Origin of the sequence: Synechococcus sp. CCY 0621 (assembly GCF_019038465.1) — a bacterium.
Taxonomy (GTDB): Bacteria; Cyanobacteriota; Cyanobacteriia; order PCC-6307; family Cyanobiaceae; genus Cyanobium.
Genome location: NZ_JAFKRH010000038.1, coordinates 1 through 53,859, shown reverse-complemented (window position 1 = coordinate 53,859; position 53,859 = coordinate 1). Strand labels below are relative to the sequence as shown.

Annotated in this window: 62 protein-coding genes, 1 tRNA gene and 2 pseudogenes (1 of these 65 only partly in view); 31 read left to right on the top strand and 34 right to left on the bottom strand. The window is 65.4% G+C overall.

Features of this window, described 5'->3' with window-relative positions:
- The 9 genes from KUG43_RS12475 to KUG43_RS12435 all read right to left on the bottom strand — a co-directional run.
- Positions 1-242: the 5' portion of a c-type cytochrome gene (locus KUG43_RS12475; protein ID WP_216909507.1), read on the bottom strand. The gene continues 100 nt to the left of window position 1, outside the view; the window shows 242 of its 342 coding nt (coding positions 1-242); it begins with the start codon at positions 240-242; its stop codon lies beyond the left edge, outside the window.
- 98 nt (positions 243-340) lie between these two features.
- On the bottom strand, positions 341-1,351 hold the full coding sequence (locus KUG43_RS12470) for an NAD-dependent epimerase/dehydratase family protein (protein WP_216909506.1): 1,011 nt from the start codon (positions 1,349-1,351) through the stop codon (positions 341-343).
- A complete protein-coding gene (gene hemE / locus KUG43_RS12465) occupies positions 1,348-2,406 on the bottom strand; it encodes a uroporphyrinogen decarboxylase (protein WP_216909504.1) in 1,059 nt (352 codons plus the stop codon). The genes KUG43_RS12470 and hemE overlap by 4 nt, the downstream gene beginning before the upstream one ends.
- A gap of 87 nt (positions 2,407-2,493) precedes the next feature.
- The gene (gene glgB / locus KUG43_RS12460) at positions 2,494-4,788 is read right to left on the bottom strand and encodes a 1,4-alpha-glucan branching protein GlgB (RefSeq protein ID WP_216909502.1); all 2,295 of its coding nucleotides are present in this window, start codon (positions 4,786-4,788) and stop codon (positions 2,494-2,496) included.
- 51 nt (positions 4,789-4,839) lie between these two features.
- Positions 4,840-5,340 (bottom strand): DUF3887 domain-containing protein, encoded by a 501-nt coding sequence (locus KUG43_RS12455; protein ID WP_216909500.1) that lies wholly within the window; start codon positions 5,338-5,340, stop codon positions 4,840-4,842.
- A 287-nt stretch (positions 5,341-5,627) separates the two neighbouring features.
- Positions 5,628-7,232, bottom strand: a complete 1,605-nt coding sequence (locus KUG43_RS12450) for a CocE/NonD family hydrolase (protein ID WP_216909498.1) — start codon at positions 7,230-7,232, stop codon at positions 5,628-5,630.
- A gap of 5 nt (positions 7,233-7,237) precedes the next feature.
- A complete protein-coding gene (locus KUG43_RS12445; RefSeq protein ID WP_216909496.1) occupies positions 7,238-7,456 on the bottom strand; it encodes a DUF8664 family protein in 219 nt (72 codons plus the stop codon).
- Positions 7,457-7,626: 170 nt separating this feature from the next.
- Entirely contained in the window at positions 7,627-8,028 is a 402-nt protein-coding gene (locus KUG43_RS12440; RefSeq protein ID WP_353618031.1) for a DUF4332 domain-containing protein, read from the bottom strand.
- Between the two features lie 6 nt (positions 8,029-8,034).
- Entirely contained in the window at positions 8,035-8,514 is a 480-nt protein-coding gene (locus tag KUG43_RS12435; RefSeq protein WP_216909494.1) for a DUF2518 family protein, read from the bottom strand.
- A gap of 139 nt (positions 8,515-8,653) precedes the next feature.
- Between KUG43_RS12435 and KUG43_RS12430 the strand changes: the two genes are divergently transcribed.
- The 4 genes from KUG43_RS12430 to KUG43_RS12415 are packed head-to-tail and all read left to right on the top strand — an operon-like array spanning position 8,654 to position 15,529.
- A complete protein-coding gene (locus KUG43_RS12430; RefSeq protein WP_216909491.1) occupies positions 8,654-12,916 on the top strand; it encodes a translocation/assembly module TamB domain-containing protein in 4,263 nt (1,420 codons plus the stop codon).
- On the top strand, positions 12,916-13,833 hold the full coding sequence (locus tag KUG43_RS12425) for an ROK family protein (RefSeq protein WP_216909489.1): 918 nt from the start codon (positions 12,916-12,918) through the stop codon (positions 13,831-13,833). Before KUG43_RS12430 ends, KUG43_RS12425 begins: the two co-directional genes overlap by 1 nt.
- A 5-nt stretch (positions 13,834-13,838) precedes the next feature.
- Positions 13,839-15,170 carry a glutamate-5-semialdehyde dehydrogenase gene (locus tag KUG43_RS12420; RefSeq protein WP_216909487.1) on the top strand — a complete coding sequence of 444 codons (1,332 nt, stop codon included), beginning with the start codon at positions 13,839-13,841 and terminating at the stop codon, positions 15,168-15,170.
- The gene (locus KUG43_RS12415; protein WP_216909485.1) at positions 15,167-15,529 is read left to right on the top strand and encodes a dihydroneopterin aldolase; all 363 of its coding nucleotides are present in this window, start codon (positions 15,167-15,169) and stop codon (positions 15,527-15,529) included. Before KUG43_RS12420 ends, KUG43_RS12415 begins: the two co-directional genes overlap by 4 nt.
- Positions 15,530-15,555: 26 nt before the next feature.
- Here KUG43_RS12415 and KUG43_RS12410 read toward each other — a convergent pair whose 3' ends face one another.
- Both KUG43_RS12410 and KUG43_RS12405 read right to left on the bottom strand, forming a co-directional pair.
- Positions 15,556-15,720 (bottom strand): hypothetical protein, encoded by a 165-nt coding sequence (locus tag KUG43_RS12410; protein ID WP_216909483.1) that lies wholly within the window; start codon positions 15,718-15,720, stop codon positions 15,556-15,558.
- 756 nt (positions 15,721-16,476) lie between these two features.
- On the bottom strand, positions 16,477-16,911 hold the full coding sequence (locus tag KUG43_RS12405) for a nitrilase-related carbon-nitrogen hydrolase (protein ID WP_216909482.1): 435 nt from the start codon (positions 16,909-16,911) through the stop codon (positions 16,477-16,479).
- 465 nt (positions 16,912-17,376) lie between these two features.
- Here KUG43_RS12405 and KUG43_RS12400 point away from each other — a divergent pair, with 465 nt between their 5' ends.
- Positions 17,377-17,766: a PilZ domain-containing protein gene (locus KUG43_RS12400; RefSeq protein ID WP_216909481.1), complete on the top strand. Its 390-nt coding sequence runs from the start codon at positions 17,377-17,379 to the stop codon at positions 17,764-17,766.
- Positions 17,767-18,095: 329 nt separating this feature from the next.
- Positions 18,096-18,169 (top strand) — tRNA-Pro (locus tag KUG43_RS12395).
- Between the two features lie 22 nt (positions 18,170-18,191).
- Here KUG43_RS12395 and KUG43_RS17105 read toward each other — a convergent pair.
- The 3 genes from KUG43_RS17105 to KUG43_RS12380 form a co-directional block, all read right to left on the bottom strand.
- Positions 18,192-18,545, bottom strand: coding sequence for a hypothetical protein (locus KUG43_RS17105; RefSeq protein WP_286194733.1), 354 nt, complete (start codon positions 18,543-18,545; stop codon positions 18,192-18,194).
- Between the two features lie 620 nt (positions 18,546-19,165).
- The gene (locus KUG43_RS12385) at positions 19,166-20,536 is read right to left on the bottom strand and encodes a sensor histidine kinase (RefSeq protein ID WP_216909480.1); all 1,371 of its coding nucleotides are present in this window, start codon (positions 20,534-20,536) and stop codon (positions 19,166-19,168) included.
- On the bottom strand, positions 20,533-21,255 hold the full coding sequence (locus KUG43_RS12380; protein WP_216909479.1) for a response regulator: 723 nt from the start codon (positions 21,253-21,255) through the stop codon (positions 20,533-20,535). The genes KUG43_RS12385 and KUG43_RS12380 overlap by 4 nt, the downstream gene beginning before the upstream one ends.
- A 178-nt stretch (positions 21,256-21,433) precedes the next feature.
- Between KUG43_RS12380 and KUG43_RS12375 the strand changes: the two genes are divergently transcribed.
- Together KUG43_RS12375 and KUG43_RS12370 are read left to right on the top strand one after the other, a co-directional pair.
- Complete coding sequence (locus KUG43_RS12375) at positions 21,434-22,297, top strand: sterol desaturase family protein (RefSeq protein ID WP_286194732.1); 864 nt, start codon at positions 21,434-21,436, stop codon at positions 22,295-22,297.
- A gap of 103 nt (positions 22,298-22,400) precedes the next feature.
- The gene (locus KUG43_RS12370; protein WP_216909478.1) at positions 22,401-22,712 is read left to right on the top strand and encodes an EF-hand domain-containing protein; all 312 of its coding nucleotides are present in this window, start codon (positions 22,401-22,403) and stop codon (positions 22,710-22,712) included.
- A 79-nt stretch (positions 22,713-22,791) separates the two neighbouring features.
- On the opposite strand, the gene KUG43_RS12365 is transcribed toward KUG43_RS12370, so the two are convergent.
- Positions 22,792-23,076 carry a hypothetical protein gene (locus KUG43_RS12365; RefSeq protein ID WP_216909477.1) on the bottom strand — a complete coding sequence of 95 codons (285 nt, stop codon included), beginning with the start codon at positions 23,074-23,076 and terminating at the stop codon, positions 22,792-22,794.
- 598 nt (positions 23,077-23,674) lie between these two features.
- Between KUG43_RS12365 and KUG43_RS12360 the strand changes: the two genes are divergently transcribed.
- Positions 23,675-23,857, top strand: coding sequence for a metallothionein (locus tag KUG43_RS12360; RefSeq protein WP_216909476.1), 183 nt, complete (start codon positions 23,675-23,677; stop codon positions 23,855-23,857).
- Positions 23,850-24,119, top strand: a complete 270-nt coding sequence (locus tag KUG43_RS12355) for a CDGSH iron-sulfur domain-containing protein (protein WP_216909474.1) — start codon at positions 23,850-23,852, stop codon at positions 24,117-24,119. Before KUG43_RS12360 ends, KUG43_RS12355 begins: the two co-directional genes overlap by 8 nt.
- On the opposite strand, the gene KUG43_RS17100 is transcribed toward KUG43_RS12355, so the two are convergent.
- The 5 genes from KUG43_RS17100 to KUG43_RS12330 all read right to left on the bottom strand — a co-directional run bounded on the left by KUG43_RS17100 (position 24,081) and on the right by KUG43_RS12330 (position 27,611).
- A complete protein-coding gene (locus tag KUG43_RS17100) occupies positions 24,081-24,641 on the bottom strand; it encodes a YrrC family ATP-dependent DNA helicase (protein WP_286194731.1) in 561 nt (186 codons plus the stop codon). The two genes, KUG43_RS12355 and KUG43_RS17100, sit on opposite strands and share 39 nt — an antisense overlap.
- 11 nt (positions 24,642-24,652) lie before the next feature.
- Positions 24,653-24,898 carry a hypothetical protein gene (locus KUG43_RS12345; protein WP_216909472.1) on the bottom strand — a complete coding sequence of 82 codons (246 nt, stop codon included), beginning with the start codon at positions 24,896-24,898 and terminating at the stop codon, positions 24,653-24,655.
- 52 nt (positions 24,899-24,950) lie between these two features.
- Positions 24,951-25,028: a DUF1651 domain-containing protein gene (locus KUG43_RS17360; protein ID WP_216909752.1), complete on the bottom strand. Its 78-nt coding sequence runs from the start codon at positions 25,026-25,028 to the stop codon at positions 24,951-24,953.
- 263 nt (positions 25,029-25,291) lie between these two features.
- Entirely contained in the window at positions 25,292-26,926 is a 1,635-nt protein-coding gene (locus tag KUG43_RS12335; protein WP_216909470.1) for a hydroxysqualene dehydroxylase, read from the bottom strand.
- A gap of 541 nt (positions 26,927-27,467) precedes the next feature.
- Positions 27,468-27,611 (bottom strand): CAB/ELIP/HLIP family chlorophyll-binding protein, encoded by a 144-nt coding sequence (locus tag KUG43_RS12330; RefSeq protein WP_216909468.1) that lies wholly within the window; start codon positions 27,609-27,611, stop codon positions 27,468-27,470.
- A gap of 93 nt (positions 27,612-27,704) precedes the next feature.
- Between KUG43_RS12330 and KUG43_RS17500 the strand changes: the two genes are divergently transcribed.
- From KUG43_RS17500 to KUG43_RS12320, 3 genes are all read left to right on the top strand, one after another.
- Entirely contained in the window at positions 27,705-27,845 is a 141-nt protein-coding gene (locus KUG43_RS17500; RefSeq protein ID WP_502988612.1) for a hypothetical protein, read from the top strand.
- A 36-nt stretch (positions 27,846-27,881) separates the two neighbouring features.
- Positions 27,882-28,094, top strand: a complete 213-nt coding sequence (locus KUG43_RS17495; RefSeq protein WP_502988611.1) for a hypothetical protein — start codon at positions 27,882-27,884, stop codon at positions 28,092-28,094.
- A 193-nt stretch (positions 28,095-28,287) separates the two neighbouring features.
- Positions 28,288-28,836, top strand: coding sequence for a hypothetical protein (locus KUG43_RS12320; protein ID WP_216909466.1), 549 nt, complete (start codon positions 28,288-28,290; stop codon positions 28,834-28,836).
- Between the two features lie 244 nt (positions 28,837-29,080).
- On the opposite strand, the gene KUG43_RS12315 is transcribed toward KUG43_RS12320, so the two are convergent.
- From KUG43_RS12315 to KUG43_RS12300, 5 genes and pseudogenes are all read right to left on the bottom strand, one after another.
- A complete protein-coding gene (locus KUG43_RS12315) occupies positions 29,081-29,380 on the bottom strand; it encodes a DUF8643 family protein (protein WP_216909464.1) in 300 nt (99 codons plus the stop codon).
- A 55-nt stretch (positions 29,381-29,435) separates the two neighbouring features.
- Positions 29,436-29,618 carry a DUF8681 family protein gene (locus KUG43_RS17490; RefSeq protein ID WP_502988610.1) on the bottom strand — a complete coding sequence of 61 codons (183 nt, stop codon included), beginning with the start codon at positions 29,616-29,618 and terminating at the stop codon, positions 29,436-29,438.
- 314 nt (positions 29,619-29,932) lie between these two features.
- Positions 29,933-30,193, bottom strand: a pseudogene (locus KUG43_RS17095) (transposase); the annotation flags it as partial.
- 357 nt (positions 30,194-30,550) lie between these two features.
- Complete coding sequence (locus tag KUG43_RS12305; RefSeq protein WP_216909460.1) at positions 30,551-31,609, bottom strand: Ldh family oxidoreductase; 1,059 nt, start codon at positions 31,607-31,609, stop codon at positions 30,551-30,553.
- Between the two features lie 6 nt (positions 31,610-31,615).
- Positions 31,616-32,455, bottom strand: a complete 840-nt coding sequence (locus KUG43_RS12300; RefSeq protein ID WP_216909458.1) for a VanW family protein — start codon at positions 32,453-32,455, stop codon at positions 31,616-31,618.
- A 63-nt stretch (positions 32,456-32,518) separates the two neighbouring features.
- Between KUG43_RS12300 and KUG43_RS12295 the strand changes: the two genes are divergently transcribed.
- From KUG43_RS12295 to KUG43_RS12275, 5 genes are all read left to right on the top strand, one after another.
- Positions 32,519-33,640: a KamA family radical SAM protein gene (locus KUG43_RS12295; RefSeq protein WP_216909456.1), complete on the top strand. Its 1,122-nt coding sequence runs from the start codon at positions 32,519-32,521 to the stop codon at positions 33,638-33,640.
- A complete protein-coding gene (locus KUG43_RS12290; protein WP_216909453.1) occupies positions 33,640-34,635 on the top strand; it encodes a D-alanine--D-alanine ligase family protein in 996 nt (331 codons plus the stop codon). The genes KUG43_RS12295 and KUG43_RS12290 overlap by 1 nt, the downstream gene beginning before the upstream one ends.
- A complete protein-coding gene (gene murJ / locus KUG43_RS12285) occupies positions 34,608-36,239 on the top strand; it encodes a murein biosynthesis integral membrane protein MurJ (protein WP_216909451.1) in 1,632 nt (543 codons plus the stop codon). The genes KUG43_RS12290 and murJ overlap by 28 nt, the downstream gene beginning before the upstream one ends.
- Positions 36,240-37,311: 1,072 nt before the next feature.
- Positions 37,312-37,797 carry a hypothetical protein gene (locus KUG43_RS12280; RefSeq protein WP_216909449.1) on the top strand — a complete coding sequence of 162 codons (486 nt, stop codon included), beginning with the start codon at positions 37,312-37,314 and terminating at the stop codon, positions 37,795-37,797.
- 323 nt (positions 37,798-38,120) lie between these two features.
- Complete coding sequence (locus tag KUG43_RS12275) at positions 38,121-38,291, top strand: metallothionein (RefSeq protein ID WP_286194729.1); 171 nt, start codon at positions 38,121-38,123, stop codon at positions 38,289-38,291.
- Between the two features lie 245 nt (positions 38,292-38,536).
- Here the strand turns inward: KUG43_RS12275 and KUG43_RS17485 are convergent, their stop codons facing one another.
- The 3 genes from KUG43_RS17485 to KUG43_RS12265 all read right to left on the bottom strand — a co-directional run bounded on the left by KUG43_RS17485 (position 38,537) and on the right by KUG43_RS12265 (position 39,947).
- Positions 38,537-38,740 (bottom strand): hypothetical protein, encoded by a 204-nt coding sequence (locus KUG43_RS17485; protein WP_502988609.1) that lies wholly within the window; start codon positions 38,738-38,740, stop codon positions 38,537-38,539.
- A 152-nt stretch (positions 38,741-38,892) separates the two neighbouring features.
- Positions 38,893-39,285 carry a DUF302 domain-containing protein gene (locus tag KUG43_RS12270; RefSeq protein ID WP_216909444.1) on the bottom strand — a complete coding sequence of 131 codons (393 nt, stop codon included), beginning with the start codon at positions 39,283-39,285 and terminating at the stop codon, positions 38,893-38,895.
- 8 nt (positions 39,286-39,293) lie between these two features.
- Positions 39,294-39,947 carry a DUF305 domain-containing protein gene (locus tag KUG43_RS12265; protein ID WP_353618030.1) on the bottom strand — a complete coding sequence of 218 codons (654 nt, stop codon included), beginning with the start codon at positions 39,945-39,947 and terminating at the stop codon, positions 39,294-39,296.
- A 329-nt stretch (positions 39,948-40,276) separates the two neighbouring features.
- Here KUG43_RS12265 and KUG43_RS12260 point away from each other — a divergent pair, with 329 nt between their 5' ends.
- Both KUG43_RS12260 and KUG43_RS12255 read left to right on the top strand, forming a co-directional pair.
- Complete coding sequence (locus tag KUG43_RS12260) at positions 40,277-40,687, top strand: hypothetical protein (protein WP_216909440.1); 411 nt, start codon at positions 40,277-40,279, stop codon at positions 40,685-40,687.
- 197 nt (positions 40,688-40,884) lie between these two features.
- Entirely contained in the window at positions 40,885-42,987 is a 2,103-nt protein-coding gene (locus KUG43_RS12255; protein WP_216909438.1) for a heavy metal translocating P-type ATPase, read from the top strand.
- A 16-nt stretch (positions 42,988-43,003) separates the two neighbouring features.
- Here KUG43_RS12255 and cadR read toward each other — a convergent pair whose 3' ends face one another.
- Positions 43,004-43,420: a Cd(II)/Pb(II)-responsive transcriptional regulator gene (gene cadR / locus KUG43_RS12250; protein ID WP_216909436.1), complete on the bottom strand. Its 417-nt coding sequence runs from the start codon at positions 43,418-43,420 to the stop codon at positions 43,004-43,006.
- Between the two features lie 121 nt (positions 43,421-43,541).
- Between cadR and KUG43_RS12245 the strand changes: the two genes are divergently transcribed.
- From KUG43_RS12245 to KUG43_RS17085, 6 genes and pseudogenes are all read left to right on the top strand, one after another.
- Complete coding sequence (locus tag KUG43_RS12245; protein ID WP_353618029.1) at positions 43,542-43,823, top strand: vitamin K epoxide reductase family protein; 282 nt, start codon at positions 43,542-43,544, stop codon at positions 43,821-43,823.
- The gene (locus KUG43_RS12240; RefSeq protein WP_216909782.1) at positions 43,823-43,966 is read left to right on the top strand and encodes a hypothetical protein; all 144 of its coding nucleotides are present in this window, start codon (positions 43,823-43,825) and stop codon (positions 43,964-43,966) included. Before KUG43_RS12245 ends, KUG43_RS12240 begins: the two co-directional genes overlap by 1 nt.
- A gap of 32 nt (positions 43,967-43,998) precedes the next feature.
- Positions 43,999-44,373 (top strand): class I SAM-dependent methyltransferase, encoded by a 375-nt coding sequence (locus KUG43_RS12235; RefSeq protein ID WP_216909434.1) that lies wholly within the window; start codon positions 43,999-44,001, stop codon positions 44,371-44,373.
- 377 nt (positions 44,374-44,750) lie between these two features.
- Entirely contained in the window at positions 44,751-45,047 is a 297-nt protein-coding gene (locus tag KUG43_RS17090) for a hypothetical protein (protein ID WP_502988608.1), read from the top strand.
- 27 nt (positions 45,048-45,074) lie between these two features.
- Positions 45,075-45,212, top strand: a pseudogene (locus KUG43_RS17480) (DMT family transporter); the annotation flags it as partial.
- 34 nt (positions 45,213-45,246) lie between these two features.
- Positions 45,247-45,606 (top strand): hypothetical protein, encoded by a 360-nt coding sequence (locus KUG43_RS17085; protein ID WP_286194727.1) that lies wholly within the window; start codon positions 45,247-45,249, stop codon positions 45,604-45,606.
- Here the strand turns inward: KUG43_RS17085 and KUG43_RS12225 are convergent.
- From KUG43_RS12225 to KUG43_RS12210, 4 genes are all read right to left on the bottom strand, one after another.
- Positions 45,575-45,781 (bottom strand): hypothetical protein, encoded by a 207-nt coding sequence (locus tag KUG43_RS12225; RefSeq protein WP_216909432.1) that lies wholly within the window; start codon positions 45,779-45,781, stop codon positions 45,575-45,577. The two genes, KUG43_RS17085 and KUG43_RS12225, sit on opposite strands and share 32 nt — an antisense overlap.
- Positions 45,778-46,290, bottom strand: coding sequence for an SLOG cluster 4 domain-containing protein (locus tag KUG43_RS12220; RefSeq protein ID WP_216909430.1), 513 nt, complete (start codon positions 46,288-46,290; stop codon positions 45,778-45,780). Before KUG43_RS12220 ends, KUG43_RS12225 begins: the two co-directional genes overlap by 4 nt.
- Positions 46,287-46,574: a galactose oxidase gene (locus KUG43_RS12215; protein ID WP_216909428.1), complete on the bottom strand. Its 288-nt coding sequence runs from the start codon at positions 46,572-46,574 to the stop codon at positions 46,287-46,289. Before KUG43_RS12215 ends, KUG43_RS12220 begins: the two co-directional genes overlap by 4 nt.
- A 369-nt stretch (positions 46,575-46,943) precedes the next feature.
- Positions 46,944-47,300: a cupin domain-containing protein gene (locus tag KUG43_RS12210; protein WP_216909426.1), complete on the bottom strand. Its 357-nt coding sequence runs from the start codon at positions 47,298-47,300 to the stop codon at positions 46,944-46,946.
- A gap of 302 nt (positions 47,301-47,602) precedes the next feature.
- Here KUG43_RS12210 and KUG43_RS12205 point away from each other — a divergent pair, with 302 nt between their 5' ends.
- From KUG43_RS12205 to KUG43_RS17355, 5 genes are all read left to right on the top strand, one after another.
- The gene (locus tag KUG43_RS12205; RefSeq protein ID WP_286194726.1) at positions 47,603-48,067 is read left to right on the top strand and encodes a DM13 domain-containing protein; all 465 of its coding nucleotides are present in this window, start codon (positions 47,603-47,605) and stop codon (positions 48,065-48,067) included.
- 3 nt (positions 48,068-48,070) lie between these two features.
- Positions 48,071-48,772: a DUF4079 domain-containing protein gene (locus KUG43_RS12200; protein ID WP_216909424.1), complete on the top strand. Its 702-nt coding sequence runs from the start codon at positions 48,071-48,073 to the stop codon at positions 48,770-48,772.
- Positions 48,769-49,647 (top strand): tRNA-dependent cyclodipeptide synthase, encoded by an 879-nt coding sequence (locus KUG43_RS12195; RefSeq protein WP_216909422.1) that lies wholly within the window; start codon positions 48,769-48,771, stop codon positions 49,645-49,647. The genes KUG43_RS12200 and KUG43_RS12195 overlap by 4 nt, the downstream gene beginning before the upstream one ends.
- 168 nt (positions 49,648-49,815) lie before the next feature.
- Positions 49,816-50,550: an HpsJ family protein gene (locus KUG43_RS12190; RefSeq protein ID WP_216909420.1), complete on the top strand. Its 735-nt coding sequence runs from the start codon at positions 49,816-49,818 to the stop codon at positions 50,548-50,550.
- A gap of 1,694 nt (positions 50,551-52,244) precedes the next feature.
- Positions 52,245-52,646, top strand: coding sequence for a DUF1651 domain-containing protein (locus KUG43_RS17355; RefSeq protein WP_353618028.1), 402 nt, complete (start codon positions 52,245-52,247; stop codon positions 52,644-52,646).
- A 356-nt stretch (positions 52,647-53,002) separates the two neighbouring features.
- On the opposite strand, the gene KUG43_RS12180 is transcribed toward KUG43_RS17355, so the two are convergent.
- Entirely contained in the window at positions 53,003-53,182 is a 180-nt protein-coding gene (locus KUG43_RS12180; RefSeq protein ID WP_216909416.1) for a hypothetical protein, read from the bottom strand.
- Between the last annotated feature and the right edge of the window lie 677 nt (positions 53,183-53,859).

Here is a 53,859-nt window from a genome sequence, read left to right as displayed (position 1 = left end):
CCGTTGGTCACCTGGTAGGCGATGGCGGCCTCGTGGTCGGCGTCGTAGTTGGCCAGGTAGGAGGCCAGGGCATCGGCCTTGAGGGTGCGTTCGGCGTTCACCACGTTGCCGCCACCCATGTGGCAGGCGGCGCAGTTGGCGGAGAAGATCTGGCCGCCATGGGCCGCATCGGCGGCGAAGCTCGGGGCGGCACCCAGCACCAGCGCCAGGCAGAGAGCGAACAGGGAAAGAAGACGACGCATGGGAGGGTGCAAAAGAAGGTGCCTGATGGCACTTGCAACCGGATCAAATTAGGCAACGGCCGCCTGGCGTTGGGGCCCTCCGGCACATTCGCAACAATTCAGCGGCCCCGGTGCGGCACGCCCGCCGTCTCCAGCACCGCGTTGAGGGTGGGGGCGAAGCTCACCAGCCCGAAGCGCTCGGGCGGGCTCACGGGCTCGTGCACGAAGTGGCGCTGACGGATCGAGAAGCGGTCCCAGGCGTTCACCTCAATGCGCAGCAGCTTGATCAGTCCCTCGATCAGCCAGCCGCGAAGATCGATTCCCACCGGCGGCACCCACACCCGTCGCCAGCGGCACAGGCAGGCCACGGCGCCGTTGATCGTGATCGGCGCCTGACCCAGCACCAGCCGCCGCACCGGCCCCTGGCCCGGCTCCGGGTTGGGGCCATGGGGGGTGGTGGCCAGGTGGGCGCAGACCGTGGCGATGTCGGCGGCATGGATGAAGTGGAAGCTGGCGTCGGTGCGCAGCCAGCGGGCCAGCCACAGCCAGCCGAAGGCCTCCTTCAGCCCGGCCGTGAGATAGCTGGTGGGGTGGGGATCGGCCGTGCCCACCGAGCCGCCGAACACCAGCGTCGGGAACACCGCCACGATCCTTGGCGCCAGGGGATGGCGCTCCAGGTCCTGCAGGCAGGTGGCCTTGGTCTGGATGTACTCGGTGCCGTAGGCCATCGCCTCCGGCAGCAGCTGCAGCTGCCGGTCGAGGATGCTGGCGGTGGAGAAATAGATCACCTGCTGCAGCCGCTCCGGATCGGTGAGCCGCAGCAGTTCCTTCACGGCCACCACGTTGACCGCCTGGGCCCGCTCCGGGTCGCCCCAGGCGGTGGCCGTGTGGATGATCCGGTCGGCGCTGGCGATCGCTTCAGCGTGGGGGCCCAGCTCCCGCAGATCACCCACCAGCAGGGTGATGCGCGGGTGATCGGCGGGCACGGCGCTGAGCTTGGCGGGATCCCGCAGCAGCAGCAGCAGCTGGGCGTCGCTGTTGGCCAGCAGGTTCTCGGCGATGTACTGGCCGACGCAACCGCTGGCGCCGGTGATCAGGATCCGCTGGGGCCCGGAGGTGGCGGCGCTCAAACAGCGGCCCCCAGCAGCTCCGTCACGGCCTTGCCAGTCTCGAAGAAGACGCGGGCGTTGTCTTCAGGGGTGCCGGGCAGGATGCCGTGGCCCAGGTTGAGGATGTGGCGGCGGCCGCGGGCCTTGCGCACCGTGTCCAGGATCCGCTCACGGATCGCCTCAGGCGTGCCGAACAGCAGGCCGGGATCCACATTGCCCTGCACGCCCAGGTGCTGGGGCAGGCGGGCACAGCCATCGGCCATGTCCACGGTCCAGTCGAGCGAGATGAAGTCGACGCCGGTGCTGGCCATGCGCTCCAGCACGCCGGCGCTGCCGGAGATGTAGAGGATCAGGGGGGTGTCGGGGTGGGTGGCCTTCACCTGGTCGATCACCCGCTTCTGGTACGGGGCGGCGAAGACGTCGTAGTCGATCGGGCTCAGCTGCCCCGCCCAGGAATCGAACAGCTGCACCACCTGGGCGCCGCTGTCGATCTGGTAGCGCACGTAGGTGGCGATCTGATCGGCCAGGTGGCCCAGCAGCTGGTGCAGCAGGGCGGGCTCCTGGAAGGCCATCGCCTTGATCACCGAATAGGTCTTGGAGCTCTTGCCCTCCACCGCGTAGGCGGCCAGGGTCCAGGGGGCGCCCACGAAGCCGAGCACCGCCGCCTGGTTGCCCACGTCGGCCCGCAGCCGCTTCAGCACCTCGCCCACAAAGGGCAGGGCCTCGGCCGGATCCAGGGGGCGCAGCGCATCCACCTGGGCCTGGCTGCGGATGGCGGGCTCGATGATCGGACCCTTGCTCTCGATGATGTCGAAGTCGATCCCCATGCCCGGCAGGGGCGTGAGGATGTCGGAGAACAGGATCACGCCGTCGGGACGGAAGGCGTGGAACGGCTGCATCGAGATCTCGTAGGAGAGATCGGGGTTCTCGGAGCGCTCACGGAAGCCGGGATGGCGGTCGCGCAGGTCGCGGTAGACCTTCATGTAGCGGCCCGCCTGGCGCATCATCCAGACCGGAGGCCGCTCCACCTGCTCACCTCGGGCGGCGCGCAGCAGCAGGGGGGCGGATTCAGTCATTGCGCCGGTCGGAAGGTCAACGGCGAAACCTAACCGAGCACCCCCGACCTCCCGCCGCTCCTGTCACCAGTCGTGGCATGGGGCCCCTCAGCCCTCGCCGATGGCCGGACGCTGCAGGCTGCGGGACTCGTCCAGGCGGAACACCACCACGCTCAGGGGCGGCAGGCACAGCTCGAGCGAGTTCTGGTAATCGTGGATCGCCCAGGCATCGGTGAAGCGGCCGCCCAGGTTGCCGAGGTTGCTGCCGCCGTAGCGGCTGCTGTCGGTGTTGAACACCTCCGCATAGAAGCCCTCCAACGGCACACCCACGCGGTAATGGGAATGGCTCTGGGGGGTGAAGTTGGCCACCACCACCACCCAGCTGCCGCTGCCGCTGTCGCGGCGCATGAAGCTGATCACCGAATGGCGGTTGTCGTTGCAGTCGATCCACTGGAAGCCGTACTGATCGAAGTCGTCGCCCCACAGCGCTGGCTCGGATTTGTAGAAGACGTTGAGGTCATCCACCAGGTTGAGCAGGCCCGTGTGGGCTTCGTACTGCAGCAGCTCCCACTGCAGATCACCCCAGACGTTCCATTCGGCCCGCTGGCCGAACTCCATGCCCATGAAGATCGTTTTCTTGCCCGGGTGGGTCCACATGTAGGCCAGCAGGGCGCGCACATTGGCGAACTTCTGCCAGTCGTCCCCCGGCATCTTGTGCAGCAGGTTGCTCTTGCCGTGCACCACCTCATCGTGGCTCAGGGCCAGCATGAAGTTCTCGGTGAAGGCGTACCAGATCGAGAAGGTGACGTGGTTCTGGTGGAACTGGCGGAACCAGGGATCCAGCTCGAAGTAATCGAGCATGTCGTGCATCCAGCCCATGTTCCACTTGAGGTTGAACCCCAGGCCGCCCATGTCTGTGGGCTGGGTCACCATCGGCCAGGTGGTGGATTCCTCGGCGATCGACAGGGCGCCGGGGAAGTGCTGGAACAGCACGTGGTTGGCCTGCTGCAGGAAGCGCACCGCTTCCAGATTCTCGCGGCCTCCGTTCTCGTTGGGCAGCCATTCGCCATCCGGACGCAGGTAGTCGCGGTAGAGCATCGACGCCACCGCATCCACCCGGATGCCATCGATGTGAAACTCCTCGAACCAGTAGATGAGGTTGGCGACGAGGAAGTTGCGCACCTCGTTGCGGCTGTAATTGAAGATCAGCGTGCCCCACTCCTTGTGCTCGCCGATGCGGGGGTCGGCATGCTCGTAAAGGTGGGCGCCATCGAAGAAGGCCAGGCCGTGGCTGTCCTTGGGGAAGTGGCCGGGCACCCAGTCGAGGATCACGCCGAGGCCCTCGGCGTGGCAGCGGTCGACGAAGGCGCGGAACTCGTCCGGGCTGCCGAAGCGGCTGGTGGGGGCGTACCAGCCCGTCACCTGATACCCCCAGGAGCCGTCGAAGGGATGCTCGGAAATCGGCATCAGCTCGATGTGGGTGAAGCCGCGCTCCTTCACGTACGGGATCACCCTGTCGGCCAGCTCCGGGTAGGTCATCAACCGGGCGCCCGGTTTCATGTCGGCGGCGGGCACCGGCGGCCGGGCGCTGCCGTCGGCTTCGAGGAAGGGCTGGTCGGCGGCGGCATGCATCCAGCTGCCCAGGTGCATCTCGTACACCGCGATCGGCTGGGGCAGCGGATCGCGGCCATCCCGTTCGGCGAGCCAGGCGCTGTCGTTCCAGTCGTAGGTGCCCAGCTGGGCCACGATCGAGCCGGTGTTCGGCCGGATCTCATGGCGGAAGCCGTAGGGGTCGGCCTTCTGGTAGCAGTGGCCGTTCTGGGCCCTGACCTCGTACTTGTAGGTCTCGCCGACGCCCAGCCCGGGGATAAACAGTTCCCAGGCGCCCCCGAGCCGCTGCTGCATCGGGTGATGGCGGCCATCCCAGCCGTTGAAATGGCCCAGCAGGGCCACGCTGCGGGCATTGGGCGCCCACAGACAGAACTGCACCCCGGCGATGCCGTCCCGTTCGACGACGTGGGCCCCCATGCGCCGCCAGACGTGGTGGTGGTTGCCCTCAGCGAACAGGTGCCGGTCCAGTTCCCCCATCCACTCATGGCGGAAGGCCCAGGGGTCGTGCTGCTCGTGCTCGATGCCGCCCCGTTGCACGTGCAAGCGGTAGCCGCAGCCGGGGTCAGCCTCGAGGCGGGTTTCGAAGATCCAGGGATGGTGGGGGTTGGCCATCGCCAGCCGCTCGCCCCCGAGCAGCAGTTCCACCCCATGGGCGTCCGGCATCCAGGCCCGCACCACCCAGCCACCGCCGTCCAGGGGCTGCGGTCCGAGCACGGAGAAGGGATGGTCGTGGCGACATTCCGCCAGCCGATGGGCATCATCGACCATCCATTCGAGGCTGGACAGGGCCATGGAAGATGGGGCGGGCATGCGCCGGGAGCTTACGTCGGTGGACGCGCCGGCTCAGCGCGGCGGCGAGGGAGGGGCCGGATCCGTGGGGAAATCCACGCCGATGATCTGGTTCTGGGCGTCCAGCGTCACGAACAGGTTGTCCGTGAGCCGATTGAACTCGGTGTTGACGATCACCAGCCGCATGTCCGGGGTGCTCTCCGCCCGGCTGACGCGCTTCACCCGCACGAAATTACCGGTGATGCGCTGCAGGTTGAACCACTTCTGCTGCAGCTGGGCCTGGGAAATCTGCTCCTGCATCACCGGCGACAGGAAGCTGCTGGCGGAGATGAAGTGACCCGCCGAGAGGGCGCTGATGAAGTCCCGCACCACCTTTTCGGCCGGCTGGTCGGTGACGTTGAAGTGATAGCCATCGATCTTGCCGTCGGCATCGATCACCATCAGCAGATCGCGCTGGCCGGCACTGGTGACCAGGGTGGCCTCCACCGTGCTCGAGTCGTAGCCGGGCTGGATGCTGCGGATCGTCCAGCGCAGCAGCTTGGGCTGGGTCTTCATGGTGGCGGCCACCATGCTGGGTGACCCGCTGCAGGGCCGGCGAGAACTGGTTGAAGCGCGCCTGGGCGTCGCCGTTGCGGATCGTGGTCAGGATCCTCTCGGCGGCGGCGCGGGCCTTGGCTTCGCTCAGGGCGGCACTGGGCTGGCCGGTGCTGGTGGGAATCGGCACGGCCTGGGCCCAGGCCCCCCGCGGCGCCAGCACCGCCAGGCTGCTCACGAGCAGCGTCAGGCCGATCAGGGCTCGGCGCGGTTGGGGGCGCGGCATGGGCGACGGGGTTCGGGTCGGCTCAGTTTGCCCGAACCAGGGGGTCCAGGCCCAGCCAGCTGCCGTCCAGGTCCAGCGTCAGGCTGATCACCCGGTGCTCGGCGCTGCTACCACCCGCCGGCAGGCTGCCGTCGCCGGGGTTGACGGCGATCAGGGGCCAGGCCGCCGCCGCCACCGACAACCGCAGCCGCTGGCCAGCGGCCACCAGGGTGGCCAGGGGTTGCAGGGCCACGGTGCGATGGCTCTCGGCGCTGAGCTCCCTGGGGCTGAAGCGGGCCACGCCGGTGCTCAGCTGGCGCACGGATCGCCCATCCGGGCTCACCTCGGAGAGGGCGGCGCAGAGATCGAAGCTGGGCTGGTCGGCGTTCACCCGCAGCTGCAGGCGGAAGATCCCCAGCAGCCAGAGGTCGTGCTCCAAAGGGGCGCTGCTGAAGCAGGCCACATCGGCGCGACGATCCAGGTCAGCGCGCTCCACCGGTCCGGGCACCAGGCCGAGATGGCCGCCCCGGCCGGGCACCGGCCGCCAGGGGTCATGCACCAGCACCACCACGCCACGTCCCGCTGGTTCCGGCCGCAGTTCCCCTTCGTCGCAACGGATCGCCGCCAGGCCACCCGAATGCAGCGACCAGCCGATGGCCGCCCCCTGCGGCTCGCTGGCGTCGCCCGCGCTGTGCCAGGCGCCGCTGGCGCAGCACTGCAGGCGGATGGGGGCCTCGGGGGCGGCCGGCGCGCTGGTGCCAGGAGCCGGATCCTGCAGATGGCGCCGGAAGAAGGCCAGCAGCTCGCTGTCGAGGCCACCGTTCCAGTCGAGGTGGCTCCAGGCGCCGATCAGGAGCCCGGGGCTGCCGCCTGCGGCGCGGGCCCGGGCCCAGAGATCGAGCACGCCGTTCAGGTGCGGGTCGTGCCAGCCACCAATCAGCAGCATCGGTCGGCGCAGCAGCGCCGGCGCCGCGGTGTGGACCGTCCAGCCCTCCGGGACGCAGGGATCCTGCTTCAGCCAGCGCAGGCCCATGCCGGCGGGGTCGTAGCGCTCCAGCAGGGCCAGCCCCTCGTCGCAGAAGTGGCCCTGCTGAAGGCTGCGGCGGATCTGGCGCCAGCCGGCCCCGTCGCCGCGGCGCCGGCAGCCTTCCGCCGCCAGCTGCAGGGCCCAGCCCAGCCCCAGGGCCCACCAGTGGGCGCCGCCTTCGCTGGCCCAGTGCAGGCGTTCGTCGAGGCCGCACATGGCCGGGCTCAGGCAGTCCGGCAGGGCTGCGTCGTCGTTGCCAGCGCTGTTCAGCAGCTGGCTCAGGCCCTGGTAGGAGAAGCCGTAGCTGCCCACCCGGCCGTTGCTGCCCTCCAGCCCCCGGGCCCAGCGGATCGTGGCGGCCCCATCGGCCGCTTCCTGGGCGAAGCCAGCGAAGCAACCATCGGACGCACCACGGCCGCGCACGTCCTGCACCACCACCAGGAACCCGTGGCCGGCGTACCAGCTGGGATGGGCGTAGGTCACGGTGGAGGCGATCGCCCGGCCGTAGGGCTGGCGCATCACCAGCACGGGCCAGGGGCCCTCCCCGTCGGGGTGCCAGAGGCGGCTGGTCAGCCGCACCCCGTCCGCCAGCTGCAGGGTGGCGTCCAGGGTCCGGATCACGGGGATCAGAACACGGTGGAGCAGTGCAGGCCGATCACGTAGGTGGCCAGCACTTCCGCATCCATCGGGCTCAGGCCCCGGCTGCTGGCCAGGCTGGAAATCGACGCCTTGGAGGTGGCCGAGACGCCTTGGGCGTTCAGCTGGCGGAACTGCTGGCAGAGGCTCTGGGCCAGGGCCGGGTTCTGCTTCACCGACTCCAGCAGGGCGGACTGGGCGCGGACCATGGGTGTGGCTACCGCGGTAAGGCAGGTGGCGCACAGCAGGGCGCTGAGGCGCCTGCGAAGGGAGTGGTTCGTGGCTCTAGGGGGAGAACGTCGGGTTGATGGGGGCATCACTGCCTCCGTCCGTTTTCTCCATTCCAGTCACCCCCGCCTGGGTGGCGCCGTCCAGAGGGTCAGTTCGGGGAGCGACCGGAGGCCTGCCTGGCCCGGCGGATCCAGCCCAGCACCAGGGCCAGATCCACCGGGGGCATGGCGGCTCCCGTAAGCCGACGCTGCAGCCGGCCCAGCTGCAGCAGCAGCTGCTGGGGATCGGCGGCGGCCAGCCCGGCGGGGCTGGCGATGCCCCCATGCAGCAACAGGGCCGCCTCTTCCGGGGCCAACCCCACCGCGCTCACCAGCCGGGCCTGACCCCGCAGGCGGATCAGCTTGGCCTCGCTGGCTTCCCCGGAGGCCGCCAGCTGCCGCAGCTGCCCGTCATCCAGCCCGGCCAGGGCCTCCCAGCTCTCGATGCCATCCCGGCGCAGGCGCTGCTGCTCGCGCCGCATGTGGGCCGCTGGCTGGAAGGGGTGGGCCACCAAGGGTCAGACCGCGTCGTCGAGGCTGCTGGTCGCCTCCTGGCGGGTGGTTTCCGCCAGCACCACGGGCCGTGCCAGTCCTGGCTCCACGGCCTCGACCCGCCGCAGTCGCACCCGGACCTGGCTACCAGCGCCGCCACCACTGCCGCCACGCCCACCGCCGCGCAGGTTGCGGGCCACCTGCTCCACGGTGGGGGCCGCCGCCTCGCTCGGCAGATCGGCCGGTGCGGCAGCAATCACCAGATCGGTGCCGTTGTCGAACACGACCGGCACCTGGACTGCCCCCGGCACGCTCACCCGCGGGTTGTAGCTGATGGCGAAGGCGAGGCAGGAGAGCGAGAGCAGGGCCGTGAAGCTGGTGATCCCCACCAGACGGAAGCGAATCCCCCAGCGGGAGAGAAAACCGGCGATGGTCAGCACCGCCAGCACGCCGCTGGCGGCACCCAGCCAGGTGCCGGCCACAAGCAGGATCGGATCAGCGGCCATGGGGCTGGGGAAGGCGTGACAAGCCCCTTATATTGCGGCCGCCATGGACGGCGACCGACCCCGGTGGATGCGTTGGAAGCCTGACAACCAGTCTCTTTTGGCCCGCCGACGCGCGTGGAAGGGACTGCTTGCGGTTGGCTTGGCAGGGGCCAGCCTGGGTCTCGGGGTCTTCTGGTTCGACCGGATCGTCGCTGGCCTCTACGGCCGATTCAGGCCCAGCCTGGAGCGCCAGATCGGCACGGCCATGGGCCGTCCGCTGGCCCTGGGTCCCTACCGGGGCCTGAAGGCCGATGGCTTCTGGATCGGCCCCAGCCGTTTCCTGCCCGGCCGTCAGGACAGCTCCACCGCCACAGTGGAGGCGGTGCGGCTGCGCATCGACCCCATGGCCAGCCTGCTGTTGCGCGGGCCCGTGCTGGATCTGGGCCTCAAGGGGGCCCGCGCCGACCTGCGCCGCAACGCCAGGGGCCAGTTCTGGGTGCTGGGAGCGGTTCCCCCCGGCCGCGAGCCGCCACGGCTCGACCTGCGCCTGGGTCTGCTCCAGCCCGGCGCCGTGCGGGTCTGGGGCGCCGGAGCCACGGCCCGGCCCCTCGATCTGGCCCTTTCGGGCCAGGTGGCCCTGCGCCTGCACCGCCGCGAGATCGACCTGGGCCTGCGGCTGGCCCCCCCGGCCGGTGGCGGCGGCGGATCGCTGCTGCTGGATGGTGGTGGCCAGTGGCAGACGCAGCAGTGGCTGGGCCGGCTGACGGCCCGCCGTTTTCCCCTGGCCCCGCTGCGCTCGCTGTTTCCCTCCGGTGACCGGGCCGGGGGGAGCCTCGCCGGTGTGGCCGAGGGCCGCCTGGGGCTGATGATCAACAAGGGCCTGGCCCGCTGCGACGGCGGCCTGGAGCTGCGGAGCCTGCGCTGGCAGCTGCAGACCGGCTCGGTGCCGCTGACGGCACAGCGGCTGCCCCTGAGCTGCCGCGACAGGGCCCTGATCCTGCCTGCCAGCCCCTGGCGCTTCTGGACCTGGGGCGGCCGTCTGACGGCCAGGGCCGAAGCGGATCGCCGCCTGGATCTCCAGCTCGTCGTCCAGCCGCCACCGCGCCATCCGCTGGGGCGCCAACCCCTGATGGCCGACCTCAAGGGACGCTGGGGCGACGGCCTGCTGCGCCTCACCCGGCTCGATGGCCGGCTGGGTGGCTCCACGCTCAGGGCCAGCGGCAGCGTTGGCCGTTCGCTGGCCCTGGACGCCCGCTGGCGCCTGAATCCCGATGATTTTCCCGCCGCCGCCAAGCTGCCGGAGTGGTTGCGGCAGCCCCTCGCCGGCCGCCTGCGGGCCGATGGCCGCCTGGCGGCGCCGCGCCTGCGGCTGGAGACGGGCCAGGCGTCCCAGCGGCTCCTGGGGCCCTGGCAGGCGGCGCTGGTGTGGCGCGACCGCTTGCTGCGGCTGGAGCGCTTCGAGGCCGACCGCCTCAAGGCCACAGCCCAGCTGCCCCTGTCCTTCCAGGCCGGCAAGGGTCTGGTGGCCGGTCCGCTGCTGGCCCGCGTCGCTGTCCAGGACTACCCCCTGGCCCGCCTCGACCCGCTGCTCGGCACCAGCCTGCAGGGGGAAATGGATGTGGCGGGCACGATCGCCGGGCCCCTGGCGGAACTGCGCCCCGACCTGCAGCTGCGCCTGCAGCAGCCCGGGGCGGGGCCCCTGTTGCTGCGGGAAACCTGGAGCGGCAGCCTCAAGAACCGCTCCCTGGATCTGGCTGCGGTGGCGCCGACGCCCAGCGGCCGCATCACGGCCCTGCTCGACCGGCGCTGGCAGCCGGTGCGGGCCGCGATCGAGCGGGACGGTGGCTTGCTGACCCTCGACGGCCGGCCGGCGGGCTACCGCTGGGTGGCGCGCGCCTTCCCGCTGCGGGGCCTGTCGGTGGCCACCGGACCCAACCGCCGCCTGCGGCGCCTGGAGGGGGACCTCAGCGGCCGTGGCCGGCTGGGGCTGCAGCCCCTCAGCTTCGACGGCCGGGTGGAGCTGCTCTCGCCCCAGTTCCTGGGCGTGGGGGGACGCCGCATTCAGGCCGATGTGGCCTACGACGACCGCCAGTACCGGGTGAAGGGCCGGATCGAGCCCCTCGGCGAGGGCAGCATCGCCGCCACGGTCTCCGGACGCTGGAACGGTCCGTTCCGGGCCCGCTTCGAAGCCCGCCAGCTCTCCACCCTGTTGTTCCGTCAGCTCAACGACGCCTGGCCGATCTGGCGCGGGGCCTCGGCTCCGAAGCGCGGACAGGCCAGCGACCTGGGCAGCCTGGTGATCGACACCATGGCCGGCACGGTCACCGACCAGCTGCTGGCCCTGGCCCAGGCCGAGCAACGGGTCGCCGCCCGTGTCCAGGCGGCCAGCCGGGCCAGCCGGGCGGAGCGGCTCGAGCGGCTGCAGGCCCGGATCGATGCCGACCTGCTGCTCAGCGGCCCTGACTTCGCCCGCACCAGGGCCGACCTCAAGGCCACCGGTCACCTCTGGTACGACCAGGGCGACCGGGCCCAGTCCCTGGCTGGCAAGCCGTTCGAGGTGCGGCTGGAGGGACCGCTCAGCGGCGGCAGCGGCAGCTTCAGCCTCGCCGACCTGCCCCTATCCCTGCTGGCCCTGCTGACGCCCCTGCCGGAGAACCTGCGCGGCAGCCTGGCCGCCCGGGGCCGTTACCGGCTGGGCGGTGCCCGCCCCGAGCTCAGCGTCGACCTGGCGCTGGTCGATGGCCGCCTCGGCGAGCAGGCCCTGGCGCTGGAGCGGGGCCGGGTGGAGCTGAAGGCTGAAGGCATCGGGCTGGATCTGGCCCTGCGGGCCGAAGGGGCTTCCCGCAGCGTCGACCTGTCGGGCACGATCCCGTTGGTGGCGTCCCAGCAGGGGCTGGAGCTGCGCCTGGCCACCCGGGGCGATGGCCTGCGCTTCCTCACCCGGCTGGGGGGGCAGGCCTTCGAGTGGCAGGAGGGTGGTGCCGACCTGCAGCTGCTGGTGCGCGGCAGCCTCGACGATCCGATCGCCAACGGCTTCCTGCGGCTGCGCGACCTCCGCTGCCGCTTCATCGGCCAGGAGGTGCGGGAGGTGGAGGCCACGATCCTGTTCGACTTCGAGCAGCTGGTGGTGCAGGAGTTCCGCGCCCGGGTGGGGCCGAAGGGGGTGGTCGGCGGTGAGGGTCGTCTGGGCTTGTTCCGGCCCCTGGCCCAGGACAAGACCCTGGTGATGAAGCTGGCGGAGGTGCCCTTCTCGGTGCCGCGCCTGGTGGCGGTGGGGGATGGGCAGCTGCACCTGAGCGGCAGCCTGGTGGCTCCCGTTCTCGGCGGCGATGTGGCGATCAGCCGCGGCACGATCAACGTCCAGCCCGGCCAGCTGGCGGCCAGTGCGCCGGTGTCCGATCAGCCGGTGCAGCCGCGCACCATGCCCGAGCTGCTGGAGGCGAAGTGGAACTTCCAGCAGCCCCTGGTGTTGCTGGGACCCGATGTGGAGTCCACCACCGCCGAAGCCCTGCGCGCCTCGGTGCCCCGCTTCCCCTACCTGGCCTTCGAGGACCTGACCCTGCGGCTGGGCCCGGACCTGCGGGTGGTGATCCCCAACATCGCCAACTTCACCACCGCCGGCCGCCTGCGCATCAATGGCCGCCTCGACCCCTCCCTGCGGGCCTCCGGCGTGGTGCGTCTGCTGGGGGGACGGCTCAGCCTGTTCACCACCAGCTTCAGCCTCGATCCCGACGCCCCCAACGTGGCGATCTTCACCCCCTCCATGGGGCTGGTGCCTTACCTCGACATCGCCCTGCGCACCCGCATCTCCGACAGCCTCAGCGTGATCTCTCCGGCCGGGGTGGGGGAGATCGGCCCCTCGGTGCAGAACGCCCCCAACCAGTCCGGTCTGTCGGCCCTCAACCAGCTCAACCTGATCCTGGTGGTGGTGTCGGTGAGCGGGCCGGCCGACCGCATCGCCGAGAACCTCAAGCTGCGCAGCAGTCCGCCCCTGCCCCAGGAGCGGCTGGTGGCCCTGATCGGCGGCAACTCCCTGGCGGGCCTGAGCGGCGGCGGGGCCGGGGCCGCCCTGGCCACGGTGGTGGGCCAGACCCTGCTGTCGCCGCTGCTGTCGTCGCTCAGCGATGCCTTCGGCCAGCGGGTGAGCCTGGCCCTCTATCCCACCTACGTGAACCAGGCGATCGACACCCAGCAGGAAGGCACCACCCGGCGGCGGGTGCCGCCCCAGCTGGTGCTGGGTGCCGAGATCGGCGTCGACATCACCAACCGCTTCAGCATGTCGGTGCTGGCGGCCCCGAACCGCTCCGATGTGCCCCCCCAGGTGACGCTCACCTACAAGGCCTCCGACACCTTCAACCTGCAGACCTCCGTCGACACCGAAGGGGCCTGGCAGTCCCTGCTGCAGGTGTTCCTGCGCTTCTGATGGCGTCGTCCCCCGTACGACCTCCCGGTGAGGCCCAGCTGATCGGCATCGATCTGGGGGGCACGGCCATCAAGCTGGCCCGCTGCGATCCGCAGGGCACGCTGCTTGCCGAGGCCGAGGTGCCCACCCCCCAGCCGGCGATGCCGGGGGCGGTGTGCGTGGCCCTGGCTGAGGCCGTGGGCCAGATCGACCCCGATCGCCTCGCCGGCCGGGTGGGCATCGGTCTGCCGGGGCCCTGCGATGTGGCGGGACGGGTGGCGCGGATCTCGATCAATCTGCCGGGCTGGCGGGACGTGCCCCTGGCCGCCTGGCTGGAAGCCGAACTGGGGCGGCGGGTGATCCTGGGCAATGACGCCAACGCCGCCCTGCTCGGCGAAGCGTGGCTGGGGGCGGCCCGGGGCGTCGACAACGTGTTGTTGCTCACCCTCGGCACCGGTGTGGGCGGGGCGGTGCTGCTCGGCGGCCAGCTGTTCACCGGCCACGGCGGCGCGGCGGCCGAACCGGGCCTGATCGGTGTGGACCCCGATGGCCCCGAATGCCGCAGCGGCAACCGTGGCTCCCTGGAGCAGTTCTGCAGCATCGGCGGCCTGGCCCGCCTCAGCCCTCTCGATCCGCGCGAGCTCTGCCGCCGCGCCGATGCCGGCGACAGCGAGGCCCTGGCGGTGTGGGCGGCCTACGGACGCTTGCTCGGGGTGGGGCTGAGCTCGTTGCTCTACGTGCTCACCCCGCAGCTGGTGCTGATCGGCGGCGGCCTCAGCGCCGCCAGCCACCACTTCCTGCCGGCCGTGTGGCGGGAGGTGGAGCAGCGGGTGCTGGCCGTGAGCCGGGAGGGACTGGTGATCCGCCGCTGCGCCCTCGGCAACGGCGCCGGCCGGCTGGGGGCCGTGCGTCTGGCGCTGGATCGCTTGGGAGGATAGGAGCCATGAGCCAGACCATCACCCCTCCCACCAGCGTCGTGCCGGAGCCCGACCCCCAGCTGCTGCAGCGGGCCGCGGCGGTGCGCCGGGCCGCCATGGCCCTGGGCCAGTGCAGCGACGCCGAACGCCGCGCAGCCGTGACGGCGCTGGCCGACGCCCTCGACGCGGCCAGCGCCGAAATCCTGGAGGCCAACCGGGCTGACCTGGCGGCCGCTGCCGCCGAGGGGCTGGCGCCGGCCCTGGTGGCCCGCCTCAAGCTGGATGGCCCCAAGCTGGCGGGCGCCATCGCCGGCGTGCGCCAGGTGGCGGCCCTGGCCGATCCGCTGGGCCGGCGCCAGCTGCACACCGAACTCGACCAGGGGCTGGTGCTGGAGCGCCTGAGTGTGCCCCTGGGGGTGCTGGGGGTGATCTTCGAGGCCCGGCCCGATGCGGTGATGCAGATCGCCTCGCTGGCGATCCGCTCCGGCAATGGCGCCCTGCTCAAGGGGGGACGGGAGGCCAGCCGCAGCTGCCAGGCGATCGTGGCGGCCCTGCAGCGGGGCCTGGCCGACAGCGCCGTGGCCCCGGGCGCCCTGGAGCTGCTCACCAGCCGCCAGGAGAGCCTGGGGCTGCTGCGGCTCGATGGCCTGGTGGATCTGATCATCCCCCGGGGGTCCAACGCCCTGGTGCGCTTCATCCAGGACAACACCCGCATCCCCGTGCTCGGCCACGCCGACGGCATCTGCCACTTGTATGTGGATCGGGCCGCCGACCCGGCCCTGGCGCTGCGCATCGCCCTCGACAGCAAGACCCAGTACCCGGCGGCCTGCAACGCCATCGAGACCCTGCTGGTGCACCAGGCCATCGCGCCGGCCTTCCTGGCGGTGGCGCTGCCAGCCTTCGCGGCGGCAGGCGTCGAGCTGCGGGGCGATGCGGCCGCCTGCGCCATTGGGGTGGAGCAAGCGGCCGGCCCCGGCGCCTGGGACACGGAGTATTCCGATCTGATCCTCAATGTGAAGGTGGTGGAGGATCTGGAGGCGGCCCTGGAACATGTGCGCCGCCACGGCTCCCGCCACACCGACGCGATCGCCACCACCGATCCGGCGGCCGCCGACCGCTTCCTGCGGGCAGTCGACAGCGCCGGGGTGTTCCTCAACTGCTCCACCCGCTTCGCCGACGGCAACCGCTACGGCTTCGGCGCCGAGGTGGGCATCAGCACCCAGACCCTGCCGCCGCGGGGGCCGGTGGGGCTCGAGGGGCTGGTCACCTACCGCTACCGGCTGCGGGGCGAGGGCCACATCGCCGCCGACTACGCCGAAGGCCGGCGGCAGTTCAGCCACCGCCCCCTGCCCCTGTGAACGAGGCGATCCATGTGCGGGGCCTGCGGCTCTGGGCCCACGTGGGCGTGTACGAGCACGAACGGCTGCACGGCCAGTGGTTCGAGCTGGCCTTCTCCCTGGGGGTCGACCTGGGCGCCGTGGCCCGCAGCGACGACCTCAGCCAGGGTTTCGACTACGGCCGCGGCATCGCCGCGCTGCAGCAGCAGGCCCGCACCATACGCTGCCTCACCCTGGAGCACTACAGCGAGCGGATCCTCGATGCCCTCGAAGCCTGCTACGGCCCCATCCCCCTGGCGTTGGAGCTCAGCAAGTGCCGGGTGCCGGTGCCCGGCTTCGACGGCAGCGTGGCGGTGAGCCGTAGGCGGCGCTGGGGGTGAAGCAGCCCATGGTCACAACGACAGTGTCAGGGGCAGCTCACGATTCCATGGCCGGCCTGCTTCCACTTCTGGAAGCAGATGTTCTGAGCATCCAGGACCAGGGGGCGATAGAGGTCGTTGCGCTGGCCAATGAGCAGCTGCTGTTGGTTGATCCAGGTGCCAGGCGCCGTGAGCGTGGGTGTGAACACCACCGGCTCAGGCCCGTAAATTCCTGCTGCGGTGGCGCTGCCAACCCGCCTACTGCCACTGATGACCAAGACTGGCCCAACTAGCAGGCCAGATAGGGGTGCAGATCGGCTCGGCCCGTCGGGGGATCACTCACTGCGTAAAGGAGGGAGCCTTCTCGCTCGGGGTAACTGCTTACCGGGTAGCCATGTCCGACGTTGGCGCGGTTGGCAAGGAGTTGCTCGAAGGCTCCTCCGCGACGCTCGACCCGGCTTCTGATCCCGACAGCCCCGAGAGCTCGGGGAGCACGGTCAGCTCGTTGGCCAGGGGCTGGCTGCTGCCTAGTTGTGATGAACCTCCGAGCCACTGTGCAGCAGCCAACTGCACAGGCTGATTCCCCATCGTTGCGCAGGAATCGACCGGCGCGCGCCGTAGCGCCAGCAACGGGTTGTAGAGCGAAGGTCGGCGGGGATGATGGTGGTCGCGACCCATCGGTTGAGCCCGGGTGGAAGCGCCTCGGGAGGGACCACGGGCGCCTGGACAAGCTTGAGCCCCTATGGCAACCAGGTGATTGGGTTGCGCTCAATGCCGCTGAGGGTGGCCCCAACCACGAAGACGCCATTGAGCGCACTCATGTGTTGAACGTTGGCGTCCGTGGAGTGGTACAGGCGAGCCTTCGCCGCCGGGGTGCCAGGCATCACACGATCAGAAATCGAGTGCCATCCAATGATCTGAGCTCCCCTCAGGCCTGCCAGCCGGTCGTATTGCCAGTTGGTATCGTCTTAGCAAATGATCAGGGCAATGCGCCCGATCGGTGTGTCAAAGACCCCGACATCGGTGTCGCCAGGCCCGAACAGTTGCACGTCCTGGCCATTGAGTCCGTTCTTGCGGTACTTGCCGATGATGCCATCAGAGCCTAGCAAGACAGCGGTGTTCAAGACGATGCCAGTGATCGCATCTTTCTCGGCAATGACCACGTTCATGATCAGCCCGGTTCGCTTGATCATCGGAAACAAGGCTGCTGTCGCACGACCCGGAATCGTGTCCACATAGGGCGGCAATTCCGCAGGTTCGGTAAAGTCGTCACTACTGATTGTCGTTTCAGGAAACACCACATCGTTCACGCCCTGGGCGGCCACGCGTTCCGCCGCTTGCGCGAGACGACGAATGTTGCTCTCGAGATCACCCCATGCGGGGATGAAGTCGACAGCGGCCACCTTCGGCCACCGTCACCGCTCATTTTCCTTCTTGAGCTGTGGCCGGGTGCACCAGAGCCATGCTCAAAAGGCCTGGAAACAGAAGGGTGAGCGAACTGGACGCAAGCCGCTGGAGAGAACACGTGCGCAGCCGGGACCTGGCCTCACACATCCGACTTTTGTTCAGAATGCCTGCCATGCCTGTCATTTCGCTGCCTTGATTCTAAATTGGACATCGCAAAGGATAGGCTTATAACATTATCCTCTACCCTCTTCTACGTGGAGTGGTTTTGATCAGAGTGGCTGGGGCCGATCGCCCCTCAGAGGGTCATGTCCTGCCCCGATCCCCACGCTGAGACTTAACCATTTCTTTGCCTGAAACTATTCGATCGCCACGCTTGGGTTTGTGTATCCGTCCCGACATGATGCCGTTGACAATGCAGCGGCTTGCTTTTAGCTTTGAAGGTACATGTCTGATCTGGATCCATGCTACCGGAGTTTACCGGAAATGAGGAGCGACGCAAAGATCGACGCAGTTCGCTAAGGCAAATTTTGCCATCGGGAGTTCCCGCCAGCATCCATCTGTCCTCGGGGCATTCGGGCTACGTAACATTGGGTGATATCAGCCGGGCTGGAGCTTGCATTGTTCGTCGCGGATTGCTGGAGGTTGACCTCAATGATCAAGTCTTCCTCAGCATCAGCGATTATGGACTGTTCCAAAATGTTTATCTGTCTGCTTGCGTCAAGTGGATGACGATCTTGAATCAGAAGATTCGTATGGGTCTTGCCTTCACGGAGGGCCCGCTGCTGCCTGGAACCATCCTGGATCAGTACTTTGATAGAGCTCTGTTGGCGCCTGGATCCTTGGAGGCCTGAAGTGCAAGGCACGGGTAGATGCTGTTCGTCTGTGAGCAACACTCTCTGAGCCGTACAGCGCGAAAGATCTGCTCTTGAGCAGGTGGTTCCTATCTTTTGCTCCACACACCTGCAACCACATTCAGGACATTCGTGACTGCGTTGTGCTGTTGCCACTGGCCAAGGCTGCGTCCCTGCGATCGTGCACCCAACACGTGTGTTTGACCTCAGGCCGCTCATCACGCTGCTTTTCAATCCTCTGCACAAGCACCCGTCGCGGACCCTTCACAGGTCCTGGCCTTCTGTCACTGGGGCGATCGTCGCCAGATCATGGACTAAGCTTTGAACGACGGGGCGTGGCGCAGCTTGGTAGCGCGGGTGCTTTGGGAGCACTAGGTCGCAGGTTCGAATCCTGTCGCCCCGATTGACTTTTCAGGGATTGCCATTCACCCCCGGTTGGACAGGGGTTGGACAGAACCTGCATCCGGCTCTTTCATTGCCCGTTCCCTGATGGGCAACCGGACCTCCTCTATCCGAAGTAGTTGGTTGAGCAGCAGGAAGCAGCATCTGACGGAGTGGTGGGGACGAGTCGAGCCTGTGGTGGGTCGGATCACTCCATCGGGGCTGGTCCGGTCCAGGACCTCCAGTAGCGCTATGAGCACCCGCTGGACCTCAGGTCCAATCTCAGGGCTGTGCACCGCGCCGAAGGCTCTGGCGGTCATGCGGCTTTCGATCTCCTGCAGGGTGTTGGTCGTGTCGATCAGAAGCTGGATGGAGATGTCGGCGGTATAGAAGGACATGGGGCTGAACGGGCAGTTATCGGTTACTCCCAGCAGCGTTCTCGGGAGCGGTCAGAGAGCGACAGGCACTTGCTGCCCATTCCCTGGATTGACCACCTCAATCATTCCTGAGGCTCTCAGTCCCGGAATTTCCTGTCCAACCACTGCGTCACCACATAGACGCCGATAAACATTGGTAGATAGGCGATCCACATATTGGGGAGGTCAAGCTCTGAGTTGTTGATCAGAATCAGTCCCGCGTAACTGATAAGGCCATAGATGAAAGCTCTACGCAGTGGCCCAACGATTTGTTTCGAGTAAGTTGCAGCGGTGGTTTCATCCTATGGCAACTACAGCTGAAGTGTTAACTGACTAACGGTGGTGGTAGTGGCCTTTGGTCTCTCCAGTGCAGGCTTCAACCTTGAGGGTGGCGAAGAGTGCGCCAACTGCCGCTCTCAGTACTCATCTCCAAACCAAGACCAACCTGGGATGCCGGTTCGCCAGCGGGCTGTTGCTCCTTGCCACCAGTGGGTGGCGAACGCCCATGCCTCCTCGATCGAATCGAAGTGCTCATCAAGCTCAAGGTGGGGTTGGCAGCACTGGGCGTGCTCACTGCAGATGGCGCCCGACCACCGTGGGCCTCAAGCCCGATCAGCCCGGAACCGCGGCAGTTCCACGGTGACCCTTGCACCGCCGCCTGGTGCGTCCGCAATCGTGAAGTGGCCATGGTGACGGGCCAGGAGGTTGCTGACAATGGCGAGGCCAAGTCCGGAGCCGCCGGTCGTTCGCGCCCGCGAACGCTCAAGCCGCACGAACGGCTCGCGCACCCAGTCACGCATCGCCGCTGGAATGCCGGGCCCGCGGTCATCAATGGTCACCACGACCCGATCAGGCGGCGTCCCGGCCACCCCGATCCGCGCCTGGTGACCGTGCTTCAGGGCGTTGTCGATCAGGTTGGCAAAAACCCGACGCAGGGCAAGGCGGTTCCCAAGCACATAGAGCCGAGGCGTCGGCCCGTCCCCAACCCCGTCGAGGCTGACGCTCTGATCCGGTCGAGCCTCCAGTTCCAGGCTCAGCAAGGCGTGGATGTCGACCAGTTCGAGCCCATCCTCCGTCGCTGTCTCGGTACCTTGGGTGGCGAGCAGGGCATCATCCAGCAGGCGAACCATGTCGTCGAGGTCCGAGATGGCTTGGTCCAGACCCTGGGAGGTGGGCGCGTGCTCCAAACGCAGCCGAACCTTGGTGGCCAATGTCCTGACATCGTGCTGGAGACCGCCGACAAGGGCAAGGCGCGCCTGCAACAGTCGCGACAGTCGCTCCTGTTGCCGGTTGAAGGCTCCCACGAGGGCGCGGATCTCCGGCGCCGCTGACCTCACGTCCCGGATTGGCTGGGGGTCGGCGTTCAGATCAATGCTGTCGACGGCACGCGCCAGCTCTTCCAGCGGGCGGATCTGACGCAACAGGAACACCAGCATCAGCGTGGCGAAGATCGTCCCCACCAGCCCGGCGCCGAAGCCGAGGGGTAAGCCGAGATTGGTCACCGGAAACAGCTCCCGGGATCGCAGAACGAGCAGCGTGTAGCGCTGCAAGGTGATGCTCAGAACGCGTCTCGCATCGGCGCTGCGCAGCAGCGGTGGCAGGCCGTCCATCGGCCGCCCGGGTCGCCAGACATCCAGCCCGATGGCACGGTTCGGCATCGCCGCCCGGTAGGCAGCTGCGAGCTCTTTCAGTGGCCGGTCTTCCGGCGCCGCAGGGCTGAGCGCGGGCCCGGCATGGGGTTCAAGCGTGACTTCGAGGGTCGGAGTCGACAGCGCCGGCAGGATCTTCGCCCGCGCCTCGTCGGAGAGCCCGTCGAGCAGATCAGCCATCGCCGCCACCTTGGCCGGCGAGGGAATCGTTGCCTGCGCGTTGATGGGCGACCGCCGCAACACATAGGCCGCGGCCATCACGGAGATCGTGAGCAGTGTGACCACAAGGGTCAGGCCGAGGCGAACCACCTGGGACGTTTTCATCCCGACACGACCTGCACCGTTGGCGTGAACAGATAGCCATGACTTCGGATCGTGGCGATGAGCCGTTCGTTGTCACTGGCCGCTTCGATCTTCTTCCGCAGCCGCGACACCAAGGTATCGATGGACCGGTCAAAGGGATCCCCACGGCGCTGATGGACCTTCTCGAGCAGCAGATCCCTCGAAAGCACACGCTGGGGTGCCTGAACGAAGCAGACAAGCAAATCAAATTCAGCGCTGGTCAGTGCAATGTCACGTCCTGATGAATCGGAAAGACGTCGCGCATTCACATGGACCGTGTATTGATTGAACTGGAGCACCTCCTGGGGTGGGTTGCGTCCGGCCGGCGGCCCGCCACGGCGCAACACGGATCGAATCCGGGCTACCAGTTCCCGTTTGGAGAACGGCTTCGTCACATAGTCATCGGCACCGAGTTCAAGACCGACGATGCGATCGACTTCAGCACTTCGGGCCGTGAGCATGATCACGGGAATCGACGAGGCCGCGCGCAGCCGCCGGCAGATTGACAGGCCGTCCTCACCGGGGAGCATCAGATCGAGGATGACGAGGTCGGGTCGCTCGAGCGCGATGGCGGCGTCCATGCGTCCCGCATCGGGAACGCCCCTGGCAGCAAACCCCTCCTCGCTCAGGACGCCGATGAGGAGCCCTCGGATATCGTCATCATCATCGACCACAAGGATCTTGGTTGGCTCTGCGCCCATCCCCAGGCTCGGCGAGGTGCACCCTCTGTAGCTGTTCGGCAGGCGTTGGTGTGGCTCATGCACAAACTGACAAAGTCTGGCCACAAATCTCCGCAAAACGCATCCACACGGAAAAACCCCCGTCAAGTTGACCTCTTACCTTCTTGGTGTGGCCACCTCGCACCACGTGGAGAATCCCATGGTTGATCCCAGTCTGATTCCAGCCGCCCGCACTACATTGGGGCCCCTGTTCCTCGCCATCGTCGTCGGGCTCATGGCACTGGAGTACACCGGCAGCCGCTTCGCCCGTGTCGACACCCATGACATCGATGAAACCGCAGCGTCCTTCGTGATCGCCTTCGGCCACCAGATCATCCGGACGATGGAGGCCGCAGTCGTCTCGGTGCCCCTCTTCCTGGCCTACAACCATCGACTTTTCGACATTGATTTGGCATCGCCACTGGCTTGGATCGCGTTCTTTGTGATCGTGGAGTTTGTCTACTATTGGCATCACCGCGCCTCCCACCAGGTGCGCTGGTTGTGGGCGACCCACGCGGTGCACCACTCCTCCACCCGGATCAATCTGACCGCTGGCATTCGGCTCGGATGGACGGCGGGATTATCCGGTCACTATCTCATTTATGTCCCGCTGGCTCTGATTGGGTTCCACCCGATCGCCATTGTGATCGCTCTCAGCCTCAACCTCGGCTACCAGTTCTTCATCCATTCCGAGTGGCTGCCACGCCTTGGGTTCCTTGAATGGATCTTGAACAGCCCGTCCCATCACCGGCTCCACCATGCCTGCAACGAAACTTGCCTCGACAAGAATTTTGGTGGGACATTGATTGTCTTTGACCGGCTCTTCGGCACCTTCACGGAGCAGCCGGCCAAGGAAACGCTCTGCTACGGACTTGCCGGCCAAGCCAGAACGCTCAATCCTTTCAAGATCGTGTTTGGCGAGTGGCTGGCCATGTTCGCTGAGTTCAGGGCAGCGAAGTCCGGCTGGAAACAACGGCTTTCCATCCTGTTTGGGCCCCCAGGTGCTGGACAACATTCCTCCTAATCGTTTGAGTTCGCATCCAAAGCCATCGTCGATCGGTCTGTCGTCATCAGCGGCTGCCGCCATCCAACGGCCAACCTCAGCCAATCCCATCGGAGTTAACACCATGAACACCAAACGGTCTTTCGCCACCCGTCTTGCCTCGGCAACGGCCCTGTGGATGGCGCTCGCACTGCCGGCAACCGCCACATCCGAGCGCGCACAGGCCCAGGCCAATTTCCTCAAGGCTGACGCCAATCAGGACAAGCAACTCGATTTCGCTGAATTCAAGACCTTCGTCAATCTCAACGCAGACCAGGGCCTCGGCCGGGCGCCCAGGATCCGACGCTTCGGCATGTATAGCCGGGCCTTCAACATGACGGATGAGAACGGTGATGGCGTCGTTTCGAAACAGGAAATTGAGGCCCAGGCCCAGTAGTGGTCATCGCAACGATGGATGGGAGTCAGCATCGCAATGGCATGGAATGCTCGGGAGTCCAAGGAGAACCGAATGGAACCTATCGATCCATGGATGCACCCTCATGGGGTTTCCCCAGCTTGGCCTCAGTCGCTCTTGCCCCGCCCGGCCGCCGAGACCACACCCAGCGCGCATCGCGCCTCAGCTCCATGACGAAGGGTGATCCAGACGTCATCAGGGTGTCGTGCTCATCGGGGGTGAGCACTTCCAGCGCAGCCCCCAGCCCAACGATGAACTCCTCATCCACCTGGGTGGCGGTGAGTTCCTCGCCCACCAGGTCCTGGATCAGGGGGCAGAAGCGCTCCTCGAACCATTTGCGGAACACCGGATAGCTGCGCTCCGCCGGCCAGGTGCCGGTGTCGCGATGCCAGTAGTCGAGCTCGGCTTCACAGATCGCCTAGTAGACCTCCTCGAGGATTTCCTTGGCCTCTTCTTCCGTCTCGTAATCGTGAATCAGATACAGGCAGGGCTCCCTGGCTCCAGCTGCATCGACATCGAGGTCGTGCTGCCCGGCTCAGACCAGCATTTTCTGGCTGGGGTAGCTCCGCACCTGCAGCGGTTCACCACGGCCATGGCCCACCCGGCGGTATGGCCTTAACGCTAGGTCTGGCTCACTGGGCAACCGTGGCGCTGCCGGGGGAGCCAGACACGTTTAACGCGAAGTGCCAATGTCCTGCAACCCAGCACAGCTGCAGAAAGGCTGGCCTCGTCCCCAATGAGAAGGGCGCCCCGTGTCGGACGCCCTACTGCTGCGCAGAAGCCTTCGGCTAGGGCCGGTTGCAGGGTCTCAGCTCGCGCTGCCCTGGTCGTGGCCTCTGACCTATAGATAGTTCCGCCAGCCAGGCTTGTCAGTACGGCAAGCCGTTCCTGCCCGGTGCTGACGGCACCAGACTGGGCCCATCGGCACAGAGCAAGGAGAGGCCATGACCACGACCCTGGAGAAACCAACCACGCTGCAGTGCGCCTGCCCGGGCTGTCACTGCACGGTGCAGGCGGACAGCCCGTTCCGCAACGGCGCCCTGCTGTTCTGCAGCGAGGTCTGCGCCAAGGGGCACCCCAACGGTGAGCCCTGCCACGCCGGCTGTGGCTGTGAGTGCCATGGCTGAATCGGCTCCGCCTTCTGCGGGTCCGATTCCCCTGGAGCTGCCAGCGGGAGTGCACCAGCTCTGCCGCTGCGGCCGCAGCCGCCATGGCTGGATCTGCGATGGCGCCCACCTCGGCACTGGCTGGGTGTCACGGGAGCTGCGGCTTGATCAAGCCAGCACGGTGATGGTCTGCGGCTGCGGCCTTTCCCACCGCTACCCGCTCTGTGATGGCCGCCACGCCAGATCAGCGGGCCGCAGACGCTGGTGGAGGTGGTGGGCCTGAGTGGCTTGATCGTCCGGTCGGCGCCCCCTGTCTGGGGGTGAGCTCAAGGCCCAGGCGTTGCTCTGCCCAGGGGATGGTTCTGCCTACCTCCCTGTGGCGCTCATCGCGGAGCTGAGTGGGTAGGAAGATCGCCGGCTCAGCCGCCAGGGTGTCAACGTCGTGGGTCGGGCCGATCCCGCGGATCATGCACGAACCCAGGTACTTCTCGATCCACTCCGCGGTGGTTGGAGCGGAAGCCCTGAGGAAGGAGGCTCTGAACTGCTGGCCGTGCTCGCGGCTGTTCACCCAGGTGCCGCTCACGGTGACCCATTCACCGGCACTGATCTCGGCGGCATGGCCCACCACCGTCACCAGGTCGCGGTGGCCGCGGGCCTTGATGCGCAGCACGCAGAAGCCGTTCTCGGCATTGTGGAAGGTGACGCGCTCGATCGATCCCGCCAGCACCTCGGTGGGCTGCGTGCTGGCCTGGGCAGGTTCAGTGGAGGACGGGGGTGCCAGTGCGGGAGAGGCCTGTGGGGTCACCTTTGCAGGGTTCAGGCCTGCGGATGGCGCAGGGTGCGCCAGCTGCCGCTCTCGGTGCTCACCTCCAACCCAAGGCCGATCTGGGAAGCCGGTTCGCTTGCAGGCTGTTGCTGCTGCCACCAGTGGGTGGCGAACGCCCAGGCCTCCTCGATTGAATCGAAGTGCTCATCGAGCTCAAGGTGCGGTTGGCCGTGGTGATCCACCAGGCGGTAACGCCGTGGCGGGTGGCTGTTGCTCATTGGCAAGGAGGGGGCCATCGGATCTGGGCTCAGCTTGGTGGGGGGCAATCGGTATTGGCGGTCGTGGTGATCACCACTGGGGGCTGCAGGGACTCCAGCCCGCTTGGCGCTTCTCAGCCCAGAGCTTGAGGGCCTCCGCCCGGCTCAATTCCGGCGTGACTTCAGCAACGGAATCTCCTGATCGGGGAGCAACTCACCGGTGATCACCTCGCCTTTGGTTCTGTCAAGTGACATCCGGAATTAGTGCTGGACCAGTTTTCGCTTTCGCCTGACATCCTGAATGAAGACTACGGACACTTCTGCCCTGACACTTGAGGACATGGAATCAGAGGAGTGGGTGATGATGCGATCAATCCAGCGAACGTCAAGAGACATCCATGCCACAGCTATGTTTATATGATAACTTGATGGCTATGAGTCAAACCAAGGGAGTGTCAGGCCAAAGACATCGATTTGATCCATTACGATTTTGTTGAGAACACGGCCTAGAACGACCTGTGGTTCATCAGCACGAATTGGGACGACCGAATGTTGGATGGTCTTCGATTGATTCGACCCTTTGACGATTTTGCGCCTGATCAGGGAGTTTCCTGCTTCCAGTCCACAAACATAGGCTCTTTCCTGACAAAGGCCTTTGGCACCATGCTCTTTGTTGCCCATCCGCACCCAGTCACCAGCGCAGACGATCGTCTCTACTGAGGTTTCCAAGGGTGGGCGCTTCCTAAAACTGCCGGGAGAGAAGTGAGACACAGAATCTGGATAACGCCGTACCTCGTAATCAACTACCTTCGCGTTCCTGAATTCAGGGTGAGCAATTGGAAGCAAGTCATGCATAAGTCGATCAATAATCTCTTGATCATTCATCACTGCGATCGCAGATGCGTTGTAAAAGTCGCTTGCAATCACGGAACCCTGCGGCTGGTCATGACCCCATAGCGCCCGCTCCGATTCTTTTTGCAGTTGGTCAAGCATGAAAAAGGTGCCTCCAGCGCCCTTCAGCGATTCGAAGCGAGAGAAGACATTGGCTGGGTAAGCGATTGGAACATAGCGATCCAGCCACAGACGTGTTGAAACGACATCGATCGATCCGAGGGAAGCAGCGGCAACAAGCTCTGGCGCTGCTTTGCTGCATTCTGGAGATTTAGACATCAGGGATTTAAGTCCTTTAGCACCCACCGCTAAAACCACAGCATCGACGTCATCAATCACCCTGACTTCTTTTGCTGTTACACTTTGAATTTCAACCGAGCTTATGCGTTGCGTCGCAGATGAAACATTCAACCGTGTCACGAAGGTTCCCCCAAGGACGCGCAGATGATGGCGAGACATCAGCCTTCGACTGAGAGGCTCAAACAGTTGTTCGGCAATGCTTTTTGAATTAATCCAACGAACATCAAACGAGTCTTGATGCGCCAGGGCATAGTAATAGAGGAGCTCCATAGTGACAGCGGCCGAAACTTCTTCGGGAGGCTTGAACAAGCCAACCAGCAAGATCGGTCGCAAGAACTCATTAATTAGTCGATCGCTGATGCCTAGCTTTAGAAATAGTGATTGTGCACTAAGATTGTCGTATTTCTGGAAAATCTGGTCGCTTCGATAGAGGTCCAGTATGGCATAGAGAAGTCCTGCGATACTGAGTCGATCTTGAATGGGAAGTCGCTTGAAGTTTTTGATTGTTGCAATCACTTGGCCTAGGGGGCTTGGCCATTGGGGTGATTCTCCAAAAACAGGAGCTGTCGCTTCCAATCCATCGGGTGACCAAAAAGCACTGGTTGTGAAGTCAGTGAATATATTGCCAATTCTGAGCTCTTCTGTGAGGGCATTGATGTTGGGATAGTCCTTCCAAAAGCCCCTGATTCCAGCCTCAAATGGTTTACCGCTTTTGGTTGTGATTGGTTGACTGCCGGTTGGATCGAGCATCCCATCGATCAAGGTCACGTCAACGCCGGCTTCGCAGAGTGACTTTGCGGCACCCCAGCCAGCCCATCCGCCTCCGATGACGACCACATGAGATTGTTTTCTGTCGGGCATGGTGTCGTCTGGCATGGCTCGTTCTAGCTGTTCTGTCTCAGCAGATTGATCAGTCGCGAATGGGTGTGAGGCCGCTACGGGTTGGGGTGCGACCCACCTACCTCGACCTCACTCCTCTATGCATAGCCACCCCAATGGCCGTTTGACTCAGCGGGATTCAGCAGGCCTTGAGCAGCTGATCGACCCCGACCGGTGACTGGGGCTGATCGAACCGGAGGCCCAGTACTGGTGGGCAGGCATAAAAAATTCCGGGACTGGGCCCGGGAGAGTCATTGGGTTTGCTGTCGCCCAAGGCTCTGGGCGAATCGGGTGAGCGATGGAGGTGCCGCTCGAACCATCCCTGAAGAAGCCCTAAGGAGAGGCCATGCCAATGTGCCAAGAAGTGGGGCGGCAGAGCTTGACTGGGTGGGATCACCACCGCATCGTGGATGGCATCAACAGGAGCTGGGTGAAAGATCACTGGGGCGGCTGAGCACGAAGATGACCATGGCGCTCATGCCAACCACCATTGCGATGACCGCAGTGATGGCTGGGGTGTAGTCGGTAGTCATGGTGATCAACCCAGACCGATTTGGGAAAGGATGCCCTGACCTGTAAGCAGCTCGGTGCCAAGCCCGATCACGAAGCCGAGCATGGCGAGGCGACCATTCCAGGTTTCTGCGAAGGCAACGAACCCGAAGCGGGGCATGGAATCAGCCATGACTGTTTCGAGGTGTTTCAGCAACTGTAATAGATTGTAACGAGGGGTGGCACTGGATTGCCCTCAGGGCGCGGGAAGGGCCGCCGTCGCCTGGTGCTCATGCTCCCCCAGCTGGGGGATTTCGACAGCCTCGAATACGCCCAGGCCCTGGTGGCGGCATGGCCGCAGCTGGAGGCCACCGGCATCAACGTGCTGGCGATCGGCATCGGTGATGAGACCCGCCTAAGTCGTTGACACCGGACGACCGGCTTCCCGAGCGAGCAGCTGCGGGTGGACGCCGAGCCCCAGCTGCATCGGACGCTGGCGCTCTACGAAGGCCTGTGGCAGATTGGCGGCCCCTGGCCGAACCTGCCGCCGATCCAGGGGCCGTTCTTCGCCAGAACAGGCGGCCGTGGCTTCCAGCGGCCCTTCGAGCTGGCCACGGTGCGGCTGCTCAGCAACATGAGCGAAGTGCTGGGCCACTGGCGCACCTACGTGCCCTGAGGCAGACGACACACTGGTGTACTGCTACCGGGACCGCGGCATTCTCGGCTTCTCCGAAACCATGCCCAGGCCGCTCAGCTTCCTGGATCCCTTTCTGGGCTGATCGCCCGCTTCAGCAGAAGGCGACGGAGGGACACCATTGCCACTCGTTTTGGGCTGGTGGGAGGCCAAGGCTGGTTCTGGGTAGGGTTCCGTGGTATTTGAGCAGCTGCCTTTCGTGTGGAAAGTATCGGTCACCGGGCGGTTGTGGATCATCTCCACGCATGTGGTGATCTCCCTGACTTGGGCCGTGACGGCCGGCCTATTGGTGTTGATTCAGTTCGGCCAGGCCGAGCGGGCCTTCCCCACGCAGGTGGTAGTCGCTGAACTGAGCAAGTTCTTGGACGACGTCGTGATCATTCCTTGTGCTTCGCTGAGTCTCCTGAGTGGTCTTGTACTTTGTGCCATCACACCGTGGGGGTATTTCAAGCACTGGTGGGTGGTGATCAAGGGCCTGCTCACGGTGTCGTTGATCTTTTTTGGCACAGTGGCCTTGGGTCCCTGGCTCGATAGCAATGCCGCTTTGGTCGCAGGGCTCAACTTGCCTGAGATACCTGCGGATTCGATCTACTGGACAACCTGGTTCCAGGGGCTGGTGGGTGGCGGCGTTCAGGTGCTGCTGCAGTTGGCCGTTGTGTTCATTTCTTTTCTCAAGCCCTGGGGGCGCACTCCGTGGAAACGTCCCATAAACGCTCAAGGCTGAACAGCGAGATATCTGGAACTTATTCAACCGAATCTTTTGATGTCTTGATGAACGGAATTATCCTGGCCTGCCGCTGATGCTGACAGGAGTTTAATCATTCCGCTGCTCGATTTCGCTATAACCGCCTAGAAACTTTAGTTAAACTGTCTGCTAGCGATCAATAAGTCTAAGGTTTAAATACCAAAGGCAGACCTATCGGATAAATCAGAATAGATCAAGCATCTAATTGAAAAATTGTTATCGCTCAGTAATTGTCGCCGTATTTGACGTCAGCGCTTGCATTCATCAATTCCACCGTCGTTTGATAGCCGCTAGCGACTGTCACTTCATGCTGAGCTGCAATGTCTTGAAGTGCTTCAAAGTCATACTTTGGAGCAGTGATCCAACTAAATCCCTTGCCAAAAGTGTTGTCTGGATTCACTACATACCAGTGACAAGCGGTGTCGGGAACCGACACAGAGCACTTGGTCCAATCGTTGTCCCATTGAGGAACCTGGACAAACATAACCGCCGCAAAGAGAAAGCCGAACAGTGCCCTGAACATACAAGCTTATCAAATCTTTACAATCCTACCATGAACCGGTCCTGCTGCCGCTCAATCAATCGGGTGGCGGCTGGTCCTTCTCAAAAATCCGCTCCAGGGATCTGCGGAAACCCTTTGCGCTCAGGGGCTTAGCGAGGCCACGTGTCCTCAGAGTGCTGCTGATCCACCAGACCTGCAGGCCACCAAAAGCAATGGCGAGCAGGCCTAATTGGATGTATCCCCAGTTCAGGTGCTCCATCACAACGGAATTTACTCCTCACAAAGCCCGCGCGGACGGAGCGATGCCCTGTTCGGGGGTGGGGAGTGGTGTGGAAACGTGAAGCCGCTCCTGTGCCGAGGGAGTGGGGCCCACAGTGAGGCCACGGGACGTCAGGATCCTTCGGTTTCATGCCCATGAAAGCGCCACTGACCAAGCAAGAGCAAGAGCGGCTTGAAGCCCTTCGCTGATACCGCATCCTCGACACACCAACCGAGCGGGCCATCGACGATCTGACGGCACTGGCGGCCTACGTCTGCGACGTGCCCATCGCCCTGGTCAGCCTGGTCGACTCTGAGCGGCAGCTCAGTGGCCTGCATGATCGTGCCCGCGGTGAGCGTGGCTTGGTGCCCACAAGCACGGCATTGATAACGCTTGAGCCGCCGGCCATAAACAAGGCCGTGCTCATGCCCATCGCAGCGGGGGCAATGGAAGCCGTCAGGCCAGCGGGCCTTCTCCAGAGAGGCCTCCCAGTGCGCCACTGGGCCGTAGAACTTCTGAAAATCGGGCAGCGACAGGCCCTTCTGGAGCTGGATGCCGTTGCGAGCCGTGACCACAGCAGGACCTGCATATCAGTTGAGGCGCTCGGTTCGTGTGCCGCGGAACGAGCTGGGTAATCAAGCCTATGAGAAATCATGCATGGCTAAAGTGCCTGACAACCAGTAAGCAATGGAGGATATAAAATATGCCGGTAACAGTTAAAGATGGACGGAAATATTTCGGCTTCAAGATGCCACCTGTCAGTATGCCGACCGATTCCAGTATCCAGCTGCCTCGCCGTCTCTTCTGCGGCATGGGCCCTCAGAGTTTTCCTGACAGGCGAATGTAAGTCCTATCAGGATACGGACCTTTGATAGGGCTTTCCGTCAGAAATCACCGAGCTGCCACCGAGCTGCCGGTCCAGCGGATCCGGTTCAGGCGTCTTTCTGCAGCAGGGCAACGGCATCGGCTCCGAAGTGATCGCCCAGGGCCTCGAGCAGGCCGAGGGGCAGGGGGATTCCATCGCGCAGCCGTTTCCGTTCGGTGAGGTTCTCCCGTTCACCGGGATAGAGAACCACCTGACCGGCTTCGGTGGGTGGAGTGGCTTTCAGCCCGGCGATGGCCGCCGCCACCCGGGCTTCGAAGTCTGCACGCCCGGTCCAGGCGGCCACATCGAGCACCCAGAGGACATGGCCGGTGCCATTGGCGGCGTCATGCACCCTTTTGCGCTTGAACATTGCCGCCTCTGTGCCCAGCAGCGGCCCGCAGAGCAGATCGGCGATGAGGGCCAGCCCTGAGGCCTTGGGGGAACCGGCGGTATTCGCCGCCGATGTTGCCGGGTCGAGGGTGTCGTGCCCGTCGGCGTCGAGTCCCCAGCCGGCGGGAATCGGCAGGCCGAGATAGGCGAAGTGGCGGATGCGGCCACCACTCACCGTGCCCGCGGACATGTCGAGCACCACGGGCGTGTCGCCGCAGGGAACGGCCCAGGAGAGGGGGTTGTTACCAAGTCTGGCCGCGGTGCCGCCGAAGGGGGCCAGATCCACGACGTTGGTGTCGCTGGTGGCGAAGCCCACCATCCCGGCGGCGGCGGCCATGCGGGTGTAGACCCCTGCCATGCCGAAGTGGTTGCTGTTGGTGACACCCACGGCGGCCATGCCATGGATGCGGGCCAACTCGATCGCCCGTTGCATCGCCTGGCCCGCGGCGTACTGGCCCGGGCTGCGATCGGCGTCGACTCGCATCAGGCACCCGTGGGTGGCTTCGAAGCGCAGCGTGGGGGAGGGGTTGATGCGCCCGTTGGCCAGGCTGCGGTCATAGCCGATCAGTTGCTGCAGGCCATGGGAATCGATGCCCCAGAGATGGGCTTGCACCAGGTGGCTGCGGATCGTCCCGGCCACATCGGCGCGGACGCCATGGCGCTCCAGGATCGCTCCGATGAAGCGGTCAATCCGCTCCTGCGGTACGCGCAGGCAGGCCCCGTCGGCAGCCGTCATGGCGATTCAGCCAGGCAGGGTGATCTGGGGACGGTAATGGCTGATGAAGCGGTAATCCAGCCGCCACCCCCGGGCGTCGCCTTCGCCTGGGGCGGCCAGTTCGGCCCCGGGACCGGCCGGCGCCATCCAGCGGCGGGTCTCCACCCGGCTGCCGGCACGGCCGTCATCAGCGGGGGGCGGCAGCCACGCGATCACCTGCGAGTCGAGGCGCACCTGGAGCGGACAGGGGGCCCGGGCAAACAGAGCGGCCTCCATGCTCCGGGGTTCGCCGCTGCGGTTCAGCCGCATCGCCAGGAGCAGCGGCACGGCATGGTCGTTGCGGGCCAGCAGGTTCTTGAAGCCATAGGCCACGGCCGCGTCCTGTCCCAGCTGGAAGAAACGATCCTCCCCATGCACGTCGATGCTGTGGTTGCTGTGCTCCAGCAGGGTGCAACCGGCCCTCAGCAGGGCGCCGAACAGGGTGGTGGAGACCTGGCAGAGCCCCCCCCCGATGCCGCTGCGCAGGCGGCCGTCCACGAGCATCGGACCGGCGCGGTAGCCGTTGGCCAGGCAGGGGCGAGGCACGTGGTGCCAGAAACTCAGAATTTCCCCCGGTTCGATCACCACCCCGTGGAGATGGTCGATCGCCCGCTGCATGTTGTGCAGCCGGTCCGCGTCGGCGGAGGCCTCACCGCGTCGCTTCACCGGTGTGACGCACTCCCCCCAGCACCAGGGGTGGGTGGTCTCTGCCGGGCCCTGCAGGCGCCGCGCGAAGCGGCGGCGGTGGCCCCGACGCCGGTAACCCCATTCGATCCACTCCTGACGCAGGCAGGCCCGCAGAGGCTGGGCCCAGGCAGGCAATGGCATCGACGACGGCGCCTTGAAACCACCATTCTGGCCGGGCCGGACGACTGGATTAGCATCCCGCTGATGGTCCTGTGGCAAGACGAGCTGAGCAGCGGCCTGCGCCAGGCACGGGCGCTCGCCGCCGATCCTTCCGGCCCCTGGCTGTCGCTGCCGCAGGAGGATCAGCCGGCGGTGGCGGCGGCCCGGGAGCGCTTTCCCTTCCTGGTGCCCACCGGCTACGCCGACCTGATCGACTGGAACGATCCCGGCGATCCCTTGCGGCAGCTGCTGATGCCCACCGCCGCGGAGGACAGCCCCGATGGATCCCTCGACACCAGCGGAGAAGCCCTCTCCACGATCGTGCCGGGTCTGCAGCACAAGTATGAGCAGACCGCCGTCTTCCTGCTCACCGAAGCCTGTGCCGGCCACTGCCGCTACTGCTTTCGCCGGCGGCTGATGAGCCGGGACGTGATGACCAAGGAGACGATCGAGGATCTTGAAGCGGCCGTCGCCTACGTGGCCGCCCATCCGGAAGTGGAGAACGTGCTGCTCTCGGGGGGCGACCCGATGATCTGCAGCACCCGCCGCCTGGAGCGATTGTTCGAGGCCCTGTCCCCGATCAGGCATCTCTGGCAGCTGCGCATCAGCACCAAACTGCCGGCCTTCCTGCCGAGCCGCTTCAGCACCGATCCGGCCCTGCTCGCTCTGCTGCACCGGCTGCGGACCCGCTTCCAGATCGTGGTGCAGTGCCACTTCGATCACCCGCGCGAGATCACCCCCGCGGCCGAGCGGGCGATCGAGGCGCTGCGAGAGAGCGGCTGTCTGCTGACCGCCCAGATCCCCCTGATGAAGGGGGTGAACGCCGATGTCGACGTGCTCACCGAGCTGTTCAAGCGCCTGCATCGCCTCGGCGTTCTGCCCCAGTACCTCTTCCATCCCCGGCCGGTGCAACACGCCACCCATTTCCAGCTGCCGCTCCTGGACGGTCTGGCGCTGGTGGAGGCCGTGCGCCGGCGCTGCAACGGGCCTGTGAAACGCTTCCGCTACATCCTCACCCATGCCGACGGCAAGCTGGAATTGGTCGGGCAGCTGCCTGGCCGCGATGGCGAGCTGGTCTGCCGCTGGCATCAGGTGCGCCGGGGAATCACACGCGAAGGCCTCCACCTCGCCCAGATCACGCCCGAGACGACCTGGCTTCAGCAGTGATGCGGATCGGCCTGCTGTACGAAACACGGGAGGACCTGCTGGACTCCCCCGCCGCCCGGGAAGAGACCCACTACCACTGGCGTGAGCCGGAGGAACTCGATGCGGTGGAAGAGGCGCTGCTCCAGCTGGGCCACGACGTGGAGCGCCTCGGCGGGGTGGAAGCCCTGCTGCGGCACGGCACGGCCGGCGCCGGCGAAAGGCCGGATCTGGTGATGAACCTTTCGGTGGGGGCCCTCTCGCGCAGCCGCACCGCGATTGCCCCGGCGGTGCTGGAGCACCTGGGAATTCCTTACACCGGTGGCGATGCGGCCGCCAAGGCGCTGGCCCTCAACAAGGACTGGCTCAAGCCCGTGATGCTCTGGGCCGGGATCGCCACACCCGCCTGGCGGCTTATCACTCCGGCGGAACCGGTGCAGGCGCTGCCGGACTGGCCGGTCTCGATCCTCAAGCCTGCGAGCGAGGGTTATTCGCTGGGGCTGCGGCGCTTCGAGCGCTCCTGGGGGCTCAAGGCCCTGCGTGAGCTGGTGGAAAGCCTGCACCAGGACTTCGGCGGCTCTGTGCTGTGCGAGGAGCTGATCTCCGGGCGGGAGGTCACCGTTGGGGTGGTGGGCAACGGGGGCGAGGGGATCGCTCTTCTGGGCGCTGTGGAAACCCTCGATGCCGACGGGGCGCCGCTAGGGGAGCGGCTGCTCGACCTGAAGGCCAAGCGTCGGGGCGGCCTGGCCAAGGTGGCGGTTGACCTGAACGAGCCCGTCCTGCAGCCCCTGCGCCGTGCTGCTCTGCGGCTGGTGGAGCTGCTCGGTCCGCTCGATTACGCCAGCTTCGACTTCCGCATCGACGCCGCCGGGACCGCCCACCTGCTGGATCTCAACGCCGATGCGACCCTGCACCCGCAGCGGTCGTTGACGCTCGTGGCCGCCCAGGCGGGCATGGCCTATCAGGATCTGATCGGCGCGATCGTGGCGGCGTGCCGGCGCCGCCACGGCGGGCACTGAGCGGGGTGGGCGAGCGTCGCTCCCTGGTGGGGATCGCCGGGGTGGTGGGGGTCGCCACGGCCCTCAGCAAGGGGCTGGGGCTGGCACGCTCCATGGCGGTGGCAGCGGTGTTCGGCGTCGGGGCGGTGGCCGACGCCTTCGCGTTCGCCGCGATGATCCCCGGCTTCTTCCTGGTGGTGCTGGGTGGCCAGAACGGTCCACTGCAATCGGCCCTGGTGAGCGTTCTCAGCCAGGATGAGGGGCTCGACCAGCAACGACTGATCGGCTGGGCCCAGCGCAGCCTGACCCTGGGGCTGCTGCCCGTGAGCCTGGGGATCGTGCTGGCGGCCGGGCCCCTGCTGGCGGTGCTGGCGCCGGGGCTCAGCGACGGGACGCGACAGCTGGCGGTCTTGCAGCTGCGCTGGATGGCGCCGATCGTGCTGCTCTCCGGCTGGATCGGGGTGGGGATGGCCCGCCTGATCAGCGCCGGGGTCTACGGCATACCGTCGCTCAGCCCGATGCTTTCCAGCACGGCGGTGATCGCCGCCGCGGCGGTGGCGCTGGGACAGGGGCGCTGGTTCACCCCGGGCTCACCGGCCTGGATGGCGGCCGCGTCCCGCACCCTGGCCCTTGGCATGGTGCTCGGAGCCCTGCTGCAGTGGCTCCTGCAGCAGCTGGCGGTGGGGCGTCTACGGGGTGCCGCCGAACCGGCGCAGCCCCAGCCTTCCGGGACGACCCCCGCAGCCCCGGAGGCGAAGCGGAAGGTGCTCGCCCTGCTGGCACCAGCCACCCTGACGACGGCGCTGGGAAGCGCCAATGCCACGGTGGATCTGATCTTCGCCTCCTATCTGCCGGGGGTGGCCGCCGCCCTGGGCTATGCGGAGGTGCTGGTCCAGGCGCCGCGCGGATGGGCGGCCAGCATGCTGCTGGTCCCCCTGCTGCCGGCCTTTGCCCGGCTGGCCGCTCGGGAGGAGCCGGCCCAGCTGCGGGAGCGGGTGACGCTGGCCCTGCGCCTCACCTGCTTCGTGGCCGTTCCCCTAGCCGCCCTGGTGGCGGCCCTGGCGGAGCCGATGGTGGCCACGCTGTTTCAGCGACGGGCCTTCGACCCGGAATCGACCCGGCAGGTGGCGGGGCTGCTGCTGATCTACGGCATCGGGATCGTGCCCAGCCTGGTGCGCGACGTGATGGTGCGCTTCTTCTACGGGCTGGGTGATGGGGCCACACCGTTCCGTGTCGGCCTGGCCTCCGTCGTCCTGAACGTGGTCCTGGATGCGGCCCTGGTGGGAAGTTTCGGAGCTCCGGGTCTGGTGCTGGCCTCGGTGGGCGTGAATCTGTTCGCCGTCCTGCTGCTGGCCATCGCCCTGGAGCGGGCCCTGGGGAGGATCGCCTGGTGGGGCCTCACCGGCGATCTGCTCACCAAGACGCTGGCGGGCCTGGTCACCACTCTGGTGGCGTGGAGCCTCTGGCAGGTGAGCGGGGCGCTCCAGCTGGCGGAGGCGTTGCCAATGGCCCTGCTTCGCCTGGCGGCGGCAGGGGCGGCAGGCGCATTGACGTTCCTCGCCGTGGCCCGGCTGCTGGGCATTCGCGACGGGGAGCGGATCCTGCGGGGCAGGACATCGGGCTGAGGCCAGCCGGAGCAGAGGATCGAAACCTGGAGTGGATTAGTGCGTTGTCATCGCGCCCCGTCTGCCCAGGACCGCCTGGGGGCCTTCGGCCGGGGTCGGGGCGAGCTTTCCCGGCGGGCGTTGCCCAGGGTGTGCTGTCCACCTGCGGAGACTTCCATGCCGGCGGTCATGGCTTAGGAGTTCGCAGAAAACCCAGCCACCTCTTCGAAAATGGGCCAACTGCCGCAGGTTTGATGCGTGGTCAAAAGAAGCGCAGCGGCTCTCAGTACTCCTACGTGTCGATCGAGGAGCGGATCCCAGCCAGCCAGCCGCTGCCGCCGATCGGGAAGCTGGCGTATTAGGTCCTTGATCGGCTCATTGCCACTGGGGTGGGAAGAGCTGAGGACACTTTCCGTGCTCGGGGTGCATCTCCCCGGCTGAAGGGATTCCAGGCTCAGTTCACCTCATCATCACTCCTGTTCAGCATCAGCCCCAGAGCGCCGCATTCTTCATCATCAACCTGAATGATTGCCCCACTGCCTTCCCTGGATCAAGCCGGCGCTGACGCAGCGGCGATCTCCTGGAGCGTCTTGCGACCACTGATGCCCCCATGGCGATCCTGGCCTTGAACTCAGGACTGTGGTTTCGGCGTTTGCCCATGGGTCTGAACCCGATTCAGGAGCGGTGCCCCACCACATTGGTTAACGATGGATGCTGTCCTGAAAACCCAGACACCACACCGAGCATGGTGCGACGGCCACTCCCGGTTTTGCTGAAGGCGGTGAATCCGCAGCGGGAGGTGGAGTCAGCCATGTTTGATTCAAGAGTCTTCGCCCCACGGCAACAGAATGTGCAGGCTTTAGGAAGGTTGTCCCTCCGGAGTGTCTTTGGAGGATCGCGCAGCTACTGATATTGGATCAGCTACCGAACTTCCGCCTGAGCGATGAGAAGACGCTCTGACTCGTCGGCCAGGAAGGGATCGGGTCATCCCATCGACATTCGTCACATTCTCGGGGGTGGATCGTCCTTACGTTGGAACTGGAGCCTTGATCACCCGTCGCACCCAGCTCCCGAGCTTGACCCATCCCTGGACATGACGATGGACAGCAACTACAACGAGCCCATCCGCCTTGATGAGTGGATCGACCGGGTCGGTATCGGCCGTACCGCCGCACTGGAGCTGGTCGAATGGCTGGGCATCGTTCCCGCTGCTGTCCAGCTTCCTGGCTCAGCTGATGTCGCCGCCGTCCTGACGGCTGAGCAGCGGGAGGCCATGGATCGGGCGCTGATGGAAGCCGTCGCCCAGCAGCCGTCTCCCGAGGTCGAGCCCGTCGCCCCCCTTGATGGTCTCACCGTTGCACGGGTCCTGATGGAGAGTTCCCGCGACGGCCTTCCCCTCCGCCATGAACTGTTGGCGGCCCTGCTGGCTGTTGACCCCGCCAATTCAGAAGCGATCCACTCCGAGGCCATGGCCTACGGCTTCAGGTTGCGCCGCCTTGGTCAGCGCCCTGGTAAGGCCAACGACCCGGACCGCCCCGCCGATCGCCGTCCCTGGCTTGCCGTGATGCTGAGGCCATGAGCCGAGCACAGCCTGAGATGGCCACTCCATGAAGGGGTCGCCCCGAAAGGACGGCAAAGGCTGCAGTCATGGGCTGGCCTGCGCGGCCTGCCTTCACTGTGGATGCTCACCGCCGAACTCGGCCCCAATGAGAAGGGCGCCCCGTATCGAGCGCCCTTGGGCCGGTTGCAGGGTCTGGGCTCGCGCTGCCCTGGTCGTGGCCTCTGATTCATTAATAGGTCCAGCAGCCCGGCTTGTCAGTACGGCAAGCCGTTCCTGCCCGGTGCTGGCGGCACCAGACTGGACCCATCGGCACGGAGCAAGGAGAGGCCATGACCACGACCATGGAAAAACCAACCGCACTGAAGTGCGCCTGTCCGGGCTGCCACTGCACGGCGCAAGCGGACAGCCCGTTCCGCAACGGCGCCCTGCTGTTCTGCAGCGAAGTCTGCGCCAAGGGGCATCCCAACGGTGAGCCCTGCCGCGCCGGCTGTGGCTGTGAAGGCCATGGCTGAATCTGCGATGGCCGCCACGCCAGATCAGCGGGCCGCAGACGCTGGTGCAGGTGGTGGGCCTGAGTGGCTCGATCGTCCGGTCGGCGCCATCTGTCTGGGGGTGAGCTCAAGGCCGAGGCGTTGCTCCTCCCAGGGGATGCTTCTGGCTACCTCCCTGCGGCGCTCATCTCAGAGCGGAGTGGATAGGAAGATCGCAGGCTCAGCCGCAAGGGTGTCACCGTCGTAGGTCGGGCCGATCCCGCTGATCATCCCCGAATCCAGGTACTTCTCGACCCCCTGCGCGGTGGTTGGAGCGGAAGCCCTGAGGAAGGAGGCCTGGAAGGCTGGCTGTGCTCGCAGCTGTTCACCCAGGTGCTGCTGACAGTCACCCATCCACCGGAACTGATCTCGGCGGCATGGCCCACCACCGTCACCAGGTGCCGGTGGCCGCGGGCCTTGATGGGCAGCACGCAGAAGCCGTTTTCGGGATTGTGGAAGGTGACGCGCTGGAACGATCCGGACAGGGCCTCGGTGGGCTGCGGCGACGCCTGGGCAGGATCAGTGAGTACGGGGGTGCCAGGGCGGACGTGGCCTGTGGGCTCACCTTTAAAGGGCTACCTGGCTAGGCCGCAGCGGCCTCGATGATCGCCGTGGTGGAGGTCTCCACCGCCCGGGCCACCTCCCGCAGGGAGGGATCGGCCGAGAGGCCCGCAAGCATCGCCTCGGGGCGGATCATCCCGAGGCGGGTCTGGCCGGCTTCGGTGTAGACGGAGATCCGGCAGGGCAGAGCCATGTTGAGCGCCATCGAGGTGCTGAGCACTGTGGCGGCTTGCTGGGGGTTACACACTTCGAAGATGCGGCACTGCTCCGGGAATGGCAGGCCTTTGCTGCGCAGGGTGTGGCCCAGATCATGCACGGCCAGCACGCCGAAGCCCTGGTCCACCACCGCCTCCTGGAGGGCGTTACTGGCCTCCTCGAAGGATTTCGGCGTGTCGAGGATGAAGAACGGATCCATGGCTGACATCAGGGCTTTCCGTACCAGTTGCGGTACCACTGCGCCATCTGCTCGATCTCCTGGCTCTGGACCTTCACCATGGCCTGCTGCAGCTCCCGCAGCTGCGGATGCTGGCTGTTGGATTGGGCCATCGAGGCCATCATCACGCCCATGCGGTGGTGGGGAATCATCTGTTCGATGAAGGCACGATCGAAATCAGGGGCGTTCTTCAGCCACTCAACATCGGTGCCCATCATCCCCATGCCCCCTCCACGGCCCATCATCATTCCGCCGCCGCCGCCCATCCAGCCGCCCCAGCCGGAATAGACACCCCGGCCGTAACTCCCACCCCACTGCGGCACATCACCGCCGAACCATTGGCGGAACCAGCTGCGCATCTGGGCGTTCTCCTGGGTCTGGCTGGCCTTGATGCTCTTGGCCAGCTGCTTGATCTCGGGCCGCTTCGCTCGGGTGAGGGCCATCTCGGCCATGGCGATCGCCCCCTCATGGTGGGGAATCATCATCACGATGAAGCGCTGATCGTTCGGGCCCATTCGTCCGGCCCCGTCCCACCCCATGCCATGCCCAGGCGGCTGCCCTCCGCCCCAGCCCTGGGCAAGGCTGGGGCTGTTGACGAGCAACGCCAGGGCGCAGGCTCCTCCGGCCACCAGCAGAAGAGCCACGGCGGATCGCTTCCCTGGGGGGCGCTGGTGGACCTGGGCCATGGATCCGGCCTCCAAAAGTGCGGGTGTCTTGATCTCCAAGGTGGCCACGCCGGCATGGTCCGAGGGTCTTTCGGGGCAATGCTTCACCGATCCATCGCATGGCCGACGGCTCACACCCCCAGGTCCGGGCAGAACAGGACGCCATCCTTGACGGGTCCGCTTCTTCTGAGCCCCATGAGGAGCAGCGGCTGAGGCTCGTGAGGGGCTTACCCCAGCAAAATCTTCTGATGCAACAGGATGGTCACGGCGAATGCCACCACAGGCGCGGGCCTCGAACCGACCCGTGGATGCGCCACGTCCTGACCCTGCTGTTGACCAGTTGGTGGCTGGGAGCTCCGGTGATGGCGGCTGAAGTGGAGGCGTGCCGGAACCTGCTGGAGCAACGCAATGCCCTGGCCGAGCAGGCCATGAAGGCCGAAATCGCCCTGGTTCGCACCACCCGCGAACGGATCTGCCCGGTCCTCAGCCAGCAGGCCGATGGGGCCAATGCCAACGACCGCAACGAGCAGACCATCGACTACCAGGCCCTGATCGAGTGCCGCCACAAGGCGGAAGAACAGCTGCTGCGCAGCCGGCGGGTTCTCTACGTCAACATCCAGCAGTTCAGGTTCTACACGGCGGCTGGAGCCAAGCTGGCCCGGCAAGCCGATGGGCTGATGCAGCCGTTGCGGGATCAGGAGTGTCCCCAGCTGCGTTGATCAACAGCCTGTGGAGACACAGCCCCAACCCACCCTTGACCCTGGAGTGACTACAGGCTGTTTGCTGGGGCCTGGATGACCTGACCATGGCGGAACATTGCTGCAACACCGGAACCAGCGGGCAGAACGCTGGAGCCACCATGGAGCCGCAGCCGGAGCTGGCATGCGCCAGAGAAGCGCGGTTTCGGATCAGCGCCATGGATTGCGCCACCGAAGAAACCGAGATCCGCCATGCCCTCGCAGGTGTCGACGGCATCCGCGGCCTGAGGTTCCTGCTGGCCGAGCGCGTTCTGGCGATCGATGCCGAAGCCGCAGGGCTCAACTCCGCCCTTGCCGCAATCCGCCGGCTGGGATTCAACCCTGAGCCGATCAGCTCCGATCACCGGCCTTCTGCCGCCCAGACCCGCGCCGAACGGCGCCTTGAACGGCTCCGTCTGGCGGGCTCCCTGGCACTGGCGCTCACGGCGGAGCTGCTGCATCTGGTCGTTCCCGCCTACCCGGGCCATGAGCTGGTGGAGATCGGGATCGCCATCACCGCGATCGCCCTGGCGGGCTTCTCCGTGTTTCGCAAGGGCCTGGCCGCCCTGCGCCAGGGCCGGCTCAACATCAATGCGTTGATGAGCGTGGCGGTCACGGGCGCCTTCCTGATCGGCCGCTTCCCGGAGGCCGCCATGGTGATGGCGCTCTATGCCGTGGCTGAGGCGATTGAAGCGCGGGCCGTGCAGCGGGCCCGCCAGGCGATCACCAGCCTGATGGCCCTGGCCCCCGATGAGGCGGAGATCCGCCAGAGCGATGGCCGCTGGCAACGCGTGGCCGCCAGTGCCGTGGCCATCGGAGATGTGGCGCGGGTCCGCCCGGGGGAACGGCTGCCGCTTGATGGCACGGTGCTCAGCGGCGAGAGTGCGATCAACCAGGCCCCGATCACCGGCGAAAGCCTGCCGGTTGACAAAGGCCCTGGTGATGAAGTGTTTGCGGGCACGATCAACCAGGGCGGCGCACTCGAGATCCAGGTGACGGCACCTGCCTCGCTCAGCACCCTGGCGCGCATCATCCAGGCCGTGGAGGAAGCCCAGGCCTCCCGTGCCCCGATCCAGCGCTTCGTCGATCGCTTCGCGGCCCGCTACACCCCGGCGGTGTTTGTGGTGGCCCTGGCCGTTGCCCTGCTGGCGCCGCCCTTGCTGGGATTCACCCCCATGCAGGCGATCTACAAGGCCCTGGTGCTGCTGGTGATCGCCTGTCCCTGTGCGCTGGTGATCGCCACACCGGTCACGGTGGTGAGCGGCCTGGCCACCGCCGCCCGCCGCGGCATCATCATCAAAGGCGGCCTGTACCTCGAGGAGGCCCGCAAGATCAAGGTGCTGGCCCTCGACAAGACCGGCACGATCACCCTGGGCCAGCCCCAGCTGGTGGCCTTCTCCCCACGGCAAGAAGGGGCAGACGCTGGAACTCTCAAGCAGTGGGCCAGCAGCCTGGCGGAGCGCTCCGACCATCCGGTGTCGCGGGCCATGGCGTCAGGCCTTGATGGCGAGCGGCTGGCCGTGGAGGCCTTCGAGGCCCTCCCCGGAAGGGGGGTGCGCGGCGTGATCGCGGGGCGGCCGCTGATGCTGGCCAACCACCGCTGGATCGAGGAGCTGGGACTCTGCTCCAGCGCACTGGAAGCATCGATGCAGGTCCACGAGCGCCAGGGCCGCTCCCTCAGCCTGCTGGCGGATGACAGCGGCGTGCTCGCCCTGATCGCCGTCGCCGACACCGTTCGGCCCAGCTCGGCGGCGGCCATGGCCGCCCTGCGGGCCCTCGGCGTCACCCCGGTGATGCTCACGGGTGACAACGCAGCCACCGCCGGTGCGATCGCGGCCGTGGCCGGCATCGAGCAGTTGAAAAGCAACCTGCTGCCGCAGGACAAGCTCGAGGCGGTGGCCGATCTGCAGGCCCGCTATGGATTCGCGGCCATGGCTGGCGATGGCATCAACGATGCCCCGGCCCTGGCCCAGGCGGACATCGGTTTCGCGATGGGGGCCGCGGGCACCCATATCGCTATTGAAGCCGCCGACGTGGTGATCATGAACGACGATCTGATGCGCGTACCGGAAACGATCGCCCTCTCCCGACGCACCTTTCGAATCCTGCGCCAGAACATCGCGCTGGCGCTGGGAATCAAGGCCATTTTTCTGGTGCTCACCGTGGCCGGAAATGCCACGATGTGGATGGCGGTCTTCGCGGACATGGGCACCAGCCTGATCGTGATCGCCAATGGCCTGCGGCTGCTTCGCACTCCCACGTTTGGCAAGATCAAGGGTTGAGCCTGGTCGGAAGCGATCAGATCTGAGCCTTATCGATTCCAGCCGAACGGTTCAACTCCATGAGGATGCCACAGGTCTTCACCTCATCCGGTTGCTGACAATGCCCTCTGAGCTGCCGTAGCTGATCCTGGAGTTTGTGCAACTCATTCACGCGGGCATCGACCTCGACGATCTTCTCGTCCAGCAGGGCATTCACCGTCTGACAGCTTCCGGACGGTGTGTCGAGCACCCCGATCAGGATGCGGACCTCCTCCAGGCTCATGTCAAGGCTGCGGCAGTAGCGGATGAAACGCAACTGCTCCACATGCCGCGGCGAATAGAGGCGATAGTTGCCATCCGTGCGCTGCGGCACCGGCAACAACTGCTCGCGTTCGTAATAGCGGATGGTTTCGATCTTGACCCCGGTGGACCGTGCCAACTCGCCGATCTGCATGGATTCATCCCCCTGGGTTGGCAAGTCGGGCGGACAAGCCTCCCAGGCGCAACGCTAGGCCCTTGACCCTGAAGCCACTTCAGGCTTTTCAATCGCCGCATCTCCAGCCTTCTCTCCCCCTGTGAGCAGCGCTACGCGAACCAATCCGCTCTCCAGCCGTCGGGCCGCCCAGGAGCCAGGCCGGCCCTGGGTGCGCCTCGCCATGGCCGTGCTCGCCACGATCGGCATGATCGACACCGGCTCGATCACCGCCAATCGCTGGGGTTGGATCGGCAGCCTGTCCTGTCCGGGCGGTAGCGATGGCTGCGACAAGGTGCTCGGCAGCGCCTGGGGCACGCTGCTGGGCCAGCCGCTTTCTCTGTTTGGATTCCTGGCCACGGCACGGTGCTCCTGCTGGCCCTGATGCCGTTGCTGCGAGGAGGTCGGCGGGGCCTGATGGGCGAGCTCAGAGCACCGCTCTGGCTTCAGGCAGCAGGCTGGCTGTGCGCCAGCGTGATTGTGATGATCAACCTCTCCTTGCTCAGCGCGGTGCTGCGGGGCGGCTGAACTGTTGACAACAGCCGCCTCTGCGTGAACCCATGACGAGCAAAAAGCACTGGGAGACGATCTACGCCACCAAGGCCCCTGAGTCGTTGAGCTGGTATCAAGCCCATGTCGATGACTCACTCTGGCTGCTTCAGGCTGCCGGCCCACCTCTGGATGCGGCGATCATCGATGTGGGCGGGGGTGCCTCCACGCTTGTGGATGATCTCCTGAACCTTGGCTATCAACGGATCATGGTTCTGGACCTTTCCGGCGCGGCACTGGCCGTGACCAGAGAGCGGCTTGGCGCACGCGCCGCTGCGGTGCAGTGGCTGGAGGCCGACATCCTCACGGCCACCCTGCCCGAGCATGCCTATGCCGTCTGGCACGACCGGGCGGTGTTTCATTTCCTCACCAGGCCCGCCGATTAGCAGGACCATGTCCGGGCCGTGCTGCAGACGCTCAAGCCTGGTGGCACTCTGCTCCTGGCAACCTTTCCAGAAGATGGCCCCACCACTTGCGGCGGCTTGGCTGTGGTGCGGTACAGCCCTGAGAGGCTCCAGGAATCCTTGGGGACAGCATTGCGTTTGCTCGATCATGGGTGGTTGCGCCATCGCACACCAGGCGGCGCGGAGCAACACGTTCTGTCCTGTCGGTTCCAACGGACTTCCCCATCGTTTGCATAGGAGCCTGTCCGGTTGCTGTGGTGATCCAGATGACCTCCCAGACGCGATAACAGCGCCGCAGCTGGTTGGCGGGCCTGCTCGCTGCCGCCCTGTTCGGTTCCAGCGCTCCGCTGGTCGGAAGCTTGAGCCACGGGTCTTACCCCGTGCTCGTGGCGGGTCTGCTGTACGCCGGAGCGGCATTGGTGCTGCTGCCCCTGGCCGTGGCCGAGGCCCCGACCAGCCGCCACGCTCCGATCCAGCGGCAGGATCTCCCCCTGTTGGGGCTGATCACCCTGCTGGGCGGCATCGCCGGACCGATCGCCCTGGTCAAGGGCCTGGCGCTGCTCACCCCGGGGGCCTCAGCGCTGCTGCTCAACCTGGAGGCGGTGTTCACGGTGCTGATCGCCGTGGGGGTTAGGGAAGGAGCACCTCGGCCGTGACGGCTGGGCGGCAGCCAATGGCAGGGCGTGCTGTGGATCGCCCTGGCCTGCCTGTGCTGGGGCATCGACAACAACCTTTCTCAGCGCCTCAGCCTGCGCAACCCCCTGCAGATCTCCGCCGCCAAGGCCCTCGGGGCGGCCCTGCCGATGCTGGCCGTGGCCCATCTGCAAGGGCACCCCATTCCGTTCGTCTGGATGAGTGCCGTCCTGCTCGGCATCGGCAGCCCTGGGCTATGGCGTGTCGATCTGGCTCGACATGGTGGCCCTGGCTTCCCTTGGCGCCGCCAGGGAAGCCCATGGGTTCACCGCTCAGTCCATCGCTGCTGTTGGCGGCGGCCGCCATGGCCACTGGCACCGCCATGCCGAACGTGATCACCAGCATCGCCACTTCCACACCCCTGTCGACGGCGATGCGCATCACCTTCATCCCCACCAACCGGAGGATCTCGCGGACCTCGAGCCTGGCCAGCCCTTCTGGCACAGCCATCGCCACGGCCATGACCCGCTGGCCAACGAGCACCCCCACGTCAGCGACGTGCACCACCGCCATCAGCACTGAGCCGTCCGCTCTGCCTACGCCTCAGAACCGGATCAATGGCCAGCACCCCGCTGGTGATCTCCAGTCGCTGGTCGGTGCGCTCCCAGCGGGTCGGGCGGAAGCGCAGCACCTGACGGCCGTCGCTCAGCCAGCCCTCCTTTGGGGTCAGGGGGACACGAGGTGATGGCCGGCTCATGCCTCAGTGAGTTGGGCCTCGATCAGTCGGCAGCACTCCTGCACATCGCTCGCGCTCTGTACCTCCTCGCCGAGTGAGCAGAAGAACTCGCGCCAAAGCGGTGGCACCGCCAGCAGGATCAGCGGCCTCCCTGCATTGAGGGCATGGGCGGCTTCTGAGGCTGTGCCGGGGCCGCCGCCGCCGCAGACCACCACCACCTCGGCGCTGAGCACGTTGATGACGTTGCGGGCCTTACCCATGCCGGTGAACAGGGCCAGATCCAGCTCCGCCGTGCTTTGCCTTTCCTCGCCGTTCCCTTCATCGGGCAGTACCCCCACCACCAGGTGCCCCTCCACCCGCGCCGCACCGCGGCTGGCCGCCGCCATCACTCCCGCCGGGCGGCCACCGGTGAGCAGCACCCAGCCACTGGCGCTGATGCGCTCCCCCAGCTCCTCGGCCAGGGCCACAGCCTCCGCGGAGGCGCCCTCTCCGGCGCCCATCACGCCCACCACCGCACGCCGGTTGCTCATGCCACCTCCGGGCAGCAGCCCTGCTGGCGCGTCAGGTCATCGGTCCAACCCTGGCAGCGGCGGGTCAGGTGCTCCCCATGGGCCAGCAGGCCCTGGTGCAGCTGGCAGGTGAGTTGGGGGATGCAGTTCCCCCCGGCGTGGCGGCGAAACCAGTGGCAGGTCATACAGACCTTGCGACTTCGGCTTCTTTGCAGGACCTCCTGATCCAGATAGGGCCACTCCTCGATCGGCTGCTCGACAGGCCCACCGGTTCCAGACGTGAAAGGGCGCGGACGGATGCCCATGGCACTCCTCGGCAAGTACGCCTGTACTAGCATGGGCGATCCATCCCTGCTGCTCTGATGGATCCTTCAGGAAGGGCTGAACGGAGCGCCTCGATGCGGCTTGCGAGCTCCTCGAAGCGGAGGCCCTCCCCGTAAGTACGAATCAGGGGTTGGAGCCCGATCGAACGGCAGTCGCTATGGAGCCTGGCACAGGGGGGTCCCCGAGGCATCGTATTGCTTAGGGAGCATCACTTGGGCTGTCAACCTGTTGTCAGACCTGTCTTCTCCTTGCCATTCCCGCGCGCACCACTCGGGACAGCTGGGAAATGACGGCAGGACTGGAATGCACCTGCCTTTCATTCATGATCAATAGTGTGGAAACCCATGCCATCAAGGGTGGAGAGGTTCGTAGCCAGCATCTGCGGGCGAAACAACGGAAATGAAGGTGAGTGGCTCCTGACCGCTATTGCTGACGCCGTGCACACAGCCGATGGGAGCGACGACCACATCCCCAGCTGTGATCGCCAAGGTAGAACCAGATGTCTCCGTCTGGTAATTGCCCTGGCCGGTGAGAATCGTCCAGGTGTCCTGCCCGGAAGGATGAACGTGGGCATCGATACGTTGGCCTGGCTTGACATGCCACGCGACAACCACAGCCTCAGCAGTTTCCGTGATCACCGACCGTATCGGCTCATCGTCGGACGGCTGCATGAAATCAAGAGCATGAAAAAGACGGTCGTTACCCATGGCAAATCCCCGGTGTGAAGAGGAATGGCTGACGCTGGAACAAAAGCGGATGCCAACTCTATGCCAATCCCCAGGCATGAACGTTTAGGGCATGACGGTAGCCATTGTTCGTATTTCCCGGGCGACGCTGTCGCCAAGAGCCAGGGGTTGCGGTTGCACGCGACGGCCTCGGGGGAGCCGCCAGGGAGGTCAAGCCTGATGATGGCGCAAACCGATCGAGCAGCTCACGGGTAAGTACGGCAAGCCTGAGCTGATCCGACAGGAATCCCAGCTTGCGCCACTTCCCCCTTGATGCATTCGTGATGAAGTCCCTTGTAGGAGCCCTGACCCTCACACTCCTCGGCAGCGCCGCTGCTCCAGGGCAGGCCGAAACCATGAAGGCTCCCGTCCCCGTGGTGATCGCCCAGGCGGCGCCCCTGGCCATGCAGAGCTTCCGCATGGCCGAGGCTCCCGTCAACGGCAGCTTCACCATCATCCAGAAAGCCGGGAAGCAGTTGCTGGTGCTGAGCAGCGATTTCAAGACCAAGGAGACGGCCCCCGACCTGAAGGTGATTTTCAGCCCATCGGCAACGCCCCTGGCAAGCACCAAGGCCCCCAGCTTTCCGCTCAAGGCCGGCAGCTACACGATCCTTGCGCCGCTCAAATCCGCCTCCGGTGCCCAGAGCTATGTGATCCCCGCCTCGATCGACCTCAGCCAGCAAGGGTCGGTGATGATCTGGTGCGAGGCGTTCAACGCCACGATGGCCTGGGCCCCCCTGAAGCCCTGAGCCATGCAGACCGTCGACTGGCTCTGGCTGCTCCATCCGGCCCTGGCCGTGGTGCTGGTCTACCCCTTGCTGGGCATGGTCTTGCGGCTGGGACTGCAGACCCGGGATCGCCGCCTCAACCAGGCCAAGCATCCCTCCACAGTGGGCCGTGACCATGCCGATCTCGGCAAGCTGCTGGCGGGTTCGGTGGTGGCGATCGTGCTGATCGCCGAAGCGGTGGTCATCGTCACCAAGCATCCCCTTACGGCCTTTGAGGGGGGCGCACTGCGGCTGGGACTGTTGCTTTTGGTGCTGTTGGGATCGGGGATCGCCCTGGCGGCCCTCTGGCGGGTCAAACAGCCCATCTACCGGGCCAGCTTCGCCCTGCTCTGCTGGGCGGGGGTGATTGCCTTGGGGCTGCAGCCGGAGGTGTTCCGGCTCAGCGACAACCCGTTTGAGCCTGCCTTCTGGCAGTCGCACTTCTGGGGCGGCATCGGGCTCACTGGCCTGATGCTGTTCTCCGTGGCCTGCCGGCCGGAGATCCACAAGCACCTGCGTTGGCGCCGGCTGCATGTCAGCGCCAACGCCCTGGCGGCTTTGCTCTTCCTGGCCCAGGGGATCAGCGGCCCCCGGGATCTATTGGAGATCCCGCTCAGCTGGCAGAAGCCGACGATCTACGCCTGCGACTACCAGGCGAGAACGTGTCCGCCGCCGGCGCTCCGATGACCTGGAGCCCTTTAACAGTGGAGTTGGTCTGTCCCCAATGCAGCACCCGCATCGCAACGAGCATCGATACTTCGGCCTGCATCTTGTCCCATACGTGCCCCGGCTGCGGCGTCGTCATCCGTCCGCGCCCCGGTGAGGGGTGCATCTTCAGCTCCTACGGCAACGCGAACCTTCATCGCAACCTGTCCAATCTGTCTCGATGCTTACCCGATCGCGGCGAGCGCTGCCATGTTGTGGTCGGGACGAGCCCATTCAATAGTTATTACAGCGAGGCTCGACTCACCGAGTTGCTGGCCTGGGCCAACGAACACTTCGATCGCGTCGATGTGTTCATTCCCGACACCCCAACGGTGTGGACATTGGAGGCTGGCGGCTATACCACCGGAGAGGCCTCCCATAAGACCAGGCGACAAGTACGCTACCTCAACAACAAGATTGATCGAGCTCGCGAGGCGGTTGAGACTGTCGACAAGCGTCTTCGGCTGTTTCCATGGAGTCAGGTGGCGCGGCTCGATCGTTATGCCGCATCTGAACAGCGCTTCCGCAACGCCTTCGCCACCGACAAGGAGTTTCAACAGGAGTGCCTGGCAGCAACGGACGACGTTCTTCAGAATCGGCGGCGAGAGGGTCATGAACCGAGCCATGGGCAGCGCTTGGGCGCGGTCGATTATCTGATGGCAGAGCTGCCACTCATCCTCAACGGACCTGAGCTATTCGGAGTACAAACCTCGACGTTTGTTTACCACCGCTCGCTTCGATTGTTCGAGAGGATCTTCTCGGGTGACTTCTCGATCGGTCCGTCGCCTGGGCAACACTTTGTGATAGTTCACGAGCTGACGGAACCGGTCTGCTCGAAGAGCCGCGAGGCTGCATAACCAGCAACGGTCGCTGAGGATTCCGCCCAGCTGGCAGAAGCCAACTGTCGACACCAGCGACGACCAGGAGAGACCCAGCGAGAACCTCTCCGCCGCCCACTTGATGGGTCGCTGCCGAGTTCCAAGGCGATACTGGGGCGCTCCCACCCCACGTCCGCCCGTTCCGCCGTGGTCCGCAGCCCCACCACCCCGGTGATCGGCCCCGATCCCTCCCTGGCCCGTCTGCTGGCGGCCGGTTCGATCGTGCTGCCGGTGGTGTTCCTCGCGGCCGTGCTCACCTCGGCCCTGCCACCGAAACTCCTCGACCCCACCTGGCAACTCCAGCTCGCCGCCACCTTGATCAGCTACGCCACCCTGCCTCTTGTGGGCACCCTGCTGATGCCCCTTGCCCAGTGGGTCGATCCAGGCAACAAGCGGTTGCGGGCCCGCTGGAAGGCTCTGCGCTGCTGGACCCTGGCCGCCGCTCTCGGCTTCCTGCTGCTCATTCCCCTGCAGATCTATGCCGGTTGGTCCCTCTACAGAAACGTCACTGGAACCTTGGAACAGCAGACCAGCAAGTCCGCCGAAAAGCTCGCAGATCTACGCCAGTCCATCAGCACCGCCGCCACCCACCAGGAGTTACAGGCCCTGCTGCAGAAATTCTTCGGCAGGAACGCCGGCCTCTCGGCCTCGGAACGTCGTCTGCCCATGGCCGAACTGCGCTCCATGCTGCTGGCAAAGGCGGAACAAGCCTCCCAGCAGCTGATGCGGCAAGTCGAGGCCCAAGCTGCCATGAAGCCCGATCAGCTGGTGAAGGAGACCATCCGGATCGCCATCTCAGCACTGGCCTACGCGATCGGGTTTGCCTTCCTTGCTGGTGCCTTGCCCCGCGGCCGGACCCCTGCTAGCAGGCGGCGGCGGTGACTGGCCCTCAGTGGGGGACATGAGGAATCTTTGGAGGAATGGATGTGCGCGAAGCATTGGGGGATCCCGGGGAATTCCGAGATCCTTGAGGCTGTTTTCGGTTGAATCCTTACTTGTTCACAACGAAAGTGAAATCCTGCTGATCGCCACTGGTACATTTGGGGTGCAGGGACTTTAGAAACTGTATCCAATGTATCTGTTCTCCAGTAGATTGCTGCACCAGGCAGCCCCGGTTCTGCTGGCCGGTCTCTGCACAGCCGCCTTACCGCTTCTTGCCCCGGCTCCTGCACAGGCCCAGCTGGCCCCCGCCCCATGCAGCAGCGCCACGTCGGTCGTCCCGTCCTGCCTGATCGACTTCAGTGGCACGACCTACCTGATCAAAACTGTTCAAGGCAGTTTCCGGAATGGCTTCCCAAGCCCCTCCAGCGGCAATGATTCCCCTGGTTTCTGGTGGGGAAGCCGCGATCTCGCTCGAACGGCCGCAGCGCTGGTGGGCTCCGCCCTCGGCTTCCCCAACGATCAATTCGTACCTTTGGGCTTTGCGGGCACCAATATTCCGATGGGGCCTTGGTTCGCGTGGGGAAGAGAATCCATCCCTCTTCTGATCAATTGCAACCCCTTCACCGGTTGCCAAAACGCCGGTCCATCGGGGGCCTACTCGATTCAGTTCGCATCCTTACGAGGTCCTTCGGGCGTTCCGGTGCGGAACTGCGACGGATCGACCGATCCCACATTCGGCGGAGTATGCACCACATTCACGACCCGTGACGACGATGCGACCGGGAGATTCGATCCCGCAGGAACAGCAGCTTCGGGGTTCATTGAACGCTTCCCCAACGTCTGGGCCGCTGCCTCCCCCTTCATTGCCACCCCCCCTCCCCCGCCGCCGCAGCCACCGACCACCACGGATCCGTCCCCCGTCCCTGGCACCGCCACTGTCCCCGGCCCCCTGCCGGTCCTGGGAGCTGCCGCTGCCTTCGGCTTTAGCCGCCGGCTCAGAAAACGCCTGAGACGTTGACCGCCACACCCGACATCGAGCACCTCGACAGGCGAGGCAATGCGGTCAGGACAATGCGGCTGATCCCTGCCGAGCTTGCCTTCGCAGCAACTGCACGCCTTAGCACCTGCTGAAATAGTGGCCAAAGTGAGCGCCACCCACTGCTCCCGTTCCGCTGGCAAACGTCGGCTTCATCCGGGACCTTCGCTTGGCCTTTAGGTCGTTTCCTGCTGGTCATTCTCCCTCTCGCTGAGGAGTGAATCGGCGCTGATCGCCCATCCACTCCTGTTTATACCTGCGTCTCCCACGGGCTGAGCAGATTCGCCAGACAGATCAGGTTGTAGGCCACCACATGCAACTGAAACACCGCTCCCACCAGGGATCGGCCACTCACCTTGAGTTGCTACCGTCCGGCGGCCTACTTGATCCAACCAAACATCTGACCGTTCCGCTTCCTTGCGCAGATCGTCTGGGCGTAACCCTGATGCCGAGCCGTTCGCCCACCCCCTCTGCCAAGAAAGTTGACGCCTCTCCATCCCGACCACTGCAACCACGAGGGGGCCTGATGGAATCGATCGATGCGTCCTTACAGCGAGTCCGTCTAGCCGAAGGCTTCTGCGAAGCAGTGGGCTGATGTCCGCCGGTGGATGGGACCTCCCTATCGCCAGAGCGTCACGGAGATCATCCTTCAACGGCCATGCCAGCACAGCTCTGTGCGTCACAAGCACCCAGCGCGAAGCTTGGCGCAGTACGCCCATACTGCTCTTCCCCTATGGACGGCTGGCTCAGGGCACCTGACGGGCGAAACGCTCTCCGCTTCCACAGGGACCCGGCCGCTCGAACTGAGCCGCTGATCTTCATCGACCTTGGGGAGCTGAACCACGGGGAACCTGCGCTGCTGAAGAGGTGGCAACGAGATCCCTGCAAGCAAGCGGTAGAGCAGTGGAACAAGCTTCAGAAGGAGAGGTGGACGTGTGTTGTTGATCCTCATTGCTCGATCCGACGGCCCGATCAGGGCTTGTACGGTCCAAAACCACAAGCAGCTCTGCGAACGCCCGCCGGACCTACGCTCTCTCCTCAGGCTTGTGAACGGCGCTGAAGACGCGAGCGGTCATGCGGTTCTCGGTCTCCTGGGGAGTGTTGGTGATGTCCAATAGGAGTTGGCTGGAGATGTCAGCGGTGGGGAAGGGCATGGGTCTGGAGGGGGGGCTGAGGCACGAGGGTCTCTGCATACGTCCCGGGGACGGTCATGGCGTGAGCAAGTGGCAGCCCGCACAATGGGGTGACTTCCCCCATTTCTCCGAGAACGATGTACTGCGGCACTTGCTCCTCGGAGGGAAACCTGTTTCAGGTGCGTCACGCCGCAACTGAGGATAATGATGGGTGCTGTGGATGTGGAGGAATACTCCGGTGAAACGAAGCAGACTATTTTCTCGGATTCCACATCCGCGGGCATCAAGTTACGGAATCACCGTTAAAGACATCCTCCGCATTCCAGCTTGCCCCGAGTTGGTTGTCGACCTTCTCGATTGCCTGCATGCCGACGACGAGCTTGATCTTATCTTTGGGCTCATGTTCGCCGAGCATCTCCAGTCCCGACCAGAGTTCTGCCGCCTCGCGGAACCATCGCTCCAAGCTCTTACCATGGCGATAAGGTCAGCTCTTGCTAACAGAAGTTCTCGCGTCCGCGCGGATGCTGTTCGTGCGTTTGTCGCCTATCGGAGTTCCTTCGACGACTATTCCACAGTTATTCGATCCGTCCTTTGTGGCCCCGATGCACAGGCACGCAGAGAGGCATTGGTTGCTGCGCCGACGTTCCTCGCTCCCAGGGAGCTTTCTGTTCTGCTTTCATTTCGGGACGACCCAGAGGTGTATGAGACCCTCTGCATGGGCGGACCACTCCGTTACCGTAACCGCGACCTTGCTCTGTCTATAGCCGAACGTATTGCCGGACGGCAGTTCTCAGCGGGTGACTGCTCCGAGCGTATGGATGGTTCTAGCGTCTCTTGGCGCAGTTGGTCTGCATTCACTCAGTGGCTTGACTCCAGGGAGCATTAGTCTTTTCTCTTCCTATGACCAAGTCGCTTCAACAAGCACTGGAGTTAGCAGTCTCCGGCTGCCCCCTGCTGCCAGGAAGGTTGTCCACTCTTCATCCCCGACAACTTCAATAACCATGAGGCCTAAGACGTCAGAATTCGAATTCGGCCTGCCATCTGTCGCAACGGATCTGCTCCACGATCGAGACACAGGAAGACAGGTAACTATCCCCCCCTCCCCCGGATGCCGGACAGGCCAGACAGGGGTGCCGGCTC

What these genes read in the sequence shown, in the direction of transcription:
- hemE (WP_216909504.1), bottom strand. Translation starts at nt 2,406, where the DNA reads ATGACTGAATCCGCCCCCCTGCTGCTGCGCGCCGCCCGAGGTGAGCAG.
- glgB (WP_216909502.1), bottom strand. Translation starts at nt 4,788, where the DNA reads ATGGCCCTGTCCAGCCTCGAATGGATGGTCGATGATGCCCATCGGCTG.
- KUG43_RS12455 (WP_216909500.1), bottom strand. Translation starts at nt 5,340, where the DNA reads ATGAAGACCCAGCCCAAGCTGCTGCGCTGGACGATCCGCAGCATCCAG.
- KUG43_RS12445 (WP_216909496.1), bottom strand. Translation starts at nt 7,456, where the DNA reads ATGGTCCGCGCCCAGTCCGCCCTGCTGGAGTCGGTGAAGCAGAACCCG.
- KUG43_RS12435 (WP_216909494.1), bottom strand. Translation starts at nt 8,514, where the DNA reads ATGGCCGCTGATCCGATCCTGCTTGTGGCCGGCACCTGGCTGGGTGCC.
- KUG43_RS12425 (WP_216909489.1), top strand. Translation starts at nt 12,916, where the DNA reads ATGGCGTCGTCCCCCGTACGACCTCCCGGTGAGGCCCAGCTGATCGGC.
- KUG43_RS12420 (WP_216909487.1), top strand. Translation starts at nt 13,839, where the DNA reads ATGAGCCAGACCATCACCCCTCCCACCAGCGTCGTGCCGGAGCCCGAC.
- KUG43_RS12400 (WP_216909481.1), top strand. Translation starts at nt 17,377, where the DNA reads ATGCTACCGGAGTTTACCGGAAATGAGGAGCGACGCAAAGATCGACGC.
- KUG43_RS17105 (WP_286194733.1), bottom strand. Translation starts at nt 18,545, where the DNA reads ATGTCCTTCTATACCGCCGACATCTCCATCCAGCTTCTGATCGACACG.
- KUG43_RS12385 (WP_216909480.1), bottom strand. Translation starts at nt 20,536, where the DNA reads ATGAAAACGTCCCAGGTGGTTCGCCTCGGCCTGACCCTTGTGGTCACA.
- KUG43_RS12380 (WP_216909479.1), bottom strand. Translation starts at nt 21,255, where the DNA reads ATGGGCGCAGAGCCAACCAAGATCCTTGTGGTCGATGATGATGACGAT.
- KUG43_RS12375 (WP_286194732.1), top strand. Translation starts at nt 21,434, where the DNA reads ATGGTTGATCCCAGTCTGATTCCAGCCGCCCGCACTACATTGGGGCCC.
- KUG43_RS12370 (WP_216909478.1), top strand. Translation starts at nt 22,401, where the DNA reads ATGAACACCAAACGGTCTTTCGCCACCCGTCTTGCCTCGGCAACGGCC.
- KUG43_RS12360 (WP_216909476.1), top strand. Translation starts at nt 23,675, where the DNA reads ATGACCACGACCCTGGAGAAACCAACCACGCTGCAGTGCGCCTGCCCG.
- KUG43_RS12355 (WP_216909474.1), top strand. Translation starts at nt 23,850, where the DNA reads ATGGCTGAATCGGCTCCGCCTTCTGCGGGTCCGATTCCCCTGGAGCTG.
- KUG43_RS12345 (WP_216909472.1), bottom strand. Translation starts at nt 24,898, where the DNA reads ATGGCCCCCTCCTTGCCAATGAGCAACAGCCACCCGCCACGGCGTTAC.
- KUG43_RS12335 (WP_216909470.1), bottom strand. Translation starts at nt 26,926, where the DNA reads ATGCCAGACGACACCATGCCCGACAGAAAACAATCTCATGTGGTCGTC.
- KUG43_RS12330 (WP_216909468.1), bottom strand. Translation starts at nt 27,611, where the DNA reads ATGGCTGATTCCATGCCCCGCTTCGGGTTCGTTGCCTTCGCAGAAACC.
- KUG43_RS12315 (WP_216909464.1), bottom strand. Translation starts at nt 29,380, where the DNA reads ATGTTCAGGGCACTGTTCGGCTTTCTCTTTGCGGCGGTTATGTTTGTC.
- KUG43_RS17490 (WP_502988610.1), bottom strand. Translation starts at nt 29,618, where the DNA reads ATGGAGCACCTGAACTGGGGATACATCCAATTAGGCCTGCTCGCCATT.
- KUG43_RS12305 (WP_216909460.1), bottom strand. Translation starts at nt 31,609, where the DNA reads ATGACGGCTGCCGACGGGGCCTGCCTGCGCGTACCGCAGGAGCGGATT.
- KUG43_RS12300 (WP_216909458.1), bottom strand. Translation starts at nt 32,455, where the DNA reads ATGCCATTGCCTGCCTGGGCCCAGCCTCTGCGGGCCTGCCTGCGTCAG.
- KUG43_RS12295 (WP_216909456.1), top strand. Translation starts at nt 32,519, where the DNA reads ATGGTCCTGTGGCAAGACGAGCTGAGCAGCGGCCTGCGCCAGGCACGG.
- KUG43_RS12290 (WP_216909453.1), top strand. Translation starts at nt 33,640, where the DNA reads ATGCGGATCGGCCTGCTGTACGAAACACGGGAGGACCTGCTGGACTCC.
- KUG43_RS12280 (WP_216909449.1), top strand. Translation starts at nt 37,312, where the DNA reads ATGACGATGGACAGCAACTACAACGAGCCCATCCGCCTTGATGAGTGG.
- KUG43_RS12275 (WP_286194729.1), top strand. Translation starts at nt 38,121, where the DNA reads ATGGAAAAACCAACCGCACTGAAGTGCGCCTGTCCGGGCTGCCACTGC.
- KUG43_RS12270 (WP_216909444.1), bottom strand. Translation starts at nt 39,285, where the DNA reads ATGGATCCGTTCTTCATCCTCGACACGCCGAAATCCTTCGAGGAGGCC.
- KUG43_RS12260 (WP_216909440.1), top strand. Translation starts at nt 40,277, where the DNA reads ATGCGCCACGTCCTGACCCTGCTGTTGACCAGTTGGTGGCTGGGAGCT.
- KUG43_RS12255 (WP_216909438.1), top strand. Translation starts at nt 40,885, where the DNA reads ATGGATTGCGCCACCGAAGAAACCGAGATCCGCCATGCCCTCGCAGGT.
- cadR (WP_216909436.1), bottom strand. Translation starts at nt 43,420, where the DNA reads ATGCAGATCGGCGAGTTGGCACGGTCCACCGGGGTCAAGATCGAAACC.
- KUG43_RS12240 (WP_216909782.1), top strand. Translation starts at nt 43,823, where the DNA reads ATGCCGTTGCTGCGAGGAGGTCGGCGGGGCCTGATGGGCGAGCTCAGA.
- KUG43_RS12235 (WP_216909434.1), top strand. Translation starts at nt 43,999, where the DNA reads ATGACGAGCAAAAAGCACTGGGAGACGATCTACGCCACCAAGGCCCCT.
- KUG43_RS12225 (WP_216909432.1), bottom strand. Translation starts at nt 45,781, where the DNA reads ATGAGCCGGCCATCACCTCGTGTCCCCCTGACCCCAAAGGAGGGCTGG.
- KUG43_RS12220 (WP_216909430.1), bottom strand. Translation starts at nt 46,290, where the DNA reads ATGAGCAACCGGCGTGCGGTGGTGGGCGTGATGGGCGCCGGAGAGGGC.
- KUG43_RS12215 (WP_216909428.1), bottom strand. Translation starts at nt 46,574, where the DNA reads ATGGGCATCCGTCCGCGCCCTTTCACGTCTGGAACCGGTGGGCCTGTC.
- KUG43_RS12210 (WP_216909426.1), bottom strand. Translation starts at nt 47,300, where the DNA reads ATGGGTAACGACCGTCTTTTTCATGCTCTTGATTTCATGCAGCCGTCC.
- KUG43_RS12205 (WP_286194726.1), top strand. Translation starts at nt 47,603, where the DNA reads ATGAAGTCCCTTGTAGGAGCCCTGACCCTCACACTCCTCGGCAGCGCC.
- KUG43_RS12200 (WP_216909424.1), top strand. Translation starts at nt 48,071, where the DNA reads ATGCAGACCGTCGACTGGCTCTGGCTGCTCCATCCGGCCCTGGCCGTG.
- KUG43_RS12195 (WP_216909422.1), top strand. Translation starts at nt 48,769, where the DNA reads ATGACCTGGAGCCCTTTAACAGTGGAGTTGGTCTGTCCCCAATGCAGC.
- KUG43_RS17355 (WP_353618028.1), top strand. Translation starts at nt 52,245, where the DNA reads ATGCCAGCACAGCTCTGTGCGTCACAAGCACCCAGCGCGAAGCTTGGC.